General features: G+C 40.8%; 52 protein-coding genes and 2 pseudogenes (1 of these 54 only partly in view). 20 read left to right on the top strand and 34 right to left on the bottom strand.

What is annotated here, in order from left to right; translation table 11 throughout:
* Window positions 1–81: 81 nt before the first annotated feature.
* The 3 genes from BA1DRAFT_RS01960 to BA1DRAFT_RS22515 all read left to right on the top strand — a co-directional run bounded on the left by BA1DRAFT_RS01960 (window position 82) and on the right by BA1DRAFT_RS22515 (window position 2,478).
* The gene (locus tag BA1DRAFT_RS01960; RefSeq protein ID WP_036775704.1) at window positions 82–444 is read left to right on the top strand and encodes a DUF1283 family protein; all 363 of its coding nucleotides are present in this window, start codon (window positions 82–84) and stop codon (window positions 442–444) included.
* Window positions 445–466: 22 nt separating this feature from the next.
* Window positions 467–739 (top strand): DUF1161 domain-containing protein, encoded by a 273-nt coding sequence (locus BA1DRAFT_RS01955; protein ID WP_036775719.1) that lies wholly within the window; start codon window positions 467–469, stop codon window positions 737–739.
* 341 nt (window positions 740–1,080) lie between these two features.
* The gene (locus BA1DRAFT_RS22515) at window positions 1,081–2,478 is read left to right on the top strand and encodes a metallophosphoesterase (RefSeq protein WP_051560619.1); all 1,398 of its coding nucleotides are present in this window, start codon (window positions 1,081–1,083) and stop codon (window positions 2,476–2,478) included.
* Between the two features lie 221 nt (window positions 2,479–2,699).
* Here the strand turns inward: BA1DRAFT_RS22515 and bioD are convergent, their stop codons facing one another.
* The 3 genes from bioD to BA1DRAFT_RS01935 form a co-directional block, all read right to left on the bottom strand.
* Window positions 2,700–3,374, bottom strand: coding sequence for a dethiobiotin synthase (gene bioD, locus BA1DRAFT_RS01945; RefSeq protein WP_036775702.1), 675 nt, complete (start codon window positions 3,372–3,374; stop codon window positions 2,700–2,702).
* Window positions 3,375–3,673: 299 nt separating this feature from the next.
* Window positions 3,674–4,885 carry a sugar metabolism global transcriptional regulator Mlc gene (mlc, locus tag BA1DRAFT_RS01940; protein ID WP_036775700.1) on the bottom strand — a complete coding sequence of 404 codons (1,212 nt, stop codon included), beginning with the start codon at window positions 4,883–4,885 and terminating at the stop codon, window positions 3,674–3,676.
* Window positions 4,886–5,015: 130 nt separating this feature from the next.
* Entirely contained in the window at window positions 5,016–5,930 is a 915-nt protein-coding gene (locus BA1DRAFT_RS01935) for a LysR family transcriptional regulator (protein ID WP_036775699.1), read from the bottom strand.
* A gap of 144 nt (window positions 5,931–6,074) precedes the next feature.
* Here BA1DRAFT_RS01935 and BA1DRAFT_RS01930 point away from each other — a divergent pair, with 144 nt between their 5' ends.
* Window positions 6,075–7,316 (top strand): MFS transporter, encoded by a 1,242-nt coding sequence (locus tag BA1DRAFT_RS01930; protein WP_051560621.1) that lies wholly within the window; start codon window positions 6,075–6,077, stop codon window positions 7,314–7,316.
* A gap of 124 nt (window positions 7,317–7,440) precedes the next feature.
* On the opposite strand, the gene BA1DRAFT_RS01925 is transcribed toward BA1DRAFT_RS01930, so the two are convergent.
* Entirely contained in the window at window positions 7,441–7,977 is a 537-nt protein-coding gene (locus BA1DRAFT_RS01925) for a hypothetical protein (RefSeq protein WP_036775696.1), read from the bottom strand.
* A gap of 462 nt (window positions 7,978–8,439) precedes the next feature.
* On the opposite strand from BA1DRAFT_RS01925, the gene BA1DRAFT_RS01920 reads away from it, so the two are divergent.
* Entirely contained in the window at window positions 8,440–8,673 is a 234-nt protein-coding gene (locus BA1DRAFT_RS01920; protein ID WP_036775694.1) for an antitoxin MazE family protein, read from the top strand.
* Window positions 8,674–8,853: 180 nt separating this feature from the next.
* Here BA1DRAFT_RS01920 and BA1DRAFT_RS01915 read toward each other — a convergent pair whose 3' ends face one another.
* The 6 genes from BA1DRAFT_RS01915 to BA1DRAFT_RS24770 form a co-directional block, all read right to left on the bottom strand.
* Window positions 8,854–13,731 (bottom strand): RHS repeat domain-containing protein, encoded by a 4,878-nt coding sequence (locus BA1DRAFT_RS01915; protein ID WP_036775693.1) that lies wholly within the window; start codon window positions 13,729–13,731, stop codon window positions 8,854–8,856.
* A 176-nt stretch (window positions 13,732–13,907) separates the two neighbouring features.
* The gene (locus BA1DRAFT_RS01910) at window positions 13,908–14,918 is read right to left on the bottom strand and encodes a hypothetical protein (RefSeq protein WP_036775691.1); all 1,011 of its coding nucleotides are present in this window, start codon (window positions 14,916–14,918) and stop codon (window positions 13,908–13,910) included.
* A gap of 23 nt (window positions 14,919–14,941) precedes the next feature.
* On the bottom strand, window positions 14,942–15,502 hold the full coding sequence (locus tag BA1DRAFT_RS01905; protein ID WP_036775689.1) for a hypothetical protein: 561 nt from the start codon (window positions 15,500–15,502) through the stop codon (window positions 14,942–14,944).
* 92 nt (window positions 15,503–15,594) lie between these two features.
* Window positions 15,595–15,840: an acyl carrier protein gene (locus BA1DRAFT_RS01900; RefSeq protein WP_036775687.1), complete on the bottom strand. Its 246-nt coding sequence runs from the start codon at window positions 15,838–15,840 to the stop codon at window positions 15,595–15,597.
* A gap of 12 nt (window positions 15,841–15,852) precedes the next feature.
* Complete coding sequence (locus tag BA1DRAFT_RS01895; protein WP_036775686.1) at window positions 15,853–16,629, bottom strand: hypothetical protein; 777 nt, start codon at window positions 16,627–16,629, stop codon at window positions 15,853–15,855.
* 5 nt (window positions 16,630–16,634) lie between these two features.
* Window positions 16,635–17,888, bottom strand: coding sequence for a beta-ketoacyl-[acyl-carrier-protein] synthase family protein (locus BA1DRAFT_RS24770; RefSeq protein ID WP_235200940.1), 1,254 nt, complete (start codon window positions 17,886–17,888; stop codon window positions 16,635–16,637).
* A 728-nt stretch (window positions 17,889–18,616) separates the two neighbouring features.
* Here BA1DRAFT_RS24770 and BA1DRAFT_RS01885 point away from each other — a divergent pair.
* On the top strand, window positions 18,617–19,243 hold the full coding sequence (locus BA1DRAFT_RS01885) for an RES family NAD+ phosphorylase (protein WP_036775682.1): 627 nt from the start codon (window positions 18,617–18,619) through the stop codon (window positions 19,241–19,243).
* A 40-nt stretch (window positions 19,244–19,283) separates the two neighbouring features.
* Here BA1DRAFT_RS01885 and BA1DRAFT_RS01880 read toward each other — a convergent pair whose 3' ends face one another.
* The 3 genes from BA1DRAFT_RS01880 to BA1DRAFT_RS01870 all read right to left on the bottom strand — a co-directional run bounded on the left by BA1DRAFT_RS01880 (window position 19,284) and on the right by BA1DRAFT_RS01870 (window position 20,735).
* A complete protein-coding gene (locus tag BA1DRAFT_RS01880) occupies window positions 19,284–19,973 on the bottom strand; it encodes a hypothetical protein (RefSeq protein ID WP_036775680.1) in 690 nt (229 codons plus the stop codon).
* 112 nt (window positions 19,974–20,085) lie between these two features.
* On the bottom strand, window positions 20,086–20,496 hold the full coding sequence (locus tag BA1DRAFT_RS01875; RefSeq protein ID WP_036775679.1) for a putative toxin-antitoxin system toxin component, PIN family: 411 nt from the start codon (window positions 20,494–20,496) through the stop codon (window positions 20,086–20,088).
* Entirely contained in the window at window positions 20,496–20,735 is a 240-nt protein-coding gene (locus tag BA1DRAFT_RS01870) for a ribbon-helix-helix domain-containing protein (protein ID WP_036775677.1), read from the bottom strand. Before BA1DRAFT_RS01870 ends, BA1DRAFT_RS01875 begins: the two co-directional genes overlap by 1 nt.
* A 520-nt stretch (window positions 20,736–21,255) precedes the next feature.
* Here BA1DRAFT_RS01870 and BA1DRAFT_RS01865 point away from each other — a divergent pair.
* A complete protein-coding gene (locus BA1DRAFT_RS01865) occupies window positions 21,256–22,863 on the top strand; it encodes an ABC transporter substrate-binding protein (protein ID WP_082303614.1) in 1,608 nt (535 codons plus the stop codon).
* 110 nt (window positions 22,864–22,973) lie between these two features.
* Here the strand turns inward: BA1DRAFT_RS01865 and hcaD are convergent, their stop codons facing one another.
* From hcaD to hcaE, 6 genes are read right to left on the bottom strand one after another with little or no spacing between them, the layout of a single operon-like run.
* Window positions 22,974–24,143: a phenylpropionate dioxygenase ferredoxin reductase subunit gene (gene hcaD, locus BA1DRAFT_RS01860; protein WP_036775675.1), complete on the bottom strand. Its 1,170-nt coding sequence runs from the start codon at window positions 24,141–24,143 to the stop codon at window positions 22,974–22,976.
* 1 nt (window position 24,144) lies between these two features.
* Window positions 24,145–25,098 carry a 3-carboxyethylcatechol 2,3-dioxygenase gene (locus tag BA1DRAFT_RS01855; RefSeq protein WP_036775674.1) on the bottom strand — a complete coding sequence of 318 codons (954 nt, stop codon included), beginning with the start codon at window positions 25,096–25,098 and terminating at the stop codon, window positions 24,145–24,147.
* On the bottom strand, window positions 25,088–25,930 hold the full coding sequence (gene hcaB, locus BA1DRAFT_RS01850; RefSeq protein WP_036775672.1) for a 3-phenylpropionate-dihydrodiol/cinnamic acid-dihydrodiol dehydrogenase: 843 nt from the start codon (window positions 25,928–25,930) through the stop codon (window positions 25,088–25,090). The genes BA1DRAFT_RS01855 and hcaB overlap by 11 nt, the downstream gene beginning before the upstream one ends.
* Window positions 25,930–26,247: a 3-phenylpropionate/cinnamic acid dioxygenase ferredoxin subunit gene (gene hcaC / locus BA1DRAFT_RS01845; protein ID WP_036775671.1), complete on the bottom strand. Its 318-nt coding sequence runs from the start codon at window positions 26,245–26,247 to the stop codon at window positions 25,930–25,932. Before hcaC ends, hcaB begins: the two co-directional genes overlap by 1 nt.
* On the bottom strand, window positions 26,247–26,789 hold the full coding sequence (hcaF, locus tag BA1DRAFT_RS01840) for a 3-phenylpropionate/cinnamic acid dioxygenase subunit beta (RefSeq protein WP_036775669.1): 543 nt from the start codon (window positions 26,787–26,789) through the stop codon (window positions 26,247–26,249). The genes hcaC and hcaF overlap by 1 nt, the downstream gene beginning before the upstream one ends.
* Complete coding sequence (gene hcaE, locus BA1DRAFT_RS01835; RefSeq protein ID WP_036775667.1) at window positions 26,786–28,147, bottom strand: 3-phenylpropionate/cinnamic acid dioxygenase subunit alpha; 1,362 nt, start codon at window positions 28,145–28,147, stop codon at window positions 26,786–26,788. The genes hcaF and hcaE overlap by 4 nt, the downstream gene beginning before the upstream one ends.
* A gap of 136 nt (window positions 28,148–28,283) precedes the next feature.
* Here hcaE and hcaR point away from each other — a divergent pair, with 136 nt between their 5' ends.
* From hcaR to BA1DRAFT_RS01820, 3 genes are all read left to right on the top strand, one after another.
* Entirely contained in the window at window positions 28,284–29,162 is an 879-nt protein-coding gene (hcaR, locus tag BA1DRAFT_RS01830; RefSeq protein ID WP_036775666.1) for a DNA-binding transcriptional regulator HcaR, read from the top strand.
* A 119-nt stretch (window positions 29,163–29,281) separates the two neighbouring features.
* Entirely contained in the window at window positions 29,282–30,184 is a 903-nt protein-coding gene (locus tag BA1DRAFT_RS01825) for an alpha/beta fold hydrolase (RefSeq protein WP_235200939.1), read from the top strand.
* A 69-nt stretch (window positions 30,185–30,253) separates the two neighbouring features.
* Window positions 30,254–31,036: a fumarylacetoacetate hydrolase family protein gene (locus BA1DRAFT_RS01820; protein ID WP_036775664.1), complete on the top strand. Its 783-nt coding sequence runs from the start codon at window positions 30,254–30,256 to the stop codon at window positions 31,034–31,036.
* Between the two features lie 244 nt (window positions 31,037–31,280).
* Here BA1DRAFT_RS01820 and BA1DRAFT_RS01815 read toward each other — a convergent pair.
* Both BA1DRAFT_RS01815 and BA1DRAFT_RS23860 read right to left on the bottom strand, forming a co-directional pair.
* Window positions 31,281–31,919 (bottom strand): annotated as a pseudogene (locus BA1DRAFT_RS01815) (pseudouridine-5'-phosphate glycosidase).
* Window positions 31,920–31,946: 27 nt separating this feature from the next.
* Window positions 31,947–32,638, bottom strand: a pseudogene (locus BA1DRAFT_RS23860) (DMT family transporter).
* A gap of 469 nt (window positions 32,639–33,107) precedes the next feature.
* Here BA1DRAFT_RS23860 and BA1DRAFT_RS01805 point away from each other — a divergent pair.
* A complete protein-coding gene (locus tag BA1DRAFT_RS01805; RefSeq protein ID WP_036775662.1) occupies window positions 33,108–33,863 on the top strand; it encodes an FNR family transcription factor in 756 nt (251 codons plus the stop codon).
* A 135-nt stretch (window positions 33,864–33,998) separates the two neighbouring features.
* The gene (gene uspE, locus BA1DRAFT_RS01800; RefSeq protein WP_036775660.1) at window positions 33,999–34,943 is read left to right on the top strand and encodes a universal stress protein UspE; all 945 of its coding nucleotides are present in this window, start codon (window positions 33,999–34,001) and stop codon (window positions 34,941–34,943) included.
* 71 nt (window positions 34,944–35,014) lie between these two features.
* Here the strand turns inward: uspE and BA1DRAFT_RS01795 are convergent, their stop codons facing one another.
* The 7 genes from BA1DRAFT_RS01795 to BA1DRAFT_RS01765 form a co-directional block, all read right to left on the bottom strand.
* Window positions 35,015–35,980, bottom strand: a complete 966-nt coding sequence (locus BA1DRAFT_RS01795) for an urease accessory protein UreD (protein WP_036775658.1) — start codon at window positions 35,978–35,980, stop codon at window positions 35,015–35,017.
* Window positions 35,977–36,612 (bottom strand): urease accessory protein UreG, encoded by a 636-nt coding sequence (gene ureG / locus BA1DRAFT_RS01790; RefSeq protein ID WP_011146430.1) that lies wholly within the window; start codon window positions 36,610–36,612, stop codon window positions 35,977–35,979. Before ureG ends, BA1DRAFT_RS01795 begins: the two co-directional genes overlap by 4 nt.
* A 52-nt stretch (window positions 36,613–36,664) precedes the next feature.
* On the bottom strand, window positions 36,665–37,351 hold the full coding sequence (locus tag BA1DRAFT_RS01785; RefSeq protein ID WP_036775657.1) for an urease accessory protein UreF: 687 nt from the start codon (window positions 37,349–37,351) through the stop codon (window positions 36,665–36,667).
* A complete protein-coding gene (locus tag BA1DRAFT_RS01780) occupies window positions 37,348–37,944 on the bottom strand; it encodes an urease accessory protein UreE (protein WP_036775655.1) in 597 nt (198 codons plus the stop codon). Before BA1DRAFT_RS01780 ends, BA1DRAFT_RS01785 begins: the two co-directional genes overlap by 4 nt.
* 74 nt (window positions 37,945–38,018) lie before the next feature.
* Window positions 38,019–39,734, bottom strand: a complete 1,716-nt coding sequence (locus tag BA1DRAFT_RS01775) for an urease subunit alpha (protein WP_036775654.1) — start codon at window positions 39,732–39,734, stop codon at window positions 38,019–38,021.
* A 67-nt stretch (window positions 39,735–39,801) separates the two neighbouring features.
* Window positions 39,802–40,191 carry an urease subunit beta gene (locus tag BA1DRAFT_RS01770; protein WP_036775652.1) on the bottom strand — a complete coding sequence of 130 codons (390 nt, stop codon included), beginning with the start codon at window positions 40,189–40,191 and terminating at the stop codon, window positions 39,802–39,804.
* A gap of 91 nt (window positions 40,192–40,282) precedes the next feature.
* Window positions 40,283–40,585 carry an urease subunit gamma gene (locus BA1DRAFT_RS01765; RefSeq protein WP_011146425.1) on the bottom strand — a complete coding sequence of 101 codons (303 nt, stop codon included), beginning with the start codon at window positions 40,583–40,585 and terminating at the stop codon, window positions 40,283–40,285.
* A 391-nt stretch (window positions 40,586–40,976) separates the two neighbouring features.
* Between BA1DRAFT_RS01765 and BA1DRAFT_RS01760 the strand changes: the two genes are divergently transcribed.
* The 3 genes from BA1DRAFT_RS01760 (at window position 40,977) to BA1DRAFT_RS01750 (ending at window position 42,690) form a co-directional block, all read left to right on the top strand.
* Window positions 40,977–42,002 carry a HoxN/HupN/NixA family nickel/cobalt transporter gene (locus BA1DRAFT_RS01760; RefSeq protein WP_036775651.1) on the top strand — a complete coding sequence of 342 codons (1,026 nt, stop codon included), beginning with the start codon at window positions 40,977–40,979 and terminating at the stop codon, window positions 42,000–42,002.
* A 113-nt stretch (window positions 42,003–42,115) separates the two neighbouring features.
* A complete protein-coding gene (locus BA1DRAFT_RS01755) occupies window positions 42,116–42,406 on the top strand; it encodes a CopG family ribbon-helix-helix protein (RefSeq protein ID WP_036775649.1) in 291 nt (96 codons plus the stop codon).
* On the top strand, window positions 42,394–42,690 hold the full coding sequence (locus BA1DRAFT_RS01750) for a type II toxin-antitoxin system RelE/ParE family toxin (RefSeq protein WP_011146423.1): 297 nt from the start codon (window positions 42,394–42,396) through the stop codon (window positions 42,688–42,690). Before BA1DRAFT_RS01755 ends, BA1DRAFT_RS01750 begins: the two co-directional genes overlap by 13 nt.
* A gap of 127 nt (window positions 42,691–42,817) precedes the next feature.
* Here BA1DRAFT_RS01750 and pntB read toward each other — a convergent pair whose 3' ends face one another.
* Both pntB and pntA read right to left on the bottom strand, forming a co-directional pair.
* Window positions 42,818–44,206 (bottom strand): Re/Si-specific NAD(P)(+) transhydrogenase subunit beta, encoded by a 1,389-nt coding sequence (gene pntB / locus BA1DRAFT_RS01745; protein ID WP_036775647.1) that lies wholly within the window; start codon window positions 44,204–44,206, stop codon window positions 42,818–42,820.
* A 10-nt stretch (window positions 44,207–44,216) separates the two neighbouring features.
* Window positions 44,217–45,746, bottom strand: a complete 1,530-nt coding sequence (pntA, locus tag BA1DRAFT_RS01740; protein WP_036775646.1) for a Re/Si-specific NAD(P)(+) transhydrogenase subunit alpha — start codon at window positions 45,744–45,746, stop codon at window positions 44,217–44,219.
* Window positions 45,747–46,178: 432 nt separating this feature from the next.
* Between pntA and ydgH the strand changes: the two genes are divergently transcribed.
* The gene (ydgH, locus tag BA1DRAFT_RS01735; protein ID WP_036775644.1) at window positions 46,179–47,132 is read left to right on the top strand and encodes a DUF1471 family protein YdgH; all 954 of its coding nucleotides are present in this window, start codon (window positions 46,179–46,181) and stop codon (window positions 47,130–47,132) included.
* Window positions 47,133–47,216: 84 nt separating this feature from the next.
* On the opposite strand, the gene stlE is transcribed toward ydgH, so the two are convergent.
* The 3 genes from stlE to stlC form a co-directional block, all read right to left on the bottom strand.
* Window positions 47,217–47,459: a stilbene biosynthesis acyl carrier protein StlE gene (gene stlE, locus BA1DRAFT_RS01730; RefSeq protein ID WP_036775642.1), complete on the bottom strand. Its 243-nt coding sequence runs from the start codon at window positions 47,457–47,459 to the stop codon at window positions 47,217–47,219.
* Between the two features lie 79 nt (window positions 47,460–47,538).
* Window positions 47,539–48,687, bottom strand: a complete 1,149-nt coding sequence (gene stlD, locus BA1DRAFT_RS01725; RefSeq protein ID WP_036775639.1) for a beta-ketosynthase StlD — start codon at window positions 48,685–48,687, stop codon at window positions 47,539–47,541.
* Window positions 48,688–49,635 carry a stilbene biosynthesis aromatase StlC gene (gene stlC, locus BA1DRAFT_RS01720; protein WP_036775636.1) on the bottom strand — a complete coding sequence of 316 codons (948 nt, stop codon included), beginning with the start codon at window positions 49,633–49,635 and terminating at the stop codon, window positions 48,688–48,690. It abuts the gene before it with no gap.
* A 945-nt stretch (window positions 49,636–50,580) separates the two neighbouring features.
* On the opposite strand from stlC, the gene BA1DRAFT_RS01715 reads away from it, so the two are divergent.
* The gene (locus BA1DRAFT_RS01715; protein ID WP_036775635.1) at window positions 50,581–51,972 is read left to right on the top strand and encodes an amino acid permease; all 1,392 of its coding nucleotides are present in this window, start codon (window positions 50,581–50,583) and stop codon (window positions 51,970–51,972) included.
* Window positions 51,973–52,348: 376 nt separating this feature from the next.
* Here BA1DRAFT_RS01715 and BA1DRAFT_RS01710 read toward each other — a convergent pair whose 3' ends face one another.
* Window positions 52,349–53,191: an alpha/beta fold hydrolase gene (locus BA1DRAFT_RS01710; RefSeq protein ID WP_036775633.1), complete on the bottom strand. Its 843-nt coding sequence runs from the start codon at window positions 53,189–53,191 to the stop codon at window positions 52,349–52,351.
* 592 nt (window positions 53,192–53,783) lie between these two features.
* Here BA1DRAFT_RS01710 and BA1DRAFT_RS01705 point away from each other — a divergent pair.
* The 3 genes from BA1DRAFT_RS01705 to BA1DRAFT_RS01695 form a co-directional block, all read left to right on the top strand.
* Window positions 53,784–54,314: a fimbrial protein gene (locus BA1DRAFT_RS01705; protein ID WP_036775630.1), complete on the top strand. Its 531-nt coding sequence runs from the start codon at window positions 53,784–53,786 to the stop codon at window positions 54,312–54,314.
* A gap of 114 nt (window positions 54,315–54,428) precedes the next feature.
* Window positions 54,429–55,103 (top strand): fimbrial biogenesis chaperone, encoded by a 675-nt coding sequence (locus tag BA1DRAFT_RS01700; RefSeq protein WP_036775629.1) that lies wholly within the window; start codon window positions 54,429–54,431, stop codon window positions 55,101–55,103.
* A 37-nt stretch (window positions 55,104–55,140) separates the two neighbouring features.
* A protein-coding gene (locus tag BA1DRAFT_RS01695; protein ID WP_036775715.1) for a fimbria/pilus outer membrane usher protein crosses the window boundary here: on the top strand, window positions 55,141–57,671 show its 5' portion. 10 nt of this gene lie beyond the right edge of the window; the window shows 2,531 of its 2,541 coding nt (coding positions 1–2,531); the start codon lies at window positions 55,141–55,143; the stop codon falls past the right edge of the window.

The following is a 57,671-nucleotide window of genomic DNA, read 5'->3' as shown; positions in this document are numbered from 1 at the left end:
TATAATTTATCTATCTGATAGTTTCTTATTGTGCCATCTAAATTGGCTCCATCTCTTTCAAGAGTTCCAAGAGGATAAAAGATGAATATTTGTAATTCTTTGATATTAAAAGCTATGCCAGCTATCGCTCTGGCAATACCCTTGTTATGGCAAACGCCGGCATTGGCGGCAACTTGTACTGCCGGAAGTACCTGTGTCACCGTGAATGGCAGCGGAGATTCTGTGCTCGATAAAGAAGCCGCCCGTCAAAGCAAAGAACAATGGGATGAAACCAAAAATCTTCGCACTAAGGTTAATAAACGTGCCGAGAAAGAGTTCGACAAGATCGATAAAGCCATTGATGCTCGTGATGCATGTATGAAAAGTACCAATATCAATGCTTACTGGGAACCCAATACCGAACGTTGTTTAGACAGCAATACAGGTATGCCTATCAGACCGTAATATAAAGGTAATGATAATGAAGATGAAAAAAGCACTTTTATGCAGTGCATTGCTCTTTACCCTACCCCCATTTGCCCTTGCTGCACAAGCTTCATGCGAAAGCGTGAAAGAACAAATTGCGCAGAAGATTATCAATAATGGTGTGCCGGAATCTGGCTTTAAATTGGAAATTGTTGCTAATGACCACGTTGAACAAGCCGGTAGTAAAATCGTTGGGCATTGTGAAAATAATGCCAAAAAGATTGTGTATACCCGGCAAGGAAACCAATCTCAACCTCATCCGACCGCCAAATAGACCCACATCATCTTTCTGAAGGAAAACACATACAGTTCAGAGAAAATATTACGCCAATATTTTACCATTGATGAGTAGAGGTCGAGGCTATGCGCTTCGGCCTTCTATTATCTCTCGGTGAACAGAACATTAGTGGCGTTTTCCATAACAAGTTGTTCCTGCATGATAACCCTAATATAGTTTCATATGTAAACCATTAGTTTTTTTAAAACTGACAATCCAAATAATCAACTCTAATATCATAACGTTTTGAAACATAAATATTTGCCGAATAATTATGGTGAATTAAATATCTTATTTGCTCAAAAAATCATATTAAAATTTTAAAATAGGAGACCGTTATGAGTGATCTTATCGCTAAGAAAATTCTCTCTATCATGGTGTTTTTAATAGCATTAGCTATATCAGGATGTAACGCTGTCGCAGGAAATCAGACAGAAACCGAGACTTTTAATGGTAGCGGCAGTGAGCAATATGTAAAAATTTATTTGCATAATAATACATCACATTTATTAATGGCGGAAAAAATAGACTTGCTTTGGGGAAGTTGGATTGAAAGCCCATTGTCATCAATATCCGCATATAGTCGCGATTCATTTGCCTCAAAAGGTAAGATTTTTAGTGGCACTGAGGGCAAAATTATTTATCGTTTACCCAATGGTGAGGGTAAGTTAAACATTCACTGGAGTCTTTCATATTGGGGTGCTCAGAACCACAATATCTATCTCTCCGAAGTACCTGCTAATTATAAACTTGAGAAAACAGTTAAAAGTTTATCTTCTTCAGGCATAAAGATTGATATCTATCTCACTGAAAAAAATATAGACAGCAATTATAAAATTGCCGTGATGTCAGATCCTCAGCCGTGGCGTTTAGATCCTGAAAAAGGTGATCCTAATGCCGACAAAGAACCGTGGGAAGAATTAAATAGAAAGGTAGCAGACAGTCTCAATAATATTTATGAAAGCAATCATCTGGCTTTTGGCATCGTTAATGGCGATCTTACCGAATTTGGACGTGCCAGCACCAGAAGAAGCCTTGAGGAGATATATACATCAAAAATCAAATTCCCGCTATTTATGGGATTAGGAAATCATGATTATGCAAATAATGTTAATGATTGTACTTACCCCGAAGGTCTTGATTTCAGTCGTAATGCTTGTGCCAGATCCGCTGTATTTGATATGGCGGAGAGAATAAGTAATTATAGTAAAGAATTAAATAATTTCTCCTATGACTATGACAATGAAGCATGGAAAGGAAGTTTATCTTATTCATGGGATTTTGGTGATATTCATTACGTTCAATTGCAGAATTATCCTACCTATAGTGTCAATTTGGAGCATTATGTCAGCCCAACTGTTTATATTACCAAATCCCTTGATTGGTTAGAAAGCGATCTTAAATCTGCTCAAACAAGAGGAAAGGCTGTAGTTTTAAATTTTCATGATGGGTATGACCATTTTATTGATAACAGCAGTTATGCCGAAAAAATAAAATTTAAGTCACTGATTAAAAAATACAACGTTATGGCGGTTTTTGTTGGACATTCACATTTTCTTAAAGAATACAACGCCTCCATATTTGGCAATGCAAAAGTCTATGATAGCGGAGCACTATTTAAAGGTAATTTCTTTATCATTAATGTTAATAAAAAATGCATGCAAATATCTGCATATAATGGAATAGATGGCACTCCCAAGTTTGTTAAAAAAATGACCAGTGTTTGTGGTACATAGAGATCAAGCTGAGATTTTAGATGAATAATAAACCTCACTTTTCCGCAAGTGAGGTTTATTATTATTCAACCACAGGTATATATACCCGTCATCTTTCAAGTTGCCTCTTTGTTGGCTGCACTCGCTCACCCCGGTCACATAGTTTGCTATGCTCCCGGAGATTCGCTCCTTTGCCGTCGCGATGCATCTTGAAATCTATAAGGTATATACTAAATCCTCCCTCATTTTCTCCCAACTTGGGTTAAAATCGTGGAAATATCCAGGTAACAGGATAATTCTTTTTCTTCGGGACGTAAAATATAGGGAATTTCACCTAACTGTGGCGCATTTATGTGACGGCGTAACCTATCCATCACTTTCGTATAGTGCGATAAACCAGGATTAATTCTGTTAGCTACCCACCCGACTAATTGCAACCCATCATTTATTATTGCCTGCGCAGTTAAAATTGAGTGATTTACACAGCCTGGCTGAATACCAACAACTAAAATGACCGGGATTTTTTCCCGAATTACCCAATCAAAATAAAAAGTTTCATCATCCAGTAATACACGCCAGCCACCGTTACCTTCAATAATAACGCGATCTGCTTTATTACTAAGATTATTCAATCCTTTTTTCATCTGTTCGAAATCAACCTGATTTCCTTCACAATACCTGCTTTTCCAGATAACTGGGTTAATTTCTTCATATTTAAGCGGAACGGGAGAAGAGTTTTGTAGAATTACGCCATCTCGATTACGCATACCTTCTTCTGTTTCATACCCTTCTGTGGCTATAGGTTTATACCCTACTGCCGTTGCTCCGTCACGATTAAAAACTTGTAATAATGCACGGGTAACAACTGTTTTACCTATGTTGGTATCTGTCCCCGTAACAAATAGGCGCGTTAACATAAATTCTGTTTTCCATAATGACAGATAAAATCCGATTAATGAGCGCTTAAGTCTAGAGGATGCAACTATAAGGGAGATTGCGTTAGCTCAATGTTTTGTTTAATTGCTGCGTCAATTTAGCCAAAAAACCGATATATACCCTATGGATTTAAAGATGCATCGCGACGGCAAGGGAGTGAATCCCCGGGAGCATAGCAAACTATGTGACCGGGGTGAGCGAGTGCAGCCAACAAAGAGGCAACTTGGAAGATGACGGGTATAAAGTTAATATTACAACCAGAGAACCACTATCAGACATATTATCCTTTCATTAAATTGATCAATAATGAACCATCATATAAAGCCTTTTTAACTGATGCTACCGCAGATAATGTACCTGAATTATTGAATTTTGTCGCAACTAACTCAATTTGTTTGCTATAAGCAGGTAAAGAGTGTCGTTGAATACATTCATTAATCATCGGATACAAAATTTGTTGTGAAGCATTAAGAGGAGAACCTATCAAAATTTTTTCTGGGTTAAATAAATTAACCATAATTGCGACAATATGACCAATTTTCACCCCGATATCACGAATAATATCTATTGCCAAAGTATCGTCGTTATTAACCGCCTGACAGAATGATTCAATAGTCAGTGGTTCACCATTCAGTAAAGAATCTGGTACCACCGTCAACTGCTGTTTTGCTCTGGATAAAATATGGCTGATACCCGCAACCGTTTCCAAACACCCCAAATTCCCACAATAGCAGCGTTTACCATCAGGTTCAGCCTGAATATGCCCTATCTCCATTACACCGCGGTTGCCAGCATGTAATGTTTGTCCCTCAATAATCACGCCAATGCCAACATGTTCATCAATGACCATTTGGATAATATTCTGACAATTTTTTGCCGCGCCATATAATGATTCAGCTATTGTCCAGGCGGTTGTTTCATGTTGAAGAAATACCGGTAATCCCGTACGACGATGCAGATATTCGCCTATTGGTAATTCCTGAATCTGGTAATAAGGGAAACTGTGGATTAAACCCTTGGTCGGATCAACAATGGCATTTATAGTCATGCTAATTGCCGTCAGACGCTCAAGACGAGATTGATATCGGCCGAAAAATGCATCAATCTCATCAATAATACTATCTAAAAAGGATTTTGCCTTGTTGACCGGTAATGGCAATACATCTTCAACAATTAACTTGCTGCTTAAATCACGCAGTCCCAATATTAAACTTCCCAAGTTAATGCTGACACACAGGAAATGCCAACTTTCAGAATCAAGCTTCAATCCGGTCGCTGGACGCCCTCTGAATCCTAAATCCAAAAATTCCGTTTCCATGACTAAGTGCGCATCGACCAATTCGCGGACAATCTTAGTAATACTGGCTGGAGCAAGTTGAGCTTTTTTAGATAGCTCAATACGGGAAATTGGACCATATTGATCAATTAACCGATAAACAGTACCAATATTAATCTGTTTTATCTGATCAATATGCCCTGGTTGTCCATCCATTATTTACCCTTTTACGCTCTAATTAATTCATGTTTCAAAATAATTGTTGGCTGATTATGTCGAGGTTTTAGGCAAAAAGTATGATTCTTTCAGTAAATATGTGATATTCAGCACGAAATTTAGCTGATTTCTACTTATTTTTTCCATTTAATATATTAGATATGAGTAGGTTTATCAGCCTGTCTGCTGCGGCCGATATTGGCCGATTCTTGTGATTTACCAACCAGACCTCAGAGCAAGGGTGGTTATCAACTAATGGAATATACTGGACACCATCCACTTTCATGCGAGTAAAAGATTCAGTCACAACACTGACACCTAATCCCGCAGAAACCAGCCCAAGAATGGTCATTGCTTCGCCTGCTTCCTGTGAAATCATTGGTGTCACGCCTGCTTGAGCAAGTAATGTGATGATTTCATCATACAAAGCAGTCCCTACTTCACGCTCAAAAAACACCATCGGATAACCTGCCAACATTTCCAGCTTTATTCCCTGCGGAGCATATTCCAGTAAAGGATGTCCATCATAAACAGCAAGCATAAAAGGTTCTTGAAATAATAGCCGATACTCAAGATTATCCGGCAATTGAGTATTACGCATGATGCCGACATCGATCCGTCCAGTCAGTAATGGCGCAATCTGCTGCTTAGTATTCATCTGATGCATATGAATAGCGACTTCCGGGTAACGTTCCCGAAACTGCCGTAAACTCAGAGTAACTTTATGCATAAAAGGCGTCGTAGAAGTGAAACCGATAGATATTTCACCTAATTCTCCTTTTTGCATTCTTGCTGCTTTAGTTGCGGCAGCATCAACCTGAGCCAGGATCTGATAAGCTTCTTTTAGAAACATGTTACCTGCCGGCGTCAAACTCACATTCCGGTTATCACGTTCTAACAACCGCGCATTTATACTATTTTCAAGTGATTGAATCTGTTGGCTTAACGGAGGCTGTGAAATATTAAGCCGTTCTGCCGCACGACCAAAATGTAATTCCTCTGCCACTGCAATAAAGTAACGTAAATGCCGTAATTCGATAGCCATAATCACCTTTGAGATCTAATACATATTATTATTAATGATTAATATATTAGACAAAATATTTTGCAATTCATATGCTTGATCTCCATAAAAATACCAGCTAGCTAATGAGTTAAGTAAGGAAATTATGTGAGTACCAGCCATAGTATCAGTGAAAATCCGACTCCTGATAATCATCTTGTCCAACATGTTCAAAACAAGAAAAGTTATATCCAGAAAGGCGATCCTCTATATGTTAAAGTTACATTGTCACTCTTTACTGTAGGGTTAGCTGCATTTGCCCTACTCTATTTCATTCAACCAATCTTACCCATGTTGTCGGATGATTTTGGCGTTTCTCCCGCTACCAGTAGTTTATCTTTATCCCTTTCAACTGGCATGCTGGCATTAGGCTTATTAATCACAGGCCCTCTGTCTGATGCTATTGGCCGTAAAAATGTGATGGTAACAGCGCTATTTGCCGCTGCGCTTTTCACTTTACTCAGTGCATATATAACCAGTTGGCATGGAATTCTGATTGTACGCGCTCTGGTTGGTTTGTCTCTTAGTGGCGTAGCCGCCGTTGCAATGACTTATCTTAGTGAGGAAATCCACCCTAATTTTGTTGCTTTATCAATGGGACTTTATGTTAGTGGTAATTCTATTGGCGGCATGAGTGGGCGATTAATATCAGGTGTTATCACTGATTATTTCTCATGGCGGGTTTCTGTTATCGTACTAGGTTTATTGGCATTAATTGCGGCAATGATGTTTTGGCGTATGTTACCTGAATCGCGCCATTTTAGACCAAGCTCTCTCAAGCCTAACTCTTTATTAATCAATTTGAGATTACATTTTCGTGATAAAGGATTGCCATTACTGTTTTTTGAAGCCTTTTTACTCATGGGCGGCTTTGTTACCCTATTTAATTACATAAGTTATCGTTTATTAGATTCACCCTATCACTTTAATCAGTCAATTGTCGGTATGTTATCTATTGTTTATTTGGCAGGGACATACGGCGCCTCTAAAGTGGGCACATTAACCCATCAATATGGGCTTGGAAAAGTGCTGATCGCGACGATAAGTATGATGCTAATCGGTACGCTTATTACCCTCTTCTCATCCGCGGTGATGATTATCATTGGGATGATAGTCCTCACTTTCGGTTTCTTTGCTGCACATGCTGTTGCCAGCAGTTGGGTCGGACGTCGGGCGCGACGGGCCAAAGCACAAGCATCTTCCCTTTATCTGTTTTGTTATTACTTTGGTTCAAGTGTGGTTGGTACTTTTGGTGGTATATTTTGGCTCCAATCAGGTTGGAATGGCGTTGTTTTATTTATTGCTATTCTTCTCTTTTTGGCTCTACTTTTAGGGTTTAAACTCGCCAAACTTCCAGAGGCAAGATAATAGAAAGAGAGAATGAGCCGCACTCACCCACCCCGGTCACATAGTTATCTATACTCCCGGGGATTCGCTCCCTTACCGTCGCGATGCATCTTGAAATCCATTGGGTATATAACCAAACCATTCACTAATTAATAATAACTTGAAGATCAGTAGAAATTAAATTTGCTAAAAAATTTGAACTCACTTTATTTTTTACAAAAAAAGATAGATTTGGAAAGATAGAACCTTTACCGCTATAACTCAATTCACCCTCTTTTATAATATAACAACAGGGTTCAATTAAATTTATGCTGTACTCTCCGGCCCCTGTATCATCGGAATATATGCCAAAATTATCAAAACCGTTCTCAACATATTCCCCATTATTGAAAAACCAATCTTGAGTTGGCTTCTCCCTAAACATTTCTGCGGTAAAATTTCGTGGAGTGAAAAACTGTGCTTTAAACGTAAATGCAAGATAAAGATTTGAAATATTTGGATAACAAAATAAGTTGCGAAATTCTGAGATATTCTGGCCATTCAACCATATAAATCCTGGAGTACCAATGCGAAAATTCAAATTCTCCGCCTTCCACTTCTCTATCTTTCTATCAAGTGCCAATGGGAATTTCATCACGATACCATTTGGAGCATATTTGTTTACATAAATATTAGTCATCATTGTGCCTCATCTTCTAATTGATTTACTTGGCTCAATCGCCCCAACCTTGTTTATTATCTCTTTTTCACAGTATAATGCCATAATCTGATTACCGCTAATATTCCACAATCAAAATCACTTCATATTCATCACATTGCTAAGAAAATAACAAGATGATTAAGGAGATAGTAAAATACCGAAATTTATTTAGGATAAGCCCAAAATATTCACCTGCTGAAAAATTATTATTAGCACTGATATCAATATTAAAATAATATACAAGAAGATTATTCCCATGTGGGAATAAACAGGAAATCGAGTAACGAGAATACACCGGATTAATACCTTAAAAACTTTTTAGGATTTTAACTCGATATCTCTGCCTACATTGAGAGAAAATTTACAACAATTTTTACTAACGTGTCGCATGTAACGTTTTTTTGGTTATATTATAGACATCGTTACATGTCACGAGGGTGAAGTATGAATAAGGTTGCAGATTGTGTCAGAAAACACAGACAACAGCTCAGGATGTCAGGATTAAGGCCCGTTCAAATATGGGTGCCTGATACACGACTTCCTCATTTTAAAGAAGAGTGTCGGCGTCAAAGCCGTCTGGCTATGGCAACACAGGACAAGGAAACGGATACACTATTAGAAAACGCGATAAATGAACTAGCTGATTCAGGAGACTGGGAGTCAAGCGGGGAGACTTGATAACAGTCGCTCTACAAGGGGCTACCACTTTTCCGGGTGATGATCGAGCTTCTTCCTGAAACAAATCTTGAAAAACCGTCACAGGTCATGATTGATAAAACCATGACTCTCCCGAAAGAAAAAACTAAGGCGGCATCCATGTCGCCCCTTGGTTATTATTTCGTTCAGCCCGCAGAATCTTTATATGGTCAAACGGCCTCGCAACACATTACGGGTTTCAACAGACGATTGACTAAATAGATTTCCGGTACTATTTCGAAATGCTTGATTCACTTCAACGGCTCGAATAGATGGGTGAACATTTACCGCTTCCGGCTCCAATTGCGTAAGACGAGATAAAGTATAGGCTTCGCTTCCTTCAGAAGCGCCTGCCGATGAACTGAGTTCCCAAGTATGATGATTCACTGCATAAGCAGTACGCGCAAGGTTGATTAGCCCCGAGGTTGTTGACACAGCGCCAAAACCCACAGAGACCCATCCCAAGATATTCGCCGCATTCGCATTACTATCCGCCACAGCGGAAGCTGCTATTCCGGTAGAGAGTGCCACGGCATTCGCACTCAATGACACCGTGGATAAAGCAATATCCCAGCGTCTGCTAGAACGACTGGCAATTTCGCCAAATTCAATCGGTACTGACCCGATAACACCCGTGCTGACCGCTTGGGAACCACTCCGTGCCGATTTTACCAGCGAAGAGGTAAAGGTTATTGCGCTGATGCCAAAACTTAAAACCCCCAACCCCGCACTAATCCAATTTAATATTCCGGCTGTTTTCGGATCTTTTTCCGATAATGCCGCTGACGCAATCCCTATCGAATCAGCCGCCAATCCAATGACAGTCGCAGTAACTGCAAGTGTACTGGTAGAAGCAATCGCCCCCAGAGCGCCCCCTGCGGCAATTAAACCTGCGCTAATTGCCGCGCCAGCTCCCAGTGACACAATGCCCACAATGATACCAATTGCCCCTAGCACAATGCCTAATATCCCGCCGGCACTAAGATGACCGTTCAGATCAATCCGGTTTATGGGATCGCCCTGGCAATAAGTGTAGGGATTAACCCCTCCCCGACCAAAAGGACTCCAGCTATCCGGGCTATGAAATCTCATGAGAACCGGGTTGAAAACACGATATCCGTTACCTAAGAAATACCATCCTGTTACCGGATCGATCTGCGCACCATTCAAACCCGGTAATGAAGAAATTAAACTCCTAAAGCCATAAGGGGTGTAGGATAAAGCCATCAACTCGTTTTCGTTTTGGCTGGCTACAACCGTACTATTATGGTCAGTACCATATTGATAGTAGACCGACTGGCCGTTCTTGGTACTCTGATGACCAAGCCGTTGCTTATCGCTGTTCAACCAGGTAATGGTTTCATCTCCTAATTGAACATTCGTCACTTTACCTGATGCATAATACTGACGATTCATCGTACCATTCGCTAAAACTTGTGCGGTTAATTTGTTCAACGCATCATACTGATATTGGCATACCAGATTACCCTTACTATCTTTAACCTGTACCAAGCGATTATTCTGATCGTAAATAAGCGTCTGCCCTTTTTCGTCGCGCGTCAGATTACCGTTGGCATCATAACTTAACTCTATTTGCTGTTTGTCGCTGGTAATACGAATAAGTTGAGTTGGATCAGTTTGACTGAAATGATAGTCCACTGTTTCCTTACCATCTCGATATGTATTATCAATCCGTTTAATATTTCCCCATTGGTCATAATGATAAATCTGTTGATTTAACACACGCCCGGTATGATCAACCGGAGATTGCTCCCCTTCGCATTGGTACTGGCTTAAGCGTTGATTACTATCATATTGATAACGTTCATTTTTCATAACCACCCCATCGACGGAGGTGATACGTTGACTAATTTGATTATTCTTTGTGTAGCTTAAAGTCATTACTTGTATTGAGAAGTCGCTAATTAGCGAGCGTTTTATTTCTCGATCAAAAACATCGTATTCGATTTTTGTAACTAATTGGGATAATGATGTTGCGTCTTTTGTTGTCGTTGTTATCAACCGTCCAACATTGTCATATTCAAATGTAGCGTATTGTGAGCCCTGCTCTGTTTTAACTAATCTCCCTTGTCCGTCATAACTATAAACATGATCATGAGCAAAACTATCTCTATGACGCTGAATCAAGCCGGACATCGTATAACGGTAATCGCCCGATGAAACGGGTTTATTATCCCGAGAAAGCGATTCGTGCTGTAATACACCCGATGGGAAATAACTGTAATTACTCTGGGATACTCCCTCTGACGCAGATAATAATGCCCCCGTTTTCGGGTGATAACGAAAGTTTTGTTGGCTCGTCTCTGTGGTAAATTTGGACATCACACTGCCGAGAGAGTAAAGATAATCAATGTTTTGTTTATTATGCGCAGGAGTGACAGACTGAATAGGTTTATCACCTTGAGGACCATATAAATATTCGGTTTTACGGCCACCCACCGTATCTCTGGTTACTCGCCCAAGACCATCATAAACTAATGAACCTAATTGTGTTCCATTCACGTTCAGCGCAGAAATCAATTCTTCATGGCTAAAGCTTGCATAAGTGGATTCTAATATTGTTCTGTCTGGCAACGTTTTTTTCACTATACGATCAAATACATCGTATTCAATCTGGGTAGCATAACCTTCCGCATCAGTTTCAGTCACCGTACGGCCAAATCCATCATAACGATAGGTGCGAGTGCTATATATCACACCATCAGGATACACAACTTTGATTGAGGCCGGTTGCTCAAAGCTATTTTGCTGAATATTTAACATCCCCAATCCTTTGACCCCTTGAATAATTGTCCTCGTAATCGGGTCATGGATTTCCAGTTCTATCCGACCATCGCTGTATTCAGTGCTGTAACGATTTCCCCAACCATCATATTGATAGGTTTTCGTTGTCACCAAAGGAGTAGTCAGACGAGTCAAAGGATTAGCAGATAAATCCCATAACCAATCATTTGAAATTTCTTTAATCAATTGCCCCAAAACATCATATTGTCTGGCAAGCACTTTGCGATATGTGCCTTGATAAATTCCCGATGTTCCCCAAGTACTATCATCATCTTGTTCTTCAATCGAACAAATACGCCCCAGTCCATCGTAATGGGTTTTACGCCTGACACCTTGGGAATCAATTTCTATCATCACCGGCCAAAAATCATTTTCGTCCCCACCGGGATATTGATAAACATAATTACGTTTAACTTCTTTTGTCGTGCCAGGGTCAATAATTTGACCTGTAATTCGGCCCAAAAGATCATAAGACTGATCTGTAATCACACGGTTCACATCAACTTTACGAAGCTGCCGATGTGTATAAATAGAGGTCACATTTTTCGATTCCATATGTGCGCCATCAAACCCCGTCACTGTAGAGTTTGTGGTCATCTCATTTTCGGAATATTCATATTTAAATGTTGTCACCGTTTGTTGGTTATTCATTACCGACGTTATTTTCGCTAACGATCCATGAGATTTACTCGTCGGTGAATTAACATAGCTAAAGGTTCTCACTATTTTACTATCTATGGTTTCTGAAGCTTTGCTGACATATTCCTTTATATAAGCACCGGTAAAAGTGGGCAATTTTTGATATGTGTAATTAGTCACTCTATTTGCGACACTTTGAGCGGCATCAGGCGATCCTTTTTGCGTAGCTGATTTTAAAAATCGGGAAAAACCTAATGGATCGGCAGGACAATTATTACCTTCACCCTTCACCGGATAATAAACGTATTCTTTCTGTATCCCACTGGTCTCAGTAATAAGTAGAGTATTTCCCCAATCATCGCTTTTAATATTAACCGTCTCTTCTCGTGAAGTATTGGTCTGTAAGTCTGTATAACGCGTTAATACCCTAGATGGTTGTTGTAAATTTTCTGGTTGTTCGGAGAAACTTTTTGACGGATCTTCATTATAAGTAATTTCTGTTGTAATTCTCTTATTATCTTGTGTTCTTGCTTCTTTGGTCATTAAATGGAATTTATTAAACACCCTTTCTGTTACTGAAACGACATTTTGACCGTCTAAAACCCGCTCAATAGATGAATAGGTATATTTCCCTGTAACCAGATACAAATTATCCTGGTTAGAATCAAAGCTTGTCCGGCCAGAAGAATAGCCCAAGAAATTATGTACTGAACTATATTCATAGGATTTGCTGATCGCGGGTTGCCCATTACCCGGTTGAATAGTCAATGCAGCAGCATAAGGAATAGACTCCGAGTCCGTTACTTTATGCCCATTCTCTTTATAACTCACCAGTTCAACATAACCTGTTGGTGTACGAAAAGCACTAATAACCGGAAATATTCCTTTTAATGTCTGATAGGTCATCTTAAATCTGGCAGAATCAATAGGACCAGAAGCATCATAAGGTACAGTCACTGTAATAAGGTAATCATTACGATAATCGAATGAAATTTTAGCTGAGATATTATTATCATCTGGGTATTCAACTGATGTACAATTACTTCCAGAGTAATTGAGTTTAAGATAAGTTTTACCCGTCACACGGTATTTTATTTCGGATAATACAAATCTTGAATTATAAATTAAATCAAATGCTTCACCATCAGGAAATTCAAGTGCCACCGTTTTTGCAATGTCACTCGATCCAATTCGTTTCAGTGTTTCTATAATGCCATTTTTGTTATAAACATAGAAGGTATTGCTATCGAGTTTATATACACGTAAATCTTTTAATTTTTTATCTTTAAAGCTAATATCATTATTATTAGGTGGCAATGGTTTACATTTAAATTGCTCTCCATTTGCCCGGCTAAATGTGAGTGTTTTTACATCCAATGTTGTTAATGAAAACCGCCAGCCAATCCCAAACCCATTATTTAACGTTGTTAATGGTGAAAATGATAGATTAAGAACCTGCTCAACATTACCGACATTATTTGGTCTTAACGTGATAATATTGATATTTGCGCTATACTGACCCGTTCTGGGATCGACACCGGTATTAATATAAGATCCAAAATTAAAAGCATTGGAATATATATCGTTAACTTTCATTTTAAATTTCCTGTTTGGTTAACTAAAATTATAGCCAAATTAAATATCCATTTAGCTATTCATTTATGTACAATAACAGATATCCCTATATTTCTATTTCAATAATGGAATATCTTAATTGCCGGTAAACGCATATGCGATTACCGGCATAGACAAAGGTTCTTTACTAAGGAAAATCAACTTATTCTTGCTATGCTTAGCGCACGTCCAATATTAACCGAGGATATTCTGAATTTATGCTGACAACCGTAGTTATCAATGATTGTGACATCATGATATCCATCATAATAACCACTCGTCCATGAACATCCTGTCACATGGAGTACTTCAGCAGCAAGCTGAGTGTCCGGGACCGATACGCTATAACCATAGTCCATAACACATCCTCCACTCACATTATCACGTGCATTTACATATGAAGTTCCTCGTTTAAATACCCTTCCTCTTGTCAGGAATCTATCATCTGATGGATCTTTACCAAGTACATATATTCTATTAACAGTACTATCATTCCCTTCAAGAATCCTCAAATGATATGGCAATGTCCAGCGATAGAGGTTAATGGTTTGATGGTGAGTATCCGATTTCGTTGGTTCTTCTGTTTTATCAAATAATGTATTGATGCTTTCATGCAATTGATTTGCATTAATTGCATAAGGAGCAATCGCTTTTAATAAAATCTTGCTGTCAAAAACTTCATCACCAACTGACATATTCGTTGTGAGTGTGCGTTTCCCATCCGTATCTTCGAAGGTCATTTTCGCCATTAGATACTCTGTACTTGTTCTATTACTACTAACATAACGATAGATATATTCAGGAACACTCTTCACGCTGTTCTGATAGCTTTCATTTGTACAGCAATCTCCCGCATGATCTACTGCCGGCTCATTAATAGAAGTATCAATACGATAAACACCATTTAATAACCCAAGATCATATCTATTTCTTATCTCTGTCGTTGTCCAACCTGAAGGCATTTTTAATTGGTCATATATAAGACTATCACTTAATGCCGCCACCTGAATCGATCTTTTTTCAGCATCACTCAATGCTAATTTTACCCAATCACCATTCCTATATTCTTGTTTAAGTACAGAGATTTTCACCATACATTGATGACGCCCATTAGCATAAAAACTATCATCAGTTTTTTCAATGGTAAATGTTGTTATTCTCTTTTCCATAACATTCTCCATAATATTGTGAATTAAGCTGTAATAGAAATAATATCAAGTTCAAAGCCATAATATGGCCCTTGCAATTCAGGAATAATTCTGACGCGATAGCGTTTTGATAATTCGTCTTCAAATTCCTTCAAGGCGTTCAGGATAAATTCGCTGTATTTTCCTTGTGCAAAAAAGATAAATTGTGTAGTTGAAGGATTAATAGAAACATATTTACCAAGAGCATGGCGTAACGTCTTAATAAATAGTGAGCCATCTTCGTTTAATTCGAATAGCTTTTTATCTGTCGTCGTTCTATCCATAAAATTTCCTTCACCTAAAAGATAAATATTTATCTCACGATGATCACGGCGCAGTAAAAACTGTTTATTTATATCCAAATCGAATATTCTGGGTTCAACCGTTTTATCAAGTAAATGATCTGGAATAACAAATTCAATCAAGAAACGACGTCCATTCACAATAATAGGCAAGTGTTCTCGATCAACTGAAAAACAGCATAGGTTTCCAACCCACGAAGAACCTTCTGTCTCTGTATAGGCTGAATATAAAGCAGCAATTTTACCTTTTTCTAGAATGTTCATTATAACCTCTAAATGTTAATAGTAAAAATAGGGTTAGAGTAAACGACCACCTCTCGACGAGGTGGTATAATGATGAAAATTAAAATCTCAGTTTATAAATTAGACTCTATATAATTCGTAAGTTCATTTAATGTTAAAATAGAATGATTTGAAAAAAGTTCAGCTTTAATACTAATACCATACATCTCCAATACAAAAACCTGAATTTCCACATAGTCAAGGCTATCAAATTTAAGCGAAACAAAAGAAGATTCTGGTGTTATTTCATCCTCTTCGATATCCTTCATCACTAATATTCTATTCTTTATCTTATTAAAAATATCATTTTGTGTTGGCATTTCGCTTTCCTTTTATTTCATTTTAGAGACAATTGAAATCTTTGACACGAAAACAGGCTCTTTATCATATAAACATCGATAATGAAAAATACGAATATAGTCTTTAGGGCCATTCTTAATTATTAATGGTGGATTTAATTCAATACAGATATCCGGTGAAGATGATAATAGTGTACTATTAACAACCATTTTCTTTATTTTAATCCCTTGCCCAGTATGCAAAGTATAAGATTGATTTAGGTAATCCTGTAACTGATTAAAATGGTAGTGCTCAAAATTAAGAAATCTTGTCGAATTAATGACAAGATGAAAAGCAAGCCCATCCAGGAACCAGCCAACAGAAGTAACACTTGGGAAATAGCATCTAAAGGCAGCATACTTTTCACAAATTTCTTCTCCTGTTATTGTTAACCTTTGACAATTATCCTGAACGATCCAATCTTCAATTGACTCCACTGTATTTTCTACGCTGGTATTGCCAAATAACGTGCTTTCTTTGCCAGGGTTTTCCAATTTAAACGTTTTGTTTTTAGTATCAATTCTCAATTGATGTGGTAATGCGGTATAAACATGTTGACGGAACGACGCATCAATGTTCAATATTCCCGTTGTAAAAGCTGAAGTTAATTGAGAGAACTGTTGCCGCACATATAGCAGACTCAACATCCCCTGCACCGGATGTTGCTGCATATTGTGTAAAGACTTACTTTTCGCTGGATAATGGATAGGATTAAAATCCCCAGAGAAATTCGACCAATGTTCAATATCTTCTATTTCAAAAATCAACATATCAGTTACCCTACCTTAGAGATAACCAACGCAGCGTTATGCCCCCCAAAACCTGAACTAATATTGAGCGCTATTTCTGGTTGAGCGGTATAGCAATGTTGATTAGGTAAATAATTAAGGTCACAATCTGGATCGGCCCGATGCAAATTCAATGTCGCCGGCAAGCAATTTTCAGTTAATGCCTTTACACATACAATAGTTTCGAAGCTGCCGGCCGCAGCAATAAGATGACCGGTATAAGATTTTGTACTTGATATGGGAACCTGATAAGCATGCTGCCCCAGCGCTGCTTTAATTGACTGGGTTTCATAAAGATCATTTAACTGTGTAGAAGTGCCATGAGCATTAATATAGTCAATATCTTCCGGCGAAATCTGTGCTTGTTCAATGGCTTTGGTTATCGCTAATATTTTAGGTTCAATATCTTCTGTTGGCCGAGTTAAATTAGTGGCATCTGAATATTGAGCGTAACCTTTAATTTCCGCCAGAATCGTCGCACCACGTTCGACGGCCGAATCATAATCTTCCAGACAAACCACCGCCGCTCCTTCGGCCAATACAAACCCTGAGCGATCAAGGCTAAATGGACAACATGCGAGATTTGGGTCCGTTTGCTCTTTTGATAATGCATTCAGTACATCAATACTCCAAATATTACATTCCCGAGTAAGTGATTCAGAGGCTCCGGCAATCATACATTTCGCACGTCCTGAGCGAATAATTTCAAAGGCATCACCTATTGCCATTGTGCCCGTTGCGCAGGCGGCCGCCATAGTATTCTGATAACCACGCAGTTCATACATAATCGAACATGCCGCCGTCATGGCGCTCGGCATGGTGATGAGATTACTCATAGGATGGGCTAATTTAGCTTTCTTATATTGATAGGCATAATCGCCAGCATTATCGATAGCTCCCCAACCACTGCCAAGGATGACTCCACATTCGTATTTATCGTAATATTCAACAGGTGATATGTTCACACCAAATGCTTGCGTAAAAGCTTGATAAGTTGCTTTCAATGCTGCTTTTCCGCAATCTGAAAGCGTATGAGTCAACTTTTTTGGTAATAACTGATAACGGGATGGGTTTGGTGCAAGGAAGGAAAAGAAACGTGAATTAATGAATGAGTCGGGAAATTCAATTCTGTGAAATCGATGTTGTTTCTCAATAATACTTTGCCAACATGATTCAACATCTTCACCAATCGGTGTTACCGCTCCCATACCTGTAATAACAACTCTTTGAGCTTTCTGCATATTGGTTACCATTCATACATGGATTGAAAATGTCAATTTTCCTAGTTATAAAAGTAGGCTAATGAAGATATATCACCATAATCACAAATAAGTATTTTCAATATTTCTGCTTATTTGAATCGCCATTTGTGAATTATGTAAAACTAATTGATAGATTATTTTACCCATGTAATAAAACCGATGATAAATATCCATGAGCAAATATATTGTTATTTTAATACCATTATACTATCAATCAGCCTATAAAATAATTTTTCACATCACATTCGTCTGTAATATCATGATAAATTCTGAGGATTTATTTACCATTAACTCATTATTCTGTTTAATAAAGCATATCATTGTATAAAAAAATAAAAATAATAGCTTTAATTATTGCGCAATTTTTTATTTCATAGCATATAAATTCAATTATTATATTAATAATCCAGAAGTACAATTAAGTAAAAGAAAATAATAAATATTTCATATTATTTTCGTGAATGAGTACATCAACAATGAATACATTAATATTGTCCTACCGCATATTCTCACGGCTAACTGATAGCATACAATGGAGTATATTTTCTAATCATTTTCTGTATCAAAACATATACCCTGCCCCGTTGTCTGTAATATACTGACATAACTGGATAGATACACAGCATTGCGCGTCTTCATTGTCCAGTTAATGTAATAAAACCGGAGGCAATATATGGCTGAAACAGGCAAGAATACAGGAGTGTTCAGTGGTAACAAAATCAGAGGCAAGCCCTGACTCAGTGACAAAGCAGCAGTTAGCCACCCTCACCATCGATAAAATTACGCAAAGTATCATTATCATCTCAGTCGGTACAATTTTTTACCGACTACAAGAGGGTGAACACGGAGGCAGTGGCGTATTCTTTAACCGCGACGGAGGGCATACCCGGTACGGGTTAACGAACGGCACAATTGGTAATTTATATCTTGCCAACTCGCCAAGAACATCGATGAAGGAGGTGTTTCAACGTCTACCAGCCATTACAGACCGGGAACTGGATGGGTATCATATGGCGACATTAGTGACAGAGAAAGAGTTACGTATTGTAGACATTACCCGGCTTGCGCCGAAAATGCACATCACCGCCCATCAGCTAACCGGCACAGACTACCGGATCACGCAGCAACTCGCGGCGAAGCTGTCACCGTACGCGGATGGACTTGCCTACATGTCCAACGTTACGCTTGAGCCATGCATCGTGCTCTGGCATGACGATCCTTCTGGCAAAGGCATGATACGCACCGAGGAACTCAAGGTGCTTAGGGAATTTGAGTATGAAGGAGAAATTGCCGAAGATATCCTGGTAAACGACCTGGATATCCCCGTAATATGACAAAAGGGGGAGCTAGCATGTGCCTGTTCCCCTTCTTTATTTATGCAGCATCTTGAGTGCCAAACAACTTGGCTAAACGGATTATATGTTGAAGCTTATCATCCGAAATACCCTCTCTCAGCAAATCAATAATTGTGAACTCTTGGCCTTCTGGTAAACGATAATCCAGTACATTACGTTTCTGCACGAAAAATCCGTACTGCATTACACCGCTAAAGTGATTGAGATGAAACAGAATCTCCGCTACCCCCCTGAGCACACCTTTTTCGCCTTTGCTTTCATCATCGGTAAACTGAAAAGCCGGATAAATAAACTCACCATCGTATTCCAGGGCCAGTAATTTACCTGTGTCTTTTTTCTTTTTAACGGTTACTTTACTGACACCTAACAAACTCGCTACCTCGGCAGAACTTAACACACCACCGTTTTCACGCACGTTGTCAAAAAAGCGCGCGCGGCTACGCACACGATTAAGTAACCTCTTCTTTTCCGGCGTCAGTTCAGCAAGCGCTCGTGCTGGTATCGCCAAAAACAACATATTCATCAGAAACTGATTATCCGGCAACGCTAGCTGACGCTTGATGTTAGCCTTACCTTTACTGCGAATACCATCAGCCAGTTCCTTAATAATATTCTCAAGGCGATCAGCCGCGGCATTAGCGTCGTCATACTCATCATGAGGTGCCGACACGTTATTATCGAATCTGGTTTTCCTATACAAAGTTTGCATGACGCACCTCAAGTTAACGATTGATATAATCAAGAATATACATACAATCGTTAACCAATGCAAATTTTATCCATCTGTGCTGTGTGCAGTTTCTCCTCTTAGCTTCTTTTCTTTATAAAACCTCAAGGCAAAAATTAGCAGGCGTAATAATACGAGTACGGCCAAAACATCTACGCTGTAATAAGCCAGCTCGACGAGCTCCAGTTACAAGATAATCTGCTTCACCAGCACATGCCATAGCGAGTAAAAACGCATCGTCAGGATCATTCGTTTCCTCTTTAATATATAATTTCTCCAATACCAGAGCACGTTGTAAGTTATTGATCATAGCACCCACTTTAGCTGGTTGTAAGACAGCTTGGAATTTTGGATAACGACTTGCACGGCGAATTTCATCAAGCTGTAACCGTGAAGTCACCACTTCGAAACGTGCCGCACGCCAAGCTCGATAAATCGTATCTGGTGCACCATGTGGTGAGATCAAAGCACTAAATAGAATATTAGTATCAAGAACAACCCTCATTAGCGCTTACGATCCCAATCCAGAGCCTCATCAACTATTGAAGCAAGCTCCATCTCACTAACATCAGTGTTAGCCACTTTAACTTGTTCTGCTGTCAATTCTAAAATGTGTGACCGTACTGCCTCTTCTATAAAGCGGGATAAGTCTCCTTTTTTTCCACCTCCTTGATTAGCCAGAAACATACGAAGGGATTGGTCAGTGTCAGCAGAGACAGCAACGTTCCAACGAACACTATTCATAATATATTTTCCTTGTTTATGTGTTTATGTGTTTATGTGTTTATGTGTTTATACACTAATCATACATGAAACGCAAAATCTTACCCACCCGCTAATCTACAACATTCATACTCACCTCTTACACTACATAAATCTTCGTTAATACCCGACAGTAACAGGAAATCGTACTGTTGATAAATTGTGAATTCACTCACAAAACACGATTTTAAAAGTTAAAAACCAACTAATATCTGAAACGGATAATACTGTTGTTAAATAAATCTTTTTAATAAAAAAATTAACCATGTTCAGATAAATTTTTATAAAAATAAGTCATTAAGGTTATTTTTATCACTCTTTAAACAGGGTAATTAGAAAAATAAAATTATCAATCACCGATATTTGGAATGAAATAATACATATTTGGCTATAATTATCTTCGGTTCCACGTTTGACTGAATTACTTACCCTAAATCCGATTTCAGGCGTTACAACTTGCAATGTCAATCTGAAAAAATGCGTTATTATTGGAGAAATTACGATGAAAAAAACAATAAAAAACATATCATTATTCACAGGAATAATAATTGGAAACTTAACATTATCTTATGCGGCAATTATTCCACCCGGTACACAACTGGCAACCAACCAGAATATTGTTCGTCATAATGGTTCAGAACCTGCTTCTCTTGACGTGCATAAAGTTGAAAGTGATGTTGAGTTTGATATTATAAACGACTTTTTTAGTGGCTTAATTAGTATAGGAAATGATGGTAAGTTTAATCCTAATTTAGCTATCCGTTGGGAAACTAATGATAATAAAACCTGGGTGTTTCATCTAAGAGAAGGAATAAAATGGTCTGATGGTTCACCTATTACCGCTCACGATGTGGTTTTTAGTTGGAGACGTTTAATTGATCCTCAAATGGCATCCCCGTATGGCAGTTATATTGAAAACATGTATATAGTCAATGCTAAAGATATTCTTGCTGGTAAGAAAAAAACCGATGAATTAGGTGTAAAAGCATTAGATAATTTAACGGTAGAAGTAACATTAGAGCAACCGTTATCCTATTTTTTAAATATGCTGGCACACCCAGTGATGGTTCCTATCAGCCAGAAAGCGGTTGAGAAGTATGGTGAAAAATGGACTCAACCGAATGTGTTTGTCAGTAGTGGCCCATTTAAACTCTCTGAATGGATCGTCAATGAGAAAGTAATTGGCATCAGGAATCCACAATATTGGGATAATGAACACACCGTGATTAATAAAGTCACCTATCTTAACGTCACATCAGAAACAGCAGTGGTGAACCGTTATTTAGCAGGAGAAATAGATATTACCAAGGGTATCCCATCGGTTTTATTTAAATCATTAAAAACCAAGTTAGGTAGCCAGGTCCATCTTTCGCCTAAATTAGGTGTTTATTATTACGAATTTAATACCCAAAAAGCTCCTTTTAACGATATTAGAGTCAGACAAGCATTAAATCTGGCTTTAGACAAAGACATCATAACCAATAAAGTCTTGGGGCAAGGCCAAAAGCCAGCCTATAATAATACTCCACCAAACGCAGGAGGAATGAACTTAAAACAGCCTGATTATGCATCATGGACGCTGGCAAAAAGAATTGAAAAAGCCCGGCAGTTATTGAATGAAGCCGGTTATAACAGAAATAACCCATTGAAATTTAATCTTCTTTACAATACATCGGAGGATCATAAAAGGATTGCTATTGCAGCTACCTCAATGTGGAAAAAAAATCTGGGCGTAGATGCTGTCTTACAAAATCAAGAATGGAAAACAATGTTAGACACCATGCATCAAAGTAACTTTGATTTGGTAAGACACGCATGGATAGCTGATTACGATAATCCTGCTTCGTTTTTAAATAATTATGTCACCAATAGTTCTAATAATACATCATTATATCATAACGATATTTATGATGATCTGATCAGTAAGGCCAAAGCAACAAACGACATAGAATATTTCCAGCAAGCACAAGATATTCTTACAAGAGATGTCCCGTCAATTCCTATTTATTACTATGTTAGTGCCAGATTAGTAAAACCTTATATTGGTGGATACTATATCAGCCCTCTCGGTCTTATGTCATCGAAAGATCTTTATGTTATTAAACATTAATAAGACATCGTTGTAATATTAAAATAAAGATTACGGTTTTTAACCGTAATCTTTTTCAGAGGCAGTCATATTCTTAAGGGTAAATACGGGCAAATCTAACCTATCCAATACTACACCGGAACAACCGTAGGATTAGCAAGTAATTTGCGTAAGTTGCGCATTTCCTTTCCTTGATTAATCGCCACAGCACCCACTAATATTTCATTTTCTGTACCAAATAAAATGGCCTTATCTGATTGCAAATCACCCTGAACATGCCACTCTTCAGCCTGCATGTTGCCAACCATCTGGATGTTAATACCCCACTGATCGGTCCAGAACCACGGAGCGCCCGGCTGCGGGGGTTCCAACCCCATCATGGAGTGTGCGGCAATAGTCGCTTGACGGTTAGCATTTTCCCAGGTTTCACGGCGCTGGAGATCACCTGTCAGTGGTTCTCTCTGGAGGCAAACATCCCCGGCAGCGAAAATATCCGGTTCAGAAGTCTGGCAACGGCTGTCAATGACGATACCGCCATTAGTCACCAAACCAGCATCAGCGGCAAGCTGATCCCTGAATTCGGCGCCAATACCATAAATAATAATATCCCCGATCACCTGTTCTCCGGTGTCCAACACAAGGACTAACTCATTCCCTTGCTTTTGTGCGGAAACAATATTGGTATCTAGGAAGAATTGCACCCCGTTTTCCTGATGACGATTCAGAAGATAATCCTGCAATAACGGTGGGGCACAACGCACCATGATGTTATCCGCCTGTTCGATAACCGTAACATTTGCCCCCAATTCACAGGAGGTTGCCGCCAGTTCCAAGCCAATTACACCACCACCAACAATCAAAATCCGTTTGTCTTTTTTCACCGCCTGGCGTAAGCGTTGCGCATCATCCAACGTCCTCAGGGTATAAACATTTTCACCCAGTTGATCGAGGAGCGGAAATCGTCTGGCTCTTGCCCCCACAGCAAGCAGGAGTTTGTCATACCTAAGCTCGCCGCCATTTTCTAAAACAACACAATGTTTTGATGGCACAATCCGGCTGACCGATTGGCCTATGCGTAGATCTATCTGGTTTTTCAGATAAAAATCTTCGGAGAACAGATATTTCGGCGCTTCCTCTGGGTTGATTAAATACTCTTTCGATAAAATTGGCCGTTCGTAAGGCGCATGATATTCCTTACCAATTAAAATAATATCGCCATCAAACTGCTGCTGCCTTAAGGTTGCGGCGGCCATCGCCCCCGCTTGTCCTGCTCCAACGATAACAAAAGTCTGATTCCGCATATTACGCTCCTATCTGAGTTACAGGTTGAGCACTGACCATTGCCATCCCTGCCAGCCACTCCTTAATAGGTTGGTAATAATGTCGCTGCGCTTTATATTCGCCATAAATAGAAAGCGCTGCAAAAGCCGCAATCCAACAACGAATTTCCTGTCCACCTTTCCCGCCCTGAATGGCAATCCCTCCCTCGGTTAATGAAGCAAGGCGTCGAATATCGCCACTACAAAAAATGCTCAATAACTCGTCATCCCACTGTGGATTCAACGGAGCAACGACATTCTCACCACGAGCCAACGATTTTCCAACCTCAATGACTCGGTTTTGCCGTTTCTGGCGCGCTTCTTTTGTCGGATTTCTTCCGGCAATCAGTCCTTCCTCAACTTCCGCTGGTACCTGTCCTATCTGTGGTATCGGTGGATCATGTGATAAGCCACCGGAACCTAGCAGCAATACCCGCTGATCGGTGGTGAATAGGAATTGACCGACCGCACGACCTAACGCAACCGCACGACGGCATGTCGGCAATGGTTTAGCTGCACAGTTAATAAATATTGGGATGGTTGGATAACGCTGTAAATCTTGACAAAGCAACATCAATGGTTGAGTAAAACCGTGATCAGCCTGCATACGCCAGGACTGGGCAACATCAATACCGGCGTTATACAAGGCGGAAATTAAATCCTTCGCTGTGTTCTCAGGAACATTGAGTGGACCTTTACCAATATCCCAATCCCCCACAGCATTCGCCCTGACTCCAACGCAAAATGCCGGCATGAGATCATAAAAAAAACCATTAAAATGGTCAGGAGCGAAAATCACTATCAATTGTGGATCGTAGGCTTTTATCTGTTCAGCCAATTGCTGAAAAACCTGCCGAACATGCTTTTCTGTCGTTTCCGGTGGAGAACCAAAGTCCATCAAAGGCGTGTGCGAAGTACAAATCAATTTAACCGTCATTTGAACTCTCCTTTTTGTTCGGAGACATCACCCCCGCTGTAGTTTGGCGAATACCACGGATACTTAATCCCGCATCAGCCGTTATCATCACCCCCGTTAAAGTACGGTTATTGGCACGAGAAGCCAGCATGACATACGGACCAGTGAAATCTTCTGGCTGAGGTATGAATTGCAAAGGCAAAATTGCACCGAGACTTTCTAATGACAGGTTATCTGTAATACATCTATCTTGCTGAGATAGTGAAGCGGCCCCACGAAGATCGCTTGGCATACCACAAGGCGCAACACCATTAACCCTGATAACTGGCGCTAATTCATAAGCTAACTGGCGGATCATGCCGACCGCACCGTGCTTGCTGGCGGTATACAACACCCCACCACCACCAGAAAACCATGACGAGTTTGATAATGTAAAAATCATGCTGCCTTCTGATGCGGTTAACGCCGGTAACGCGGCTTTAGCCCCTAGAATATACCCTTTCAGGTTCACACCCATCAGCTCATCAAATCCTTTATCAATCTGCTCTGGTGAGGCGTCGAGCAGGCTGATTTTGTGATCCCATATCCCGGCGTTACCAACAAAGCAGTCTAGTTTGCCAAAACGCCGAACAGTTTCAGCCACTGCGTGTTCATTGTCCTCAAAAGAGGCAACATCACCGTGAATAACACAGATATCTTTACCAAAACAGTGGGCCAGAGCGGTTGCTTTTTCCGCCGATAGCTCCAAAACGCCCACTTTAGCTCCTTCAGCAATAAAACGTTCTACTAAAGCCAAACCTAAACCAGAGCCACCACCTGTTAATAAAATGACTTGATCTTTGATCCAACTCATTATTGCTCCTCCGATACAGTGATATAAATGTTTCCGTCTTTAACAACAACAGGGTAAGTCTTCAATGGATCTGTTGCAGGAAGGCAAAGCGCCCTCCCGGTTCTGAGACAAAAACTGGCCGTATGCAGTGGACACTCAACTGTCGCATTGTCTTCCAAATACCCTTCGGATATCGAGGCATTACCATGACTGCACCGGTCATCAACAGCAAAGAATTCGCCATCATAGTGAAACAGCGCAATATCCGGTGTGTATTCAACCTTACGCGCTTCTCCGTCGGGCAATTCTTCAACCGTACATACGAATAATTGGCTCATCAGAATAAGACACTCAAGTTATGGAAAGTTAAGACTGCCTGATCCAAAGTAATTTCACGTTTGCAAATCAGCCAGCTATCCGTTTTCGGATTACGGCGAACACAATCCAGCCGTTTACCAACATAAAAAGCTTCATCTCGCTCTTTTTGTGAACGGTACAGCAAATAATTGGACTGAACGTAAAATTGGTAAGGCGAGTCCGTTTCAGTGATCACTAAATTTGTCAGTAAATGACGTGTACGAGATGGGGGTTCCTCTGCCCATGCCATACCGGTTTCCAACCGGGCTATCCGACGTTCAAGTTGAAATTTATTATCATTGAACAACCAAGTGGTTGGCGGCTGGATACTCTTACGGCGATCGCGGGTTTGAGCATTAACAATAGTGCGCATGGTATAGCTGAGATCTTCTGATAACAGCTCAAGCCAGTCACGAAATTTCCACTCATCCAGTAATGCAATTTCGTAATACAAGAACTGGCTTATTTCATAATGCAGTTCCGACGATACCCTTTTTTCCTGATTGACAATTAACTCTTTCATTTGACCAACTCCTGCTGATAAACCCGGCTTTTTTCCTCTACTTCATCCCAGGTTTCGCTGGTGAGTAAGTCAGCCCAACGCTGATACATGCCACGGGCAACGGTTTCGGAAAAAACATAATTGGTCACACCCGGAATTCCATCATCTCGCACTCTTTCTTGTCCTAATCTCATTTCCATACACAATGCGCTGTTACGGGCTTTGTAACCTCTAAGTACTTTCTGGATTTCTACCCAATTTTCTGAATCATCCTGTTCGAGAAAACCTGCCGGACCAAATGCACGGGCAGTACTGTTCTCAAAAGCGGCTTTTACTTCTGGAGAAGCGGCTTTATCTGCGATGCAGAACGCCCAAACTTCTACCTGATCAGGTCCACGCGGATGCCACACCCGCATGGTTGCGGTGCCGTTAAGCCAGGAAAGTGTCGGGAAAATATTGTTGTGACCGGCAAGACGCAGTGCTCTGACTTTTCCCAGTCGCTGCTCTGCCTCAGCATAAGTTTCACGGTAGTAACGGGCAACGGCGCCATCAACCCAAACGTTGGCATCGGGTTTTTCGGTCAAGAAAAATCCACAACCGTGACCATTCTGGGCAAATTGCACGGCATCTTTTGCCGTTTCCCAAACTGGCCGGGAAGTCTGATCAGCACCTAATGCTTTATGACTGTCGCCCTCTTTTACACTTAAAACCTGTACAGCAGAGGCATGACTGAATAAAGCATGGTATTGATCACCGGCAAACTGTTCAGCGGGTAATTTCCAGTTACAATTGATCACCCACTTTTGCACGCCGCCAATAACCTCAGTTCCTCCTTCACGGCGATCAAGCACACCATCAAGATACCAAGCCATATCACCAAGATAATCAATCAGGGAGGGCGCCGTCGTATCCCAGTTACCAAAAATCAATCCTTTATAATTTTCCACACATGGCACTTCTTGAAGTCCCCATTGCTCTTTGCAAAGCCCATGTGGATAGGCACACGTTTCCAGCGGAACGTCAACTAATCGCCCGTCCACACCATATGACCAACCATGATAAGGGCAAGTAAACGCACGGGTATTACCACTATCCGCGTAACAAACCCGCATGGAACGATGGCGACATTGGTTAAGGAAAGCTTTTACGGAACCATCTTTCTGGCGGACAACAACAACACTATCTTCTCCCATATAAGTATTGAAAAAATCACCCGGACTGGGGATTTGGCTCTGATGAGCTAGAAACAGCCAACAACGGCCAAATATTCTTTCGAGTTCTAACTGATAGAGCTCGGGATCGATATAAATCTGAGGAGTTACACGACCGGCTCGGGCATCAATCAGGCGGTAAATATCTGAATTTTTGCTCAATGTCATATTATTTTATCCTCAAGTAAAAGAAAGGTTGACTTTTTGCCAACATGCAAAATGAATGCTATTAATAGATTAATATTTTGTGAAATACATTGTTTGTTTAAATTGAGACTTTTTTTCGATATGTGAGGAAACGGCAATGGAATTAAGACACTTACGCTATTTTATTGCGGTGGCAGAAGAATTAAACTTTACTAAAGCCGCAAAAAAGTTGCATACTGCACAACCTTCATTAAGTCAACAAATAAAAGATTTAGAAGATTATATTGGTTCCACACTATTAGAGAGAAATAAACGTAGAGTCTCTCTAACCAAAGCGGGAGAAGTTTTTTTCCAACAAGCCCGGCTTATTCTTGATAATGCAGAAAAAGCAAAAAAAATGGCCCGCAGAGCGGCACAAGAACAAATTGTGCTAACTATTGGATTTGTCCCATCAGCAGAAGTTAAAGTATTACCAGAAGTCATCCCAATATTTCGCCTGGCTCATCCTGGAGCAAAAGTAGAACTTATTAGTTTATTTAATCCAGGACAAGAAGAGAAATTATTACAAGGTGACATTGATGTCGCTTTCATGCGTCCGCCGATAAAGAGTGATTATATTGATTTTAAAGTCATTCTTAATGAACCGCTGGTGGTTCTGATGCCTGCTAATCACAGGCTAAGATATTGTGAGAAAATTTCAGTCAACGATCTACACGGAGAAAATTTTATTACTCCCGATCCAACACAATCTGGCGTATTACAACAGATTATAGAAAATTACTTTACCGAACATAATGTCGTTCCTAATATTATTCAAACAGCTAATAATATGCTATTAATCTTAAACATGGTTAGTCTGAATTTAGGGTGTGCAATAGTACCACTCTATATTACCAGCATCATGACAGATGCGGTTATTTGTCGGCCATTATCAGGCTATTCCCCGACAATAGAGTTAATAATGGCATGGCGAAAAGACAACAACTCAGAATTATTATCGCACTTAATAGATGTTGTTGAAAATAAATACCTGTAAGAATAAAAATAAGCGTCATTGTTTTTACCTTTCAGGCTAGACATATTAAGTATTAGTGAATATTACCCGTGGTCGTTATATTAATAACGTATTAACTTAAAATAAATAAGGGAGATATCATGATGTCAACATCAGCAAACCCTCAACATAAACCTACACAACCTGAATTACGTTCGCTTTGGTCGGCCATTGCCAGTGGTGAAATCCATCTACATCATCTCGATGTAAAAGGGATAAAAACCCGTGTTCTTGAAGCAGGTAATGGACCTATTCTCATTTTCTTACATGGTATTGCAGGTCATTTAGAAGCTTATATGCGCAACATACTGCCCCATGCCGCCCATTTTCGTGTACTGGCGATCGATATGCTAGGGCATGGCTTCACGGATAAACCTGTCCGTTCCTATGAAATTATCGATTATGTGGAACACCTGCGGGATCTTATTGAGACATTAAATCTGAAAAAAATTCACCTTTCTGGCGAGTCGTTAGGTGGATGGGTTGCAGCCCGGTTTGCAGCAAAATATCCGCAATATATTCACCGTCTGGTGTTGAACACCGCCGGTGGCATGATTGCTGATCCAAATGTGATGGAACGCCTGCGCACACTGAGCTTGAATGCCGTGAAAAACCCGGATCGGGAAGCTACCCGCAAGCGTCTTGAATTCCTGATGGAAAACCCGGCTATGGTGACAGAAGACCTGGTTGAAGCCCGTTTTGCCATTTATCGCCAACCGGGTATGTTGTCCGCAATGGAAAACATTATGTGCCTGCAAGATATGGATACCCGCTTACGTAACCTCTTGACCGAAGATGAGTTGGCAAAGATCCAGGCTGAAACCCTAGTGCTATGGACCACACACGATCCGACTGCTGCGGTTTCAGTAGGTCAGCGCCTTGCCAGGCTTATCAAAAATAGTCGTTTTGTCGTGATGGAAAAATGCGGTCACTGGCCTCAATATGAAGACCCGGACACATTCAACCGACTTCATATCGATTTTTTACTCAACGGCAACAAATAATGTCTCTTTCAGACGAGTGATATTCCAGTTGGAATGTCACTTCTTTGGTTTGATTAGGAGCAACAACAGATGAATAACATCATAAACCATCTTAGTGAGAAATTATTTCAATCGTGGCAGAATCGTCAAGCCATCGATCCTATCTCTGATGAATATCCAGAACTGACATTACACGATGCTTATCTCATCCAGCAAAAAGTTATTGTTCGCCGGTTGGAAGCAACCGGAGCACAAATTGTCGGCAAAAAAATCGGTATTACCAGCCAGGTAGTTATGGATATATTGGGCGTCGATCAACCCGATTTTGGCATTCTCACCTCAGATATGCATTACAAAAACAACGCCACTGTACCCATTGAGCAATTAATTGCACCGAAAGCTGAAGGTGAAATTGGCTTTATCCTGAAACACAATCTGAGTGGACCAGGTATTACGGCAGGAGATGTACTCAGGGCAACAGATTACATCGTGCCCTGTATCGAAATTGTCGATTCCCGTATCCGTGACTGGAAAATAAAAATCACAGATACTGTTGCTGATAATGCCTCATCAGGGTTATTTGTCATTGGCAATGGTACCCGTCTGCCATCAGAAATTGATTTAGCTGCCGTTACAATAACGCTAGAAAAAAACGGCAAACTGGTTGACACCGGCATCGGCGCCGCTGCACTAGAGCATCCCGCTAACGCGGTTGCCTGGCTAGCGAATATGCTAGGAACACTGAATATGGCATTTCTCGGCGGAGAAATCATTCTCTCTGGCTCCCTCACCACAATGGTGCCGGTTAATCCTGGCGATCAGTTGAAAATTAACTTACTCGGCGTGGGATCTGCCAAGGTAAGTTTCGCCTGAAAAGATGGATCGAGAAACCGTTTTAAATAATGTATCTGAGAAAGCGTAATGCCAAAAACAGCGATTAATTTCCTTATATCAACGGCTAAGATATCAACGGTATATTGGCGCTCCTGCACGCCATTTACCGCTGATTCTACACCCTCAGCACTGAATGAGATTTTTACCAGCATTATGGAAAAGTTAACACATTAGAAAATCGATAAATATGATAATCAGCACACCCAGATGATGAAAATAATGATTAAGACCAACCTCTATTTTTATAAAAAGCATGGGCTACCGCTAACTTTCCCGCAACTTCTGCGGTATTCACTAATACGGCCATATTGGCTTTCGCCGAGATGCCATCAGTTTCTCGGTCAATCGTTCTCATCAGATACTTTGTTAATGAATTACCAACAATATTATTCTTTTTAGCCTCCAATACCGCTTGTTGTATAATCATATCAATCTTTTGACTCTCTATCGCATCCTCAGGCTTGGTTGGCGTCGTAATTAATATTCCTTTCCCTCCCGGCAACATCCAATTTATTTCAATCACTTTAGCCATTACGGCAGGTTCATCAACACGTTGTGGGCTTTTGAATCCGCTGGAACGGCAATAGAATGCAGGAAAATCATCCGACTGATAGGATATGACTGGCACATTCCATGTCTCTAAAAACTCCAATGTTAATCCAATAATTCCCCCTTATGTTGCGGGTATTGCCCCACTTGCACGAACAGCCTGCTCAACATTCTTAGCTGTTGTGACATTATCAGGATAATCCAAACCATGAGTAATCACATTGGATTCCAGAGCAACAACAGGCTTTCCTGATTCAAGCGCTTCTTTTACCTCAAGGCTGAATTTCAATGGAACTTTATTGCTGATATTCATGCTATATACCTTTTAATTTTACGGCCATCAAAGAATTACCCCCACTTTCGAAAAAATCATCGTGGTGATCTCAACTGGCCCTTTCATATGAACAACATCTTCTTTCATCCCTTCACACATATATTGCGCTTGGCTAATACCTCCGCCTATGCAGAAATAAAATGCCGCCATAGGTCTATCAAGTGCATTGAGAATAGATCGCATCCTTTTCGCCGAAGATAAATCATTATTGCTCTCCGAACTGTAACCAGATGACATTAATCCAATATACAATGGATTACTTTGTAACGCATGTAACCGACGACCCAATGTCATATAATAATGCCATTCCGGGACACAACGTGGAATAATTGACACATCAAAACTGGAACGATCATAAACTTGCTGATTAATCGCGATAACATCCTTTTTTCGGACAATATCATCACTTATTCGTACAAATTCTCCGTTAGAAAAGTGATATAAAACAAACAGTACTCCAACAATTTTTACCAACCCAGGAGTCATATCCTGATATAGCCAATCAAGCAGTACCGCTGATAACATTTGCCCTGCAATAACAAGGACAGCGGCATTCATCGCCCCTAATTTAAGAAAAATATAACTACTGACTGCTACAAACAAAGCGTCAATATTATTGTTAAGAGAAAAAAACCACCTATATGATTCCAAAGCGAAGCACCAAAAGAACCAATCGAGACACTTAATTGCCCATTAATCGTCCTTGTCGCCGCGATAAATATGCCATTTAAAAAGGCAATTTACCTTATTATTTAACTAGTTGTATTTAGGAATAAAATCAAAAATAGGCTCTTAAATTCAAACCATGTTTTCAGACTTGTCTTATTTCTCTATAAACCTTTATATGGAGCCATAATCTGACTTGTCAGAAAAATAAAAAATAGATAGATTTTAAAAGATAATTGCTATGGAGAACGTAAAAATAGGGCTTGCCATAGGTGGATAAAGGAGAAACTCTTTACTAAACTCAAGACGCTGATATTGAATATAATCTTGCTATGGCAATGATCGAACATTAACTTTACGGTAATGTAACAATTTCTTATAGTTAATATATAAGGTAGTACATTTTCTCGAATAAATTGCAGAAAACCATTATAGCTCTTACCAGAATCATCAAGAAATGCTAAAGTTGAAGGATATGAATATTTCAAATGAGCATGCCATATGATCCAGGAAAAACGTGTTATTCGTCGAATCCAGTCTGGTGGTTGTGCGATCCACTGCCAGGATTGCAGCATTAACCAGCTATGCATTCCTTTTACCCTGAATGAGCACGAGCTTGACCAGCTTGATAATATCATTGAGCGTAAGAAACCTATCCAGAAAGGGCAAACACTATTTAAAGCAGGCGATGAGTTGAAATCTCTTTATGCTATCCGTTCTGGCACAATTAAAAGCTACACTATCACCGAAGAAGGTGATGAGCAAATTACAGGTTTCCACCTCGCAGGGGATTTAGTCGGTTTTGACGCTATTCTTAACACTAAACATCCAAGTTTTGCTCAGGCTCTGGAAACATCAATGGTCTGTGAAATTCCGTTTGAAACATTGGATGACCTATCCGGGAAAATGCCTAATCTTCGCCAGCAGATGATGCGCCTAATGAGCGGGGAAATTAAGGGCGACCAAGAAATGATATTGTTGTTATCCAAGAAAAACGCCGAAGAACGATTGGCCGCATTCATTTATAATCTCTCTCGTCGTTTCGCTCAGCGGGGTTTCTCACCAAGAGAATTTCGTTTAACTATGACTCGCAGTGATATTGGTAATTACCTCGGTTTAACTGTTGAAACTATTAGTCGTCTGCTTGGGCGTTTCCAGAAAAACAATACTCTCGGTGTAAAAGGTAAATACATCACGATTGAAGATATGGATAAGTTGTCTGAGTTAGTCGGAAAAAAATCTGTTTCAATTACCTAGTCTTAAAACCAGATCATCTTATTTTGTTGATCTGGTTCTCCTCTGACCTGTTCGGTTTGCTTATATTGGTTTATCTTTAGTATTGAAACGTGAGTATTGAAGCGTGTTTTGTCTAGCCTCTGTGAGGATACCATTATGGCAAACTATCAAAACCTTTTAGTTGTAATTGACCCAAGTCAGGACGATCAACCGGCATTAAGACGCGCAGTTTATATAGTGCAACGCAACGGCGGCCGGATTAAAGCTTTCTTGCCCATTTATGATCTTTCTTATGAAATGACCACCTTACTCTCCCCAGAAGAAGCTAGTGCTATGCGTAAAGGGGTTACCAGCCAACGTACTGCCTGGCTTAAACAACAAGCGTACTACTATCTGGAAGCCGGTATTGATATTGAAATAAAAGTGGTATGGCATAATCGACCTTATGAAGCGATTATCCAGGAGGTCATTACAGGTAATCACGATTTACTTCTGAAAATGACGCATAAACATGACAAGCTAGGCTCCTTGATTGTTACCCCACTTGACTGGCAGTTACTCCGCAAATGCCCATGTCCAGTATGGATGGTAAAAGATCAGATATGGCCAGACCAAGGCACCGTTGTAGTCGCGGTCAATTTATCTAATGAAGAGTCATATCATCATGAACTGAACCTGAAACTCGTTAAGGAAACTCAGGAACTGGCAAATCAAGTCATGAAAAACCCAGAAATTCATTTGGTCAGCGCCTATCCTGTCGCGCCACTGAATATCGCCATTGAATTACCCGATTTCGACCCAAGTGTTTATAACCATGCTCTACGTGGCCAGCATCTTATTGCCATGAAAGAATTGCGCCAAAAATTCTGTATTGATGAAAAATATACTCATATCCATGAAGGATTACCGGAGAGTGTTATTCCCAAAATGTGTGATGAGATGAATGCGGGTATTATTGTTTTTGGTATCCTTGGCAGAACTGGGCTATCCGCCGCTTTTCTGGGAAATACCGCAGAGCATGTGATCGACCAGCTTAAATGTGACCTTTTGGCGATAAAACCTGATGGTTTTGAATGCCCAGTTAAAGCCGCTAAAGAGTGATAATAATAGAGTAATAGCATGATAATCACCCATTTGGCGATAAAACCTGAAACAGATTTGCGTCCCAGGTTTTATCGCCAGATAAACGGCTCAGGCAGTGTAACGCCAAGGATCTCCTCACGAGCTATACGCCAAAAAAGACGAATACCCGCTTTAACTTGATAAGTTTCTTTTCCCAATACCTTAAAGATTAGACCACACTGATTAGGTAAACGACTGGTACCACTCGCTATACCGGTTTCAGCATCGTACTGAGGAGTCATGCGCGCCAGAATACGATCATGGTGAACCTGAGGTGTCAGCAAGATCACGTTTCCGAACACATGGAACGGCCCCATCACCCCTACGCTGTTCAGCGGTTGTTTTTTAGGCTCCAGTACATAACGCTCTGTAAACAATATTTTGCCATCAAAATCAGTTGCCGTAATACGTGATGAATAAACATCAAATTTAAACCCCTGATCAGCAGGGTGGTATTTGCGACCGGACATAATAATTTCAGAATAAATCAATGTGGCAGTCGGATGAATGGTTATTTGAGTGTCGGTAATAAACCGAGAACCACTGTGAGGTATAACCGGATCGGGCATCATTTCCAGATAGCCTCCCTGCTCTATCTGGATAGTTTGTACTTGCGCTGCGTAGTTATTCTCCATCGAATGAATTTTAGTCGCCGATTGGGTGGTGACATGACCAAACGCCTCTGGAGCGACATGAATGTCCAGCGCCAATCTATCCCCTTGCAAGATACATCCCGACGTGGAGATCATAAATACACACGGCATCTGCGGTAAAGCCTCATCCCAATACAGCGCCCGCTGCACTAAATAAGGCCCCCGGCGTTTCATTTGCGCCAAAATACTACGATCGCCACGCCGGGCAAATCCCAACCGCAGATAGCCAATTTTACCGACATCACCGCTTGCCATTTGAGGCGGTTCATCCTGAAATCGTGCAAGTTCCGGCGCGTTGACACCAAGATTATTCGCCCATTGACATGCATCTCCGATATTTTGCGGTGAGCTGGTGGAAGTCATTGCGTCGCCTGTAATGAATGGGTAAACAGGAAATCACGCATGATCATATTTACCAACGTTTCAACACCCTCTCCGGTTTTGCAATTGGTAAGGATATAAGGACGCTGACCACGTACAACTTGAGTGTCATGCTCCATCACCGCCAAGCTGGCGCCAACATAAGGCGCTAAATCAATTTTGTTGATCACCAGAATATCAGCCTGTACCAAACCCGGTCCGTTCTTGCGCGGAATTTTCTCTCCTTCAGCGACATCAATCACATAAATATAAAAATCTGCCAAAGCCGGACTAAAAGTGAGTGTCAGGTTATCACCACCACTTTCAATTAACACAACGTCGCTGTCAGGAAAACGCGCTTCCATCTCCTCTACCGCGGCAATATTCATACTGGGATCTTCGCGCACCGCGGTATGAGGGCAAGCACCGGTTTCCACGCCAAGTATCTTTTCCTCATCTAAAATGCCTTTTAAGGTACGTTTAACCTGTTTAGCATCCTCCGTGGTAACAATATCATTGGTGATAATCAGAGGTTTTATTCCGCGCTGAATCAAGATAGGCGTGATCACTTCAATAACGGCCGTCTTGCCTGAACCCACCGGACCGCCAATACCAATTCGGGTAATTTTTTTCACAAGGATTTCCTCACACGATTAAGAGGTGGTTAAAAGCGATATCAGGATCAAGTTAATTACTGAACAGCCGGGTAAACGCGCTAACGTGAAGCGCTGCCAGAACATCGGTCATAGGTGCATAAGATGTCATCTGTTCAATCCCTCCCTTTTCCGCCTCATCACAAAATAGTTCAATATCTTGATTCAATGAGAACAAGATACGTTGAATTTCAATATGGGTAACACGCATCAGGCGTATAGCCGCACTGAGTATCGTCATTGCAACGCCATATTGATGCATGACGATCACTTCACGTGGAGCCGCACCCAATGCACTCATGACAACCGCCAAAGTAATCGGATAGGTACCGGCGGCAATATCGCTCTTTATTTGTGCTAACCACCATGCAATTAACGATTCACCGGTGACTTCAACTGCCATCTCCGCTAATTTTTTCCCCATCCGCGTGACCATTGTGCGACTTTCTTCATTTAATTTGCGATTAAATACCGCCCAATCATGGGTGATAGCCACATCATGTTGCCCACTATTCAGCGCCTGACACGCGGCCACAACTGCGCGGCCATCACTACTTACCGCCTGTAACAACGCTGTGCGCGTGAACTCGCTTAACGTTGCCACGTCATACACGATTTTGCTCTGAATGGCCGATTCCAGACCGTTTGAAAAAGAAAACGCGCCAACAGGCAATACTGAATCAGCAAACTGCATGATTCTGATTAAGCGGAGAGCATTCATTTTAGTTTAATCACATGCTGGTTCAGAAATGTATTATCGACATGAACGTGTGTCGCAGAATCCTCAGCACCACCGAATAATAAGCGAGCTTCTGAGTTGTTAAGAGAAGGCAATATCTCTTCACCTTTAACAAAGGAGTAAGGCAATGCATGAAAACCGTGGGTTTTCATGACTGAATCCATGACTTTAGTTGATACTGTCAGCGGAATATAAATCTGGTTGTTTTTAATCACTGACTTCCAATGCTGATTACCTAAAGCATGACCAAGTTCGAAGCTGGTTTTCATTACCGTCTCTAAATCTAATGACAGTAATGATTTCAGGTGAATAACCATCACGTCACGCAAGCTCATTTGAACAATAACCGCCAGTCCTTTAGCTTCGTCCCACAATAAAACGTCACCATCAGACAATACTTGATGACGGTCAAGGGAAATACCTAAATCCAATCCGTTAAGGGTAGATTTACGACAACGGCTTTTTTGCGCTTCCCATTGTGAAAGCACTAAGATATCCGGCGAAATCCCTTGCAAGCGATCTCGCCAGAAAACATCCTTTTTGGCATTACCAAGAATCTGTTCAATAACAATCATAAGATAATCCTCTGAACGCATGGATCGGTTAATCCGGCCAGAAACATATTCTCTGACCGGCAACAAAAAATAGATTAACTAAAGAAATAGCGCTGATTGAGCGCGACTGTCCTGACCGGTTTTACAGTGGCATATTCACCATTCACCTTGACAGAAAAGGTTTCTGCATCCACTTCAATTGCGGGCGTTTCAGCATTACGCACCATATCTTTCTTAGAGATAGCCCGGCAGTTGCGCACCGCCATAACCTGACGTTCCAAACCAAGGCTTTCTTTTACCCCCAGTTCCATCGCCGCCTGGGATACAAAAGTAACACAGGTTTCCTGAAGGGTTTTGCCCAATGCGCCAAACATCGGACGATAAAATGTCGGCTGCGGCGTCGGCAATGAAGCATTTGGGTCCCCCATCACCGCCCAATTAATCATACCGCCTTTAATGACCAACTTAGGTTTTACGCCAAAAAAACGTGGCTCCCACAGCACAAGATCAGCCATTTTTCCCACTTCAACCGAACCGAGCACATGACTTATTCCCTGAGCAATAGCCGGGTTAATCGTAATTTTGGCGACGTAACGTAATACACGAAAGTTATCGTTATGTGCTGCATCCTCCGGCAACTTGCCGCGTGCCGCTTTCATGGCATGAGCAGTTTGCATCACACGCAGCCAGTTCTCTCCCACTCGCCCCATTGCCTGAGAATCACTGGAAAACATCGACAGTACGCCCATATCATGCAAAACATTCTCCGCTGCAATGGTCTCTGGACGCACTCGGCTTTCCGAAAATGCAACATCGGCCGGTACTTTGGGATTAAGGTTATGGCAAACCATAATCATATCAAATAGTTCTGCCTGACTATTGATACCGTAAGGCAGGGTGGGATTAGTCGAGCTGGGCAACACATTCATCTGGCTGGCAACTTTAATGATATCCGGTGCATGTCCGCCACCGGCGCCTTCGGTGTGGAAAGTATGAATGGTACGACCTTCAAAAGCATCAATGGTATCCTCAACATAACCGCCTTCATTCAGGCTATCAGTATGCACTGCGACTTGGATATCCATTTCATCCGCTACACGTAAGGCATTACGCAACGCTGAGTTCGTTGCGCCCCAGTCTTCGTGCACTTTCAAGCCGGAAACGCCCGCTTTGATCTGTTCAACCAGCGGCATAGCCGCCGCAGCATGGCCTTTTCCCAAAATACCTACGTTAACCGGTAAACTTTCAAAAGCACGCAACATGCGATGGATATGCCACGGACCGGCGGTGACAGTGGTGCCGTTAGTCCCATCAGTGGGGCCAGCACCACCGCCAAAGAAAGTCGTCACCCCATTGGATAAAGCATGTTCAGCCTGTTGAGGAGAAATAAAGTGAATATGGGTATCAATGCCCGCAGCCGTGAGGATGAGATGCTCACCAGAAATAGCATCAGTACTAACACCAACCACCATACCGGGGGTAACGCCATTCATCATGTTAGGATTACCACTTTTACCTATCCCGACAATACGTCCCCCTTTTATGCCGACATCCGCTTTAATGACGCCTTGTCGGGCATCTAAAATAGTGACGCTGGTGATGACCAAATCTAATACGTTTTCGCTAGTCATACGGTTATCCGCCCCCATACCATCACGCAGGGATTTGCCCCCGCCATAGACCGATTCATCACCATAGCCACGCAGATCTTTCTCAATTTCAATAAATAGATTGGTATCACCCAAGCGGATCTTATCGCCGATCGTAGGACCAAAAAGACCTACATATTCCTGTCGGGAAATGGTTGGCATAGTTTATTCCTTTGTTCGAAAGATTTTCCGACGTTCGTCAATTCTACCTTGAATTCATTCGATTCTACTATCCGGCATGTAACCAGGTTTTCTCCACAGGCTCATCAATAACAACCTGACTTTTACCCGCCCAACCATCGACTAAATTATTAAATCCATAAACGTTTTGTTTCCCGCCAATCGGGATTAATGACACCTCGATTTCATCACCGGGTTCAAAACGGATAGCAGTTGTTGCTGTGATATTAAGTCGTTTACCAAACGCAGCCGCACGATTAAATTGCAAAGCTTTATTTACTTCAAAAAAATGGAAATGAGATCCCACCTGAATAGGACGATCACCTGAATTACGAACTTTTAATTGAATAACCGGACGATCTTCATTAAAGGAGATCGGGTCTTTAGCCAGAATATACCCCCCCAACGGAGTAACATCTTCTTTATTATTTTTTTCCATCGGAAAATCTCCACGTTAAGACGTGAGTCAAGACATAAGTTAATATTTTGTCTAGATAATTTTTCCTGCTATTTACAATTTGTTTCAGCAATCATTGAATGGGATCATGTACAGTAACCAAACGACTACCATCAGTAAATATTGCTTCAACCTGTACATGCGGAATAAGATCAGCGACGCCATCCATCACATCCTCTTTAGTCAGAACATGTCTGGAATCATCCATCACTTCTTCCAATGTTTTCCCCTCTCTGGCGCCTTCCAATGCAGCCGCAGTAATAATCGCAACGGCTTCAGGATAATTGAGTTTTAAACCGCGAGACTTACGCTTTAATGCGACATCAGCCAGTGTATATACCATGAGTTTTTCGATTTCCCTTGGTGTTAATTGCATAAAGCCCCCTAATCATTGGTTATTCCATACGGCCACACTGCTATGTCAATATATAACTTATATGTCAATATATAACTTAATACAATTTTTCCAACAGACTTTATTCAAAAGCTGCTGTCCCTATCCGAATATTGATTTAGATAATCTTTTAGCAAAAAATCTTTGACACAAAGACCATAATATGTCAATTAAGATCATTCTTTTCAACACAGGTTAGTCCTCTTACCTCTTATTTAAATTTATCCAAGGTAATATTACAAGCTGATTAGTATGTCCACTTGGTAAAAAAATTATAGGTCATGAAGTCAGAAAATACTTACTGTTTTTTTGGACTTCTAGCAATCACCCTTAAGACGGGTTTTACATTTACAGATTTACAGGTATTCCACATATGAATAATTTAACGGATAAAAAACGTGCTGTATCTCTTCTTGTTGTTTTGATTGCCGCCAACATACTGGCTTGGGTTTGGGCATTTATCGCTTTCCGTCATCATGCGGTTATGATGGGGGCAGCCCTGCTGGCTTACAGCTATGGACTGCGCCATGCGGTCGACGCTGATCACATCGCAGCCATTGATAACGTCACCCGTAAATTGATGCAACAGGGTAAATCACCTATTGCTGTCGGCGCATTCTTTTCTCTTGGGCATTCCACCATTGTTATTCTGGCCTGCTTCGCCATCGTTCTAACCTCTATGGCGTTTAAAGATCAAATGGGCTGGATTCATGACTATGGCGGCATTGCCGGTACCTTAGTTTCGGCCTGCTTTCTGCTAGCAATAGCACTAATTAATTTGCTGATATTAAAAAGCGTTTATCAGAAGTTTCAGGAGATCAAACGTGGCAGAAATCTGGCTAAAAGTGATTTGACTGTACTAGAAATGACGCCGGGAGGGATTATGACGCGCCTGTTTCACTCGGTCTTTCGGTTGGTAAGCAAAAGCTGGCATATGTATTTGGTCGGTTTTCTGTTTGGATTGGGGTTCGACACCGCTACCGAAGTTGGGCTATTAAGTATATCTGCCGCCGGCTCTCTCAGTGGGCTTCCTCTGTGGTCGTTGATGGTATTCCCGGCGCTATTTACCAGCGGTATGGCACTCATCGACTCACTGGATAATTTTGTGATGGTGGGTGCCTATGGTTGGGCATTTTCCCAACCGACACGCAAACTCTACTACAACATGACCATTACCGCGGCTTCCGTTGCTGTAGCACTGTTCATCGGTGGGCTGGAAGCGCTTGGGCTTATCGCTGAACAATGGGATTTGCATGGCGTTTTCTGGAACACTATCGGGGCATTAAATGACAATATGGGCAATGTTGGTTTTTGGGTTGTCGGGATTTTTGTTCTGTTCTGGACCTTATCAGTGATGAATTATCGCTGGCGGGGATACGATACGCTGGAAATTAAATAACAAACGCAGAACTCTTCACATAACCGTGCGATGTATTACATCCTGAAATGTTGTTATGCTCGCTATCTAATGATAGCATTTGTGTTACTAGTGATATCATTGTGAGAAAGGTTATGCATAAACAAACGAAACAGACAATAACCCTTCGCTTAGATGAAGGGTTAAAAACACGCATTAAAGCGTTGGCTGACACGCAAGGCATTTCTGCCCATTCGCTTATGGTACGTTCAATCGAAAGTGAAATTGATACTTTGGAGGCCAGACAACAATTTTTACGTGATGCCGAAAACGCTTGGTTAGAATATGAAGCCACCGGTTTACATTTAACTGGCAGTGAACTTTGTAATTGGCTGGATGCGATTATACGTGGCGAGGATAAGGAGCCACCTGAATGCCATCTGTAATAGTCACTCCCGCAGCAACAAGGGATATAAATCGTCTTATTGATTTCTTATATCAACGCGATACAGTTGCTGCGAAGTCGGCACTTAGTATCATTAGCAAACACATCCAAGCACTGGAATCTAACGTCTTATCTGGACGGCCAACAGAAATTTATCCACTCTTTGAGTTAATTATCCCTTTTGGTGGTACAGGCTATATATTGTTATACAGAGAACTTCCCGGAAGTAATACGCGTTACATTTTGGCTATCCGTCACCAGCGAGAAATCAACTATAAGCACTAACTTAAGCATTAATAACTAGTGAATCGCAAATAAAGTAAAACAACGAATGTAATTTCTGTCTCTTAATCAAGAAATCTGACTAAGAGACAGTAAATCCATCATAGCTGTAAGTTAAAACAATAGAAAATCACAGTGCACGCAGGATTGCCTCTACGCTCGCCTTCGCATCACCGAACAACATTTGGCTATTGTCTTTAAAGAACAGTGGATTTTGCACCCCGGCGTAACCTGTGTTCATAGAGCGCTTGAACACAACAACATTTTGTGCTTTCCAAACCTCCAGAACGGGCATACCCGCAATCGGGCTGTTGGGATCTTCCTGTGCCGCAGGGTTAACGGTGTCGTTGGCGCCAATGACCAACACAGTATCGGTATCAGAGAAATCATCATTGATTTCATCCATTTCCAAAACAACGTCGTAAGGCACTTTTGCTTCTGCCAACAGCACGTTCATATGCCCAGGCAGACGTCCCGCAACGGGATGAATACCAAAGCGAACGTTGACTCCCTTCTCCCGCAGTTTGGCTGTGATGTCATGTACCGGATACTGCGCCTGCGCAACAGCCATGCCGTACCCCGGCGTGATGATAACAGAAGTTGAGTTTTTCAATAGTTCAGCAACCTCTTCCGCCGTGATTTCGCGGTACTCGCCCATCTCTTGCTCATCACCGGTTGAAGAACCATCAGTACCAAACCCGCCGGCAATCACACTGATAAAAGAGCGGTTCATGGCTTTACACATGATGTAAGAGAGAATCGCCCCCGAAGAACCAACCAGTGCACCCGTTACAATCAACAAATCATTGCTCAACATGAAACCCGCTGCTGCTGCTGCCCAACCTGAATAAGAATTCAGCATTGAAACCACCACTGGCATATCCGCGCCACCGATGGAAGCAACCAAATGCCAACCAAACGCCAATGCGATTGCTGTCATGAGCAATAACGTGAACACTTGCAGGCCCGTACTTTCCGTTTTCACAAAGGTAATCAACAGCACAAAAGAGATCACAAGCGCTGCAAGGTTTAATTTATGACGATTTGGCAACATCAACGGCTTAGAGGAAATTTTTCCACATAATTTACCAAATGCCACAACGGAACCGGTGAAGGTAACCGCACCAATGAAAACCCCTAAGAAGACTTCTGTTAGATGGATATTCTCCATCACGGGTTCTGCAAAACTATCGTGAGCAATAAAACTATTAAAACCGACCAGCACGGCGGCCAAACCGACAAAACTGTGCAGAATAGCAACCAATTCCGGCATTTCAGTCATTTCAACTTTATTTGCCAGACGAATACCAATCACCGCACCAATCACCATCGCCAGAATAATCCAGACAACACTTCCGGTATCAGGCCCGAAAATAGTCGCAATCAATGCGATTGCCATTCCAGTGATACCAAAAATATTTCCACGTTTAGAACTCTCATGACGAGATAAACCTGCCAGGCTGAAAATAAATAAAACGGCGGCAACAATATATGCTGCTGTAACGACTCCACTCGACATTAGTTACCCCTTAGTCCTTACGAAACATTTTCAGCATACGTTGAGTGACAGTGAAGCCACCGAAGATATTAATGCTGGCAATAAGAACGGCAATAAATGAGAAGAAACTTACCCATCCACCATCACCAATTTGTAATAACGCCCCAACGACAATAATCCCCGAAATGGCATTAGTTACCGACATTAACGGTGTGTGCAAAGCATGGCTGACATTCCAGACCACGTAATAACCCACCACACAAGCCAGCGCGAAAACAGTAAAGTGAGATAAGAACTCTTTTGGTGCAACATTGGCTAACCAACCAAACAAGATAACAGCCAATGCCAATAAACCATATTTCAACCAAGGTGAAACAGGTTTCGCCGCTGGTTTTTCTGCTTTAACTGATACCGGTTTTGCCTGCGGCTGGGCCGAAACTTGAATAGGCGGTGCCGGCCAGGTAACTTCGCCCTCTTTGATGACTGTCACGCCACGAATAACAACATCGTCAAAATCAATATTGATTTCGCCATTTTTCTCTTTGCACAATAACTTAAGCAAATTAACCAAGTTAGTGCCGTAGAGTTGTGAAGATTGTGTTGGCAAGCGACTGGGCAAATCTGTGTAACCAATAATTTTCACGCCATTTGCAGTAATAACCAATTTATCTGCTTGCGTTAACTCGCAGTTTCCTCCCGTCTGAGCAGCCAGATCAACAATCACACTACCTGGCTTCATGGATTCAACCATCTCTTTGGTGATAAGACGTGGAGCGGGTTTCCCAGGAATTAAGGCTGTGGTTACAATGATATCAACTTCTTTTGCCTGTTCGGCAAAAAGCGCCATCTCCGCTTTAATGAAGGCTTCGGACATGACTTTTGCATATCCGTCACCACTACCGGCTTCTTCTTCAAAATTCAGCTCAAGAAACTCCGCCCCCATGCTCTGAATTTGTTCTTTCACTTCAGGGCGAGTATCAAATGCACGAACAATCGCGCCCAGACTGCCTGCGGCCCCCACAGCAGCCAAACCAGCAACACCGGCGCCAATAATCATCACTTTGGCTGGCGGGACTTTTCCCGCCGCAGTAATCTGACCAGTAAAAAAACGGCCAAATTCGTGAGCGGCTTCGACTATTGCACGATAACCGGCAATATTTGCCATAGAACTCAATGCATCCAACGATTGTGCTCTGGAAATACGCGGTACTGAATCCATCGCCAACACCGTGACTTTACGGTCTGATAGCTTCTGCATTAACTCAGGGTTTTGCGCTGGCCAGACAAAACTAACCAACGTACTCCCTTCCTTCATTAATGCAATTTCGTCATCCTCAGGAGCATTAACCTTTAAAATAATATCTGAACGCCAAATATTATGACGATCAGTAATTTCAGCACCTACTTGTTGGTAAGCACTATCTTCAAAACTGGCTAAACGCCCAGCTCCACTCTCAACAACGACATTAAATCCCAATTTCAGCAGGTGTTCCACAGTGTTCGGTGTGGCTGCAACACGTGCTTCATTGACAAGTCGCTCCTTCGGTACACCAATACGCATAATGTTCCCTTCCTAAAGCCTAAGATTAATGATGATTATTGCTTGCTACAGTCAACTTAGCGACTAAATTAACTTGATTACTGCCATCAGTAAAATCTATCAACAAATATTTTAATAACCAACTGAAAATATTATCGGTGATCGATCGCTAATGGGTAAAAAATAACTAAGTAGTATTATAATAAGTAGTACTATAATAAGTAGTACTATAAATAGTATTACCGGCGCAAATCGCACTTTTAACTGGCTCACTCCCTATGTTGCTAAAAACTTATGGCGCCCTATTCTATAAACTTGCATTCATTCATACTGATAGCATAAATTCGTGGGACATTAGCTATTATTACATGTAATAATTATCGGCTATGTGATACACAACCATGTTCAGCAAGTTACAACTATTATTTAATGCGCAAGGTGGAAGGATTTTTTATGAAGCTGAAAACAACGATGATTGCAGCAGCGGTATTCTCATTAACGGGTATTACCACTGCTCAAGCAGCTCAGGAGTTATCCCCGGAGAAAGCAGCAGAGCTGAAACCGTTTAAACGTATTACGGTTACAGGCCCTTTTAATGCTATTTATGAAGCTGCCGATGCGGTTTCCCGTCGTGCAGACAAAATGGGTGCTGATGGGTTTTATATCCAAAGCCTTGATGATCTGAATAATAGTGGCAACCTGCGCGTTGTAGCTGATCTGTATCACAAAGATGCAGAGAAAATTGATAATTCACCTAAATATCGTGAGTTTCGCGGCATCAAAGAATTACCCAAAACAGAAGCTGTAACGCTGGAGCCATTCGATACGGTCACTATTAGCGGCTTTTATGACACTGAACCCGATTTGAAGGAAACCATTGCAAAAGAAGCCAAGAAAAAAGGCGCAGCGGCTTTCTTTATTGTTCGTCAGGTTTCAATCAATGATGGCGGTAATCAGACGGTTACCGCTTATGTTTATAAAGATGATGCGCCAAAACGCCAAATTCAGGCTGATGAAGCGGTTATCCCGGCAGATTCCGATTCTGGACGCACTGCATTGGCTGCTGGTGGCGAATCGGCTAAGAAAGTAGAAATTCCTGGTTTAGCCTCTTCAACTTCGACCAGTAATTCTGTTGGTCGCTTCTTTGAAACCCAGTATTCTAAAGGTGAGCGTTACACTGTCACCCTTCCTAACGGTACGAAAATCCAAGAATTAAATAAAATCAGCGCTGCTCAGATGGTACCTTTTGATTCCATCACCTTTTCAGGCTATTACAACAGCATGCCTGATGTTTCCTATGAAGTCGCTAAACGCGCCGCGGCTAAAGGCGCTAAGTACTATCATATTACCCGTGAATGGCAATCCAGTGGTGGAACCTCCACTATCAGCGCAGATCTGTTCAAATAACCCTATTGAACCAAAAACAAAAAAAGGCACACATGATAATCATATGTGCTTTTTTTATTCATAAAGATAATAAAGTTCTTCAAATTAGTTAGCGGATTCCAACTTCGAATCGATACAATCAATGGCGTTCTGTATCGTCACTATTTTTTCCGCTTCTTCATCATCAATAGTTATTCCGAAGTGCTCTTCCAGAGCCATAATCAATTCAACATTATCTAACGAGTCGGCACCTAATTCCTCGAATGTTTGTGTATTAAGAATCTGGGTTTCAGGTATTCCAAGTTGTTCTGCAACAACACTTTTGACACGATTCTCTAAATTTTCCACGCTGTATTTTCCTAGATGTACCCATTACGAGGGGAAACAGGTTGTTTCCCCATTCTTCATTAACACTAAGATTAAATATTTACACAACAGTCAGGTGCATGAATGCCCCTGTGAATCTGGCACTTTCAGGGATAAAACATAACAGACGCTGATCTTTCTTCAATTTACCCGACTTCATAAGCTCATCCAACATGATATAAATAGAAGCCGATCCGGTATTTCCTTTCATTGTTAAGTTAGTAAACCAACGCTCTTGTTCAATACCAAAATTAATATCTTCAAGACCCTTGGCAAATTTCATGCGGAAATATTCAGATGAGTAATGAGGCAAGAACCAATCAATAGATTCTGCCGATAAATTACGATCAGCAACTATCCGTCTCAATGGTTCGGTAAGTGTGAATTTAACAACCCTCTCATTTAAATATCTAACATCTTGTTTGATGCAGAAAACAGAATAGGCAAGCCAATCAGCCTGACTCATTTGAGCCCAACCTTTCAAACTGCCATCTGCTAACTTTTCTCCACCTGAGTACATACATGTCTCTTGCTCATTAGCAAAAGAGTAAATATCTATCCAATCAATTCGTAATGAAACACCATCAGGTCGAGGTTTGTTTTCAAGTAAAGCAGCGCCGGCGCCGTCAGAAAGCATCCAACGTAGAAAATCTTTTTCAAAAGCGATTTCAGGGCGTCGTTCCAGTTCTGCAACCCGAGCTTCGTTTTCACTCTGGAAATTGCGGGCATGCAATACAGTGGAAGGTACTTCCGACGTTGTTGAAACCGCATTACTTGTCGTTCCCGAGAGAACGGACAAATAAGCATATTTCATCGCTGTTATACCCGCAGCACAAGCACTGGAAGTTGAGATAACTTCACATGGTTTATTTTTGAGCTCTCCATGAACCATGAGACCATGACCCGGTATAATTTGATCAGGAGTACCACTGCTTGCTGCCAGAATTTGCATATCGTCTAAAGAGAAGTGTTCATCAACCAAACCTTTTACTGCTTCAGCCGCTAGTTGAGCAGATGTATAAGTTGCCTCACCTGTCTCTGGATCCAGTGCATAATGGCGATATTTGATACCATTATTGCGAAGGACTATATGACGAGATCTTGACGGACGACCACCAACAAAACCAAGAACAGATTCCATTGTATTATTATCTATTGGGTTTCCCGGCATAAACGCGGAAACTTTAGTGATATAAACGTTGTTACTCATTTACTTATTTATCTCCTTATCATCATAGCGGGCAGAACCAGAAGGTTGTTCATAGTATTTCTGTAATTCATTAAGACGTTCTTTAAGTAATGGGGTAAGCAAACGGCGAACAACCACTGAAATAGGAAAAACAACTAGTACCATCAATATCAAATAGGTTACAAACAACGCTAATAAAGCGCGTCTTACCCATATTCCTCGTTTGCCCACACGACAAATCAGCCCGGACCAAAATCTAAACCCTCGATGCGCCGCACGTTCACCAAAAATAAAAGCTTGGTCGACAACCGCCGCACCCATACCTTTCAACATTGGAGCATCAACTTTCTCTTTATCCGTTTTGAGCGCTGCCAATAATGCATCACCAAAACGTGGAGCATCTTTAACATCTTCCTCCGATACACCCGCCCGCGGTAAGCTAGGAAATGGCTGTCTTTTTCCTGTCATTAGCCATATCGGGGTTGTGAATACTGTTGCAAAAAAGTTTGCTTTATCAACAAAGACCACGTTATCGCGCAAATACGCTCCACTTTCATGCAACAATCTTTTGACAGTTTCCTGAGCTATCAACCACATATTTCGGCAAGCAATAACTGTCACCACCGGTCGGCCATTAAGTACACGCTTTCCTTCTTTACTCTTAAGAAATGCTGTTATCGGAGGAGCCGGCGATAAATACCAAACCTGGTAGCCTAATATGACTAAATCAAAAGGTTCTTCGTCTTCCAGATTCAAAGGCGCTAGCTCAGGCGGATGCAACTGCACTGTTTCTGGGAAAACATCAACAAATTTGGAAAATTTCCAGGGAAACGCAAATTCTGGAATCGGTTTCAGAACAACTTCACGGATGTATATCTCATCAGACTCTTGCAGGGGTGAGATTAAACTTTTTACCACCTCGATCAATTGACCACTTTGGGAATATGACACTACAAGAACACGTTTCATATGTTCTAACCTTTATGAATATTTAATACTGAGCCATTCATCGGCACCTAAAAGATAAGAATTTGAATGACAGTTGTCCTCTAACCATCTGAGAATATTTTTTGGCATATGTACATATAATCATTCCTGAAAATTAAAAACATATACAAGAAAAACAAGTTAATAAATGGCAGAGTAATATTTTCACAAACAATATAAATCAAAGCAGTCGTTGTCAACATGATTTTTTTATTTTTATATAAGATTAGTTTTATATCACATTGTGGAAATTTAATTAGTTACTGATAGAAAAGTCAATGAAAAATATATTAACCTGAATATAAAATTAACAAAATCAATTAAATTTCAATAAATACTTAAATTAAATCAATAAATTAAAAAACACTCTAAATGTTTTAATTTAATGAAATATTTATAACATTATGAAACTACATACTCAATAGATTAATTTAACAAATTGACATGAAAACAAAAGATGATTATTACTTAGCAATAATATTGCATGACAAAATAAAAATTAGAGATTAAATTTTCCACAATCATTTTATTAAATTTTGAGATCGATCGAAAAAATTAAAATAAAAATTACTTAATTAGTAATAACACCATAGTACTTCATATTTATCACCTATTTACCTCAATACGACAAACAGCATTATAAAAATAACTCATATAAGCTTATAAAAATAAATTGCATCTCACTACACTTAATCATCACCAAACTCACCATCAAACAATGCATAAATTTTATAGTTATTTGCATAGAAAACCATTGCATCCAGCTCATACCCTTCGTAGAATCCCCCCTCTATTTCTAGGTTCAATCTGTCTATCTTTCCGTTCTATACAGCTTGGAAGCAACGAAAACCAGATACCCAGTTCATCTTTATGATCGGGTAATGAACTGGCTAATAATGCAGTTTATGTCACATTAGGAACATATCTTTGGAAAAGAAACTAGGTCTCACAGCTCTTACTGCTCTGGTACTCAGCTCTATGGTTGGTGCTGGTGTTTTCAGCTTACCGCAGAATATGGCTGAAATCGCCAGCCCGGCAGCGTTAATGATTGGTTGGGGAATAACAGGTGTCGGCATCCTGTTCCTGGCTACCGCACTGTTATTACTCTCTCGTCTTCGTCCGGATCTTGATGGAGGGATTTTCACTTATGCCAAAGAGGGCTTTGGTGAACTAATAGGCTTCTGCTCTGCCTGGGGATATTGGTTATGCGCAGTCGTTGCCAATGTTTCTTATCTGGTTATCGTTTTTGCCGCACTAAGTTTCTTTACTGACAAAGAGGGCATCGTCATCTTTGGTGATGGCAATACTTGGCAGTCCCTATTGGGAGAATCTATCCTACTCTGGTTCGTCCATTGGTTGGTACTCCGCGGCGTTCAAACCGCAGCCGGAATCAACAAATTGGCGACAATGGCAAAATTGCTGCCTTTAGGTGCTTTTATCATACTTGCCGCCATAGCCTTCAAAATGGATATCTTTAACCTTGACTTTAAAGGCATTGATCTAGGCGTTCCTGTCTGGCAACAAGTAAAAGACACCATGTTGATTACTCTTTGGGTCTTTATTGGTATTGAAGGTGCTGTTGTCGTTTCAGCCAGGGCGAAAAAACGGACAGACGTGGGTATTGCAACCATGCTGGCTGTCGTTGCAGCATTAGCAATATATATCTTGGTCACCCTACTCTCCCTTGGATTAGTACCACGATCTGAGTTAGCAGAAATACGCAACCCATCAATGGCAAACCTGATGGTGGGACTCGTTGGTTCCGCAGGCGAAATCATTATTGCCGCCGGATTGATTATCTCCGTCTGTGGTGCTTATCTGAGTTGGACGATTATGGCGGCAGAAGTGCCATTTATCGCTTCCCAACACGGCTCTTTTCCAAAAGTATTTAGCCAGCAAAACCGCAATAATGCACCGTCATCTTCATTGTGGTTCACTAATGGCGCGGTACAATTCTCTCTCGTTTTGATCTGGTTAAGTGGAAGCAATTACAATTCATTACTGGCAATTGCGTCAGAGATGATTTTAGTGCCCTATTTCCTGGTGGGAGCATTTCTTTTAAAAGTCGCTTTTGATCGTAGCAATAAAGGATTATTACTCATTGCCGTTGGAGCCTGTATTTATGGCATATGGCTACTTTATGCATCCGGTTTAATGAATTTGTTATTGTCTGTTGTTCTCTATGCACCAGGTCTTATAGTTTTTCTGTATGTACGCCATCAAAACCCGCAGAAAAATAGCTTACATCTGGCTGAAAAGCTCACTATTGCTGTATTGCTGATAACAGCAATCCCTGCCACTGGATTACTGCTCAAGTAATCTCGTCAGATTCAGGCCATTACTCCCCTGTGATGGCTTTCTGGATTTTCATATAGCAGTTTGTTTAGTTTTTCGTTGTTCTGTCATATTTTTGTTAGTGTTGTATTTAAAAGTATGTTGTAACTAATATTGTTAATACAACTTGATTGGTATGGTTTTTTAATCAATTTTGTCGACACAAGGTGTCGAAGAACAAAGCCAAGATGAGTTTCAAAGCACCGATGTTGGTGGAGTATTCCAGCTCATCACCGGCATAAGGTGTAAAACTTGAGGCAGGATGTCTATTTTGCCTATTGGCATCATCCCTGATTGGGGCATTCACACCGCAACAAATTCGGTACGAATGCCCTGATAAGGACCAGATATTGTCCTTAAATTATTTCAGTTTGTCGGCCCAATCTGCAATTGCATCAGCTGCTTCAAGCGGCTTCTCCGCAGGTAGTGCATGGCTGGCCCCTTCAATCACTGAGACAGTAACGCGGTTCCCGAACTCGTTTTTCGCTTCCATCCGAGACGTTTCAGGTCTAAATGGATCGGAACTCGCCTGCAAATCGAGGATCGGCGCCGTCCCGCCCGCCCACCAATCCTTGCGATTGGTCAGCTTACGCGCCGAGGACTGACTTTTTATGACATCAGCATGCCAGCCCTCAAGCCAAGACGTCGGGTCATTGCCTTCCGCGAAGAAAGCAAGTCTAAGTTTCGCCAGCCGCTCTTCACGAGTGGATGTCGGATTACTAATCACCGTGATCGCATCCGAGAGCTCCGAGGGCCAAGATTTCGCTGCCCCTGCCAAAAGTACTATGCCACGCGTCATCTTAGGATAATCCGCGGCAATCGTTTTAGCGATCCAGTGGCCATAAGCGTGCCCTACTATGATTGCCTTACCTCCTTCCGCCGCAACCACGGCCGCAAAATCATCAGCAAAGTCGTGGAAGGTCACGTTTTCCATCGGACCGGTTGACCTTGAGATTCCGCGTGGTTCCGGCAAGGCAACGCGATAGCCACGCATCGCCAGCCGATCCGCGAGTGGCGCGAACTCCGCCGTTCCTCGCCCGGTTGAAGCAAGAATCATGAGCAATGGCCCCTCCCCTCGTACCGAATATTCGATCGATGCCACACCATTTGTGGCGATTTTTTGCTCTACTTGCATAGCCGAAGCAGGATGCGCGACTGCAAGAACAATGGACAAAAGGCCTAATACAAAGACGAACTGTTTCATTTTCCTTCCTTACAGTGTTAATTGCGTTGAGGGTTCATACCTCAACTAAAATAGGTATTGCCACAAACAATAAAATAGAAAGATCATATGAGAAAACTATAGAGTAATTTTTTCCAGATTACTTATCTCTATCAGAATAAACATGCTCAAAGAGAAAATGACATCAAGAGGTAGTAACATCAAAATAATAGAACAAAAAAATAAATTCTTAAGCGTGATAAATTAATTGTGATTTATATCACAATTAATTTTATAACCAATTATTAACTAAAAGATATTCTCATTAATTAGCATAATGATTTATTACTTACAATAAATCACATTAATATTAAAAAATAATCCTGTTTAAGAAACAAAAACAGATAAAAATCTTAAATATAACACATTATCCAGTCATTCTTTGGATTTTTCCTAATTAATCGCTATGATCACCCGGCTTTATCCCAAAAAAGACACAGTTTGAGTTATCGTCGTTGTCATTGGGCAAAAGTCATAAATATTTACACGCTGTATTGATGTTTATACAGTTCCCATTAAATCAGTATTTCTATTTCCCTGACGCCATGCTCGGCAGGGTTAGGATCTATTTAAAATGAAAGCTAAACTGATTATTTCATCCTTACTTGCATCTTCTGTATTTATTTCTGTAGCAAATGCAGCCGACGGAAAAATCAACTTTACAGGTAATATCATCGCAAATGCCTGTAAAATCGATACTGACTCTGCAAATCAAAACGTAAACATGGGAACAATTGGCTCAAATGCATTTAGTGGTGTAGATAGTACCGCATCAACAACACCCTTTAGCATTAAAATGAGTGACTGCCCACCAGAATATACTCATGCACAAGTTAAATTTGACGGGCAAATAGACAGTAGAAATAACAATCTTCTGGCCTTATCCAATGATAAAGGCCAGGCAGTCGCCGATGGTGTTGCTATTGGTATCTATGAAGAAGATAACTCAACGCTGATTCCTTTGGCAAAAGCTTCCAAATCTCAAGCTTTTACTGATCAAAAAACAGCAGAACTGAAGTTCATTGCAAAATATGTTGCTACAGCTCAAACCATTAGCCCAGGCTCCGGTGATGCAGTCGCCAATTTTACGATCGTTTATAACTAAGACAAGCTAAATTTAGAACAGAACTTCATTCACGTTTTGTTTCTAATAAAGCAGTACAGGGCATGGATGCCCACAAAATAACGCATAAAAACACGATAAAACGGAGATATTACCGTGCAGTATCAACGCCTATTCACAATAATTTTTCTATATATTATCAGTGTAAATTTCGCTATCGCCGGCGTCGTCATTGGTGGAACCCGTGTTATTTACATGAGTGACAAAAAAGAAGCGTCTATTTCGATAAATAACCCAGAAAAAGATGCCCCTTACCTGATTCAATCTTGGGTCCAAGATGAAAATGATAATATGAAGACCCCTTTTATCGTTACTCCCCCCATCTTTAAACTCGCAGCAGGCCATGAAAATATCCTACGTATTGTAAAAACAGCAAGTAATCTGCCTCAAGATCGGGAATCGCTTTTTTGGTTAAATGTAAAGTCTATTCCTACTTCTGTAAAATCAGATCAGAATCAATTACAAATAACAGTTAAGTCAAAGTTTAAATTGTTTTACCGCCCTGTCAATTTGGCAGAAAAGTCAAGTACCGCATACAAAGAACTCAAATTCCGTATGGAAAACAACTCATTGATCGCAGAAAATCCTACCCCTTACTTCATTTCATTCTCTTACCTTAAAGTAGATCAACATGAAATAAAACCTGCGGGCATGATTAAACCCTTTAGCCAACTAAGCTGGCCTCTGCCGGTAAAGAACATAAAGCAGGTAAATTGGAAAGCAATTAATGATTTTGGTGGCGTTACTGCCGAGGAAAAAACAACCATTTAATAAAACCGTTATATTAATTTATACCAGAAAGTTAATTATGGGAAAGTGCTCACAGCATAAGATTAATAAGCAACCATATGATATTGAACATTCATGGCTCTTATTATTGCCATTTATAGCTACGGGCGTATTTTTTTACCCTGCTAAAACTTATTCTGAAGATTATTTCAACATTCATGCACTGGAGATAGGTACTGATTCTGGTTCACCTGAAGATATTGATCTCTCTATTTTCACACAAGATGACTATCCGCCCGGTATTTACTGGGTAGATATTTACCTTAATAGAGACAAAATAGATACCAGGAACGTAACCTTTGTCACGATAAATAACAAATTACTGCCCAAGCTGACAATTAAGCAATTACAGGATATGGGAGTAAAAATTGATACATTTCCAGAGCTGTTCAGTTTACCACCAGAAACAGAGTTGTCTGATTTAAGTCAATATATTCCATCAGCAAGCACTCCCTTCAATTTTAGTCAACAAAGACTGGATATCAGTATTCCACAAGCAATGTTAAACAATCAGGCAAGAGGTTATGTTTCTCCTGAATTATGGCAGCAAGGATTAACTTCATTATTAATTAACTATAATTATAGTGGTTCAAATACCTGGCAAGATAACCCATCTGGCTCTACGCAGACCCATTATCTGAATCTTCGAACGGGCGCCAATTGGCAAGCATGGCGTCTACGCAATTATTCTACCTATACCAGTCGTGACAAGAATTGGAAAAGTATTAACACCTATTTACAACGGGATATTCACGCACTAAAAGGGCAATTAACCCTAGGTGATAGCTTTACCCCCTCCTATATTTTTGAAGGTGTCCAATTCCGCGGCTTACAATTAGCTTCTGATGACAATATGTTACCAGACAGCTTACAAGGCTTCGCCCCCAGTGTTCGAGGAATTGCCCAAAGTAACGCTCAGGTTACGATCAAACAAAACGGCTATATCATTTATCAAACTTATGTTTCACCGGGTCCATTTGTCATTAATGACCTTTTCCCAACCACAACAAGTGGAGATTTGGAAGTTATTATCAAGGAAGCCGATGGTCAGGAATACCGATCTACTCAATCCTTTTCAACCATACCGATTATGTTACGAGAAGGAGGACTCCAATATTCGATAACACTGGGCCAATATCAATCATCAAATAATCGTGGGCAAGAACCCAACTTTGCCCAAGGTGCATTAGTCTATGGTTTCTCGAATAACATCACTGCCTATGGCGGTACGATTTTTTCAAAAGATTATCAATCTATTGCTTTAGGATCAGGTTATAACCTTGGTATATTGGGTTCTCTCTCTTTTGACATCACTCATGCTAACACCGATTTACCATCCAATATAAGTACCAAAGGACAATCCTACCGTTTTCAATATGCAAAAGATCTTTCATTAACAGGAACTAATTTTACTCTGGCAGGTTATCGCTATTCAACACGTGGTTTTTACGATTTCAAAGAAGCCAATGATATAGATGACTCTAATAAAAGTGACTGGCGTTACCGTACCAATAAAAGAAGTAAATTACAACTGCATATTAATCAATCCTTGGGAGATTTTGGTAGTTTATATTTGTCCGCTCTTCAACAAAATTACTGGCAACAACCTGGCTATGAACGTAATATCAACGCAGGTTATAGCACCAATTATAATAATATTAATTACAGTCTAAATTATACCTATAGCCAACTTCCAGATACGAATAAAAATGAGCAGCTTTTTTCATTCAGTATACAGATTCCATTAGATCGCTGGCTAAAGAATAGCTGGACCAGTTACAATTTTAACACCAATAAAAACAAAGATATTTCCCACCAAGTCGGTTTAAGTGGTACCGCGCTGGAAGACAATAATTTAATCTATAGTTTACAGCAGAGTTACACAAATCACGGCACTGGCGCTGGCGGTCATATCCATGCGGAATATAAAGGAGCTTATGGTCAACTTAGTACCGGTTATAGTTATGATCGTCATTCTCACCAACTGAATTATGGCCTTCAAGGAGGAATTGTTGCTCACCCATACGGTATTACTCTTTCACAACATTTGGGAGATACATTAGCATTAGTCCGGGCTGATGGTGCTCAAGGAATAAAGATCCAAAATAATGTTGGTATTGCCACCGATTGGAATGGTTATGCGATTATTCCTTATGTCAGCAGTTACCGGAAAAATCGAATTGCATTGGATACTCATTCATTAGCAGATAATGTCGATATTGACGTTAATGCCCAAACTGTTATTCCTACTCGGGGAGCGTTAGTCCTGGCGGATTTTAAAACCCGGATAGGTCATAGAGCTCTAATCAATCTCTATCATCAAGAAAATCCTATTCCTTTTGGAGCAGTTGTCACATTAGAAAAACTCCATGATATTGATGAAATAAATAGCGCGATTGTTAGTCATGAAGGGCAAGTTTACCTCACCGGTTTACCCGATAGTGGACGATTATTAGTTAAATGGGGTTATAAAGATATTCAGGAATGTGTCGTTAATTACAAATTACCAGAAAAAAGCCCTTTATCCGGTATTTACATAATAGAAGAGCA

It is taken from the genome of Photorhabdus aegyptia (genome assembly GCF_000612035.1).
GTDB lineage: Bacteria > Pseudomonadota > Gammaproteobacteria > Enterobacterales > Enterobacteriaceae > Photorhabdus > Photorhabdus akhurstii.
This window is presented reverse-complemented; position numbering and strand designations above follow the sequence as displayed.

Coding starts and splice junctions, on each gene's coding strand:
- BA1DRAFT_RS01960 (WP_036775704.1), top strand. CDS start 82: ATGAATATTTGTAATTCTTTGATATTAAAAGCTATGCCAGCTATCGCT.
- BA1DRAFT_RS01955 (WP_036775719.1), top strand. CDS start 467: ATGAAAAAAGCACTTTTATGCAGTGCATTGCTCTTTACCCTACCCCCA.
- BA1DRAFT_RS22515 (WP_051560619.1), top strand. CDS start 1,081: ATGAGTGATCTTATCGCTAAGAAAATTCTCTCTATCATGGTGTTTTTA.
- bioD (WP_036775702.1), bottom strand. CDS start 3,374: ATGTTAACGCGCCTATTTGTTACGGGGACAGATACCAACATAGGTAAA.
- mlc (WP_036775700.1), bottom strand. CDS start 4,885: ATGGATGGACAACCAGGGCATATTGATCAGATAAAACAGATTAATATT.
- BA1DRAFT_RS01935 (WP_036775699.1), bottom strand. CDS start 5,930: ATGGCTATCGAATTACGGCATTTACGTTACTTTATTGCAGTGGCAGAG.
- BA1DRAFT_RS01925 (WP_036775696.1), bottom strand. CDS start 7,977: ATGATGACTAATATTTATGTAAACAAATATGCTCCAAATGGTATCGTG.
- BA1DRAFT_RS01920 (WP_036775694.1), top strand. CDS start 8,440: ATGAATAAGGTTGCAGATTGTGTCAGAAAACACAGACAACAGCTCAGG.
- BA1DRAFT_RS01915 (WP_036775693.1), bottom strand. CDS start 13,731: ATGAAAGTTAACGATATATATTCCAATGCTTTTAATTTTGGATCTTAT.
- BA1DRAFT_RS01910 (WP_036775691.1), bottom strand. CDS start 14,918: ATGGAAAAGAGAATAACAACATTTACCATTGAAAAAACTGATGATAGT.
- BA1DRAFT_RS01905 (WP_036775689.1), bottom strand. CDS start 15,502: ATGAACATTCTAGAAAAAGGTAAAATTGCTGCTTTATATTCAGCCTAT.
- BA1DRAFT_RS01900 (WP_036775687.1), bottom strand. CDS start 15,840: ATGCCAACACAAAATGATATTTTTAATAAGATAAAGAATAGAATATTA.
- BA1DRAFT_RS01895 (WP_036775686.1), bottom strand. CDS start 16,629: ATGTTGATTTTTGAAATAGAAGATATTGAACATTGGTCGAATTTCTCT.
- BA1DRAFT_RS24770 (WP_235200940.1), bottom strand. CDS start 17,888: ATGCAGAAAGCTCAAAGAGTTGTTATTACAGGTATGGGAGCGGTAACA.
- BA1DRAFT_RS01880 (WP_036775680.1), bottom strand. CDS start 19,973: ATGCAAACTTTGTATAGGAAAACCAGATTCGATAATAACGTGTCGGCA.
- BA1DRAFT_RS01875 (WP_036775679.1), bottom strand. CDS start 20,496: ATGAGGGTTGTTCTTGATACTAATATTCTATTTAGTGCTTTGATCTCA.
- BA1DRAFT_RS01870 (WP_036775677.1), bottom strand. CDS start 20,735: ATGAATAGTGTTCGTTGGAACGTTGCTGTCTCTGCTGACACTGACCAA.
- BA1DRAFT_RS01865 (WP_082303614.1), top strand. CDS start 21,256: ATGAAAAAAACAATAAAAAACATATCATTATTCACAGGAATAATAATT.
- hcaD (WP_036775675.1), bottom strand. CDS start 24,143: ATGCGGAATCAGACTTTTGTTATCGTTGGAGCAGGACAAGCGGGGGCG.
- BA1DRAFT_RS01855 (WP_036775674.1), bottom strand. CDS start 25,098: ATGACGGTTAAATTGATTTGTACTTCGCACACGCCTTTGATGGACTTT.
- hcaB (WP_036775672.1), bottom strand. CDS start 25,930: ATGAGTTGGATCAAAGATCAAGTCATTTTATTAACAGGTGGTGGCTCT.
- hcaC (WP_036775671.1), bottom strand. CDS start 26,247: ATGAGCCAATTATTCGTATGTACGGTTGAAGAATTGCCCGACGGAGAA.
- hcaF (WP_036775669.1), bottom strand. CDS start 26,789: ATGAAAGAGTTAATTGTCAATCAGGAAAAAAGGGTATCGTCGGAACTG.
- hcaE (WP_036775667.1), bottom strand. CDS start 28,147: ATGACATTGAGCAAAAATTCAGATATTTACCGCCTGATTGATGCCCGA.
- hcaR (WP_036775666.1), top strand. CDS start 28,284: ATGGAATTAAGACACTTACGCTATTTTATTGCGGTGGCAGAAGAATTA.
- BA1DRAFT_RS01825 (WP_235200939.1), top strand. CDS start 29,282: ATGATGTCAACATCAGCAAACCCTCAACATAAACCTACACAACCTGAA.
- BA1DRAFT_RS01820 (WP_036775664.1), top strand. CDS start 30,254: ATGAATAACATCATAAACCATCTTAGTGAGAAATTATTTCAATCGTGG.
- BA1DRAFT_RS01805 (WP_036775662.1), top strand. CDS start 33,108: ATGATCCAGGAAAAACGTGTTATTCGTCGAATCCAGTCTGGTGGTTGT.
- uspE (WP_036775660.1), top strand. CDS start 33,999: ATGGCAAACTATCAAAACCTTTTAGTTGTAATTGACCCAAGTCAGGAC.
- BA1DRAFT_RS01795 (WP_036775658.1), bottom strand. CDS start 35,980: ATGACTTCCACCAGCTCACCGCAAAATATCGGAGATGCATGTCAATGG.
- BA1DRAFT_RS01785 (WP_036775657.1), bottom strand. CDS start 37,351: ATGAATGCTCTCCGCTTAATCAGAATCATGCAGTTTGCTGATTCAGTA.
- BA1DRAFT_RS01780 (WP_036775655.1), bottom strand. CDS start 37,944: ATGATTGTTATTGAACAGATTCTTGGTAATGCCAAAAAGGATGTTTTC.
- BA1DRAFT_RS01775 (WP_036775654.1), bottom strand. CDS start 39,734: ATGCCAACCATTTCCCGACAGGAATATGTAGGTCTTTTTGGTCCTACG.
- BA1DRAFT_RS01770 (WP_036775652.1), bottom strand. CDS start 40,191: ATGGAAAAAAATAATAAAGAAGATGTTACTCCGTTGGGGGGGTATATT.
- BA1DRAFT_RS01765 (WP_011146425.1), bottom strand. CDS start 40,585: ATGCAATTAACACCAAGGGAAATCGAAAAACTCATGGTATATACACTG.
- BA1DRAFT_RS01760 (WP_036775651.1), top strand. CDS start 40,977: ATGAATAATTTAACGGATAAAAAACGTGCTGTATCTCTTCTTGTTGTT.
- BA1DRAFT_RS01755 (WP_036775649.1), top strand. CDS start 42,116: ATGCATAAACAAACGAAACAGACAATAACCCTTCGCTTAGATGAAGGG.
- BA1DRAFT_RS01750 (WP_011146423.1), top strand. CDS start 42,394: ATGCCATCTGTAATAGTCACTCCCGCAGCAACAAGGGATATAAATCGT.
- pntB (WP_036775647.1), bottom strand. CDS start 44,206: ATGTCGAGTGGAGTCGTTACAGCAGCATATATTGTTGCCGCCGTTTTA.
- pntA (WP_036775646.1), bottom strand. CDS start 45,746: ATGCGTATTGGTGTACCGAAGGAGCGACTTGTCAATGAAGCACGTGTT.
- ydgH (WP_036775644.1), top strand. CDS start 46,179: ATGAAGCTGAAAACAACGATGATTGCAGCAGCGGTATTCTCATTAACG.
- stlD (WP_036775639.1), bottom strand. CDS start 48,687: ATGAGTAACAACGTTTATATCACTAAAGTTTCCGCGTTTATGCCGGGA.
- stlC (WP_036775636.1), bottom strand. CDS start 49,635: ATGAAACGTGTTCTTGTAGTGTCATATTCCCAAAGTGGTCAATTGATC.
- BA1DRAFT_RS01710 (WP_036775633.1), bottom strand. CDS start 53,191: ATGAAACAGTTCGTCTTTGTATTAGGCCTTTTGTCCATTGTTCTTGCA.
- BA1DRAFT_RS01705 (WP_036775630.1), top strand. CDS start 53,784: ATGAAAGCTAAACTGATTATTTCATCCTTACTTGCATCTTCTGTATTT.